Source organism: Pseudomonas sp. Pdm06, from assembly GCF_014851795.1.
GTDB lineage: Bacteria > Pseudomonadota > Gammaproteobacteria > Pseudomonadales > Pseudomonadaceae > Aquipseudomonas > Aquipseudomonas fluorescens_AA.
In genome coordinates this window covers 1-56095 of sequence record NZ_JACVAH010000022.1, presented here as the reverse complement: position 1 = coordinate 56095, position 56095 = coordinate 1, and the positions used below count along the sequence as shown (strand labels likewise).

The 56095-nt window shown below is 61.4% G+C and carries 51 protein-coding genes, 4 tRNA genes and 1 pseudogene (1 of these 56 cut by a window edge); 28 read left to right on the top strand and 28 right to left on the bottom strand.

The window, feature by feature from the left end:
• The 9 genes and pseudogenes from rluD to IB266_RS31305 form a co-directional block, all read left to right on the top strand.
• A protein-coding gene (gene rluD / locus IB266_RS28060) for a 23S rRNA pseudouridine(1911/1915/1917) synthase RluD (protein ID WP_192263756.1) crosses the window boundary here: on the top strand, positions 1–837 show its 3' portion. It extends 126 nt beyond the left edge of the window; 837 of the gene's 963 nt are visible here — the last part of the coding sequence; its start codon lies off the left edge, out of view; its stop codon occupies positions 835–837.
• Entirely contained in the window at positions 834–1559 is a 726-nt protein-coding gene (gene pgeF, locus IB266_RS28055) for a peptidoglycan editing factor PgeF (protein WP_192263752.1), read from the top strand. Before rluD ends, pgeF begins: the two co-directional genes overlap by 4 nt.
• Before the next feature lie 129 nt (positions 1560–1688).
• On the top strand, positions 1689–4253 hold the full coding sequence (gene clpB / locus IB266_RS28050; protein ID WP_053125348.1) for an ATP-dependent chaperone ClpB: 2565 nt from the start codon (positions 1689–1691) through the stop codon (positions 4251–4253).
• A gap of 299 nt (positions 4254–4552) precedes the next feature.
• Positions 4553–4628, top strand: a tRNA-Asn gene (locus IB266_RS28045).
• Between the two features lie 7 nt (positions 4629–4635).
• A tRNA-Pro gene (locus IB266_RS28040) sits at positions 4636–4712 on the top strand.
• Between the two features lie 5 nt (positions 4713–4717).
• Positions 4718–4793: transfer RNA gene (locus tag IB266_RS28035), tRNA-Lys, on the top strand.
• Positions 4794–4886: 93 nt separating this feature from the next.
• Positions 4887–4963, top strand: a tRNA-Pro gene (locus IB266_RS28030).
• Between the two features lie 146 nt (positions 4964–5109).
• Positions 5110–5880, top strand: a pseudogene (locus tag IB266_RS31310) (MCP four helix bundle domain-containing protein); the annotation flags it as partial.
• On the top strand, positions 5872–6735 hold the full coding sequence (locus IB266_RS31305) for a methyl-accepting chemotaxis protein (RefSeq protein ID WP_371915892.1): 864 nt from the start codon (positions 5872–5874) through the stop codon (positions 6733–6735). The pseudogene IB266_RS31310 and the gene IB266_RS31305, both read left to right, overlap by 9 nt.
• Before the next feature lie 152 nt (positions 6736–6887).
• Here the strand turns inward: IB266_RS31305 and IB266_RS28020 are convergent, their stop codons facing one another.
• The 4 genes from IB266_RS28020 to IB266_RS28005 are packed head-to-tail and all read right to left on the bottom strand — an operon-like array spanning position 6888 to position 9623.
• The gene (locus IB266_RS28020; protein ID WP_192263746.1) at positions 6888–8186 is read right to left on the bottom strand and encodes an NAD(P)/FAD-dependent oxidoreductase; all 1299 of its coding nucleotides are present in this window, start codon (positions 8184–8186) and stop codon (positions 6888–6890) included.
• 60 nt (positions 8187–8246) lie between these two features.
• Positions 8247–8420: a DUF3094 family protein gene (locus IB266_RS28015; protein WP_039593877.1), complete on the bottom strand. Its 174-nt coding sequence runs from the start codon at positions 8418–8420 to the stop codon at positions 8247–8249.
• A gap of 52 nt (positions 8421–8472) precedes the next feature.
• Positions 8473–9000, bottom strand: coding sequence for an MOSC domain-containing protein (locus IB266_RS28010; protein WP_060740575.1), 528 nt, complete (start codon positions 8998–9000; stop codon positions 8473–8475).
• Complete coding sequence (locus IB266_RS28005; RefSeq protein WP_025215531.1) at positions 8997–9623, bottom strand: DUF1780 domain-containing protein; 627 nt, start codon at positions 9621–9623, stop codon at positions 8997–8999. The genes IB266_RS28010 and IB266_RS28005 overlap by 4 nt, the downstream gene beginning before the upstream one ends.
• Before the next feature lie 133 nt (positions 9624–9756).
• Between IB266_RS28005 and IB266_RS28000 the strand changes: the two genes are divergently transcribed.
• Positions 9757–10443 (top strand): energy-coupling factor ABC transporter permease, encoded by a 687-nt coding sequence (locus tag IB266_RS28000; RefSeq protein WP_192263743.1) that lies wholly within the window; start codon positions 9757–9759, stop codon positions 10441–10443.
• Positions 10444–10506: 63 nt separating this feature from the next.
• Positions 10507–10722 (top strand): hypothetical protein, encoded by a 216-nt coding sequence (locus IB266_RS27995; RefSeq protein WP_053125334.1) that lies wholly within the window; start codon positions 10507–10509, stop codon positions 10720–10722.
• Here IB266_RS27995 and yacG read toward each other — a convergent pair.
• From yacG to pilB, 5 genes are read right to left on the bottom strand one after another with little or no spacing between them, the layout of a single operon-like run.
• The gene (yacG, locus tag IB266_RS27990) at positions 10719–10925 is read right to left on the bottom strand and encodes a DNA gyrase inhibitor YacG (protein WP_057450865.1); all 207 of its coding nucleotides are present in this window, start codon (positions 10923–10925) and stop codon (positions 10719–10721) included. The genes IB266_RS27995 and yacG overlap by 4 nt on opposite strands.
• On the bottom strand, positions 10922–11545 hold the full coding sequence (coaE, locus tag IB266_RS27985) for a dephospho-CoA kinase (protein ID WP_072411773.1): 624 nt from the start codon (positions 11543–11545) through the stop codon (positions 10922–10924). Before coaE ends, yacG begins: the two co-directional genes overlap by 4 nt.
• Positions 11545–12414 carry a prepilin peptidase gene (locus IB266_RS27980; protein ID WP_192263740.1) on the bottom strand — a complete coding sequence of 290 codons (870 nt, stop codon included), beginning with the start codon at positions 12412–12414 and terminating at the stop codon, positions 11545–11547. The genes coaE and IB266_RS27980 overlap by 1 nt, the downstream gene beginning before the upstream one ends.
• 1 nt (position 12415) lies before the next feature.
• On the bottom strand, positions 12416–13633 hold the full coding sequence (locus IB266_RS27975; protein WP_060740579.1) for a type II secretion system F family protein: 1218 nt from the start codon (positions 13631–13633) through the stop codon (positions 12416–12418).
• A 2-nt stretch (positions 13634–13635) separates the two neighbouring features.
• The gene (pilB, locus tag IB266_RS27970; protein ID WP_192263737.1) at positions 13636–15336 is read right to left on the bottom strand and encodes a type IV-A pilus assembly ATPase PilB; all 1701 of its coding nucleotides are present in this window, start codon (positions 15334–15336) and stop codon (positions 13636–13638) included.
• A gap of 224 nt (positions 15337–15560) precedes the next feature.
• Between pilB and IB266_RS27965 the strand changes: the two genes are divergently transcribed.
• Both IB266_RS27965 and IB266_RS27960 read left to right on the top strand, forming a co-directional pair.
• On the top strand, positions 15561–15980 hold the full coding sequence (locus tag IB266_RS27965; protein WP_092172386.1) for a pilin: 420 nt from the start codon (positions 15561–15563) through the stop codon (positions 15978–15980).
• A gap of 287 nt (positions 15981–16267) precedes the next feature.
• Positions 16268–16621: a BON domain-containing protein gene (locus tag IB266_RS27960; RefSeq protein WP_103310593.1), complete on the top strand. Its 354-nt coding sequence runs from the start codon at positions 16268–16270 to the stop codon at positions 16619–16621.
• Between the two features lie 336 nt (positions 16622–16957).
• Here the strand turns inward: IB266_RS27960 and IB266_RS27955 are convergent, their stop codons facing one another.
• The 14 genes from IB266_RS27955 to dksA form a co-directional block, all read right to left on the bottom strand.
• Positions 16958–17254, bottom strand: a complete 297-nt coding sequence (locus IB266_RS27955) for a DUF2845 domain-containing protein (protein ID WP_060740581.1) — start codon at positions 17252–17254, stop codon at positions 16958–16960.
• 1 nt (position 17255) lies between these two features.
• Entirely contained in the window at positions 17256–20189 is a 2934-nt protein-coding gene (locus IB266_RS27950; RefSeq protein WP_192263734.1) for a DUF748 domain-containing protein, read from the bottom strand.
• Between the two features lie 121 nt (positions 20190–20310).
• Positions 20311–21327: a class I SAM-dependent rRNA methyltransferase gene (locus IB266_RS27945; RefSeq protein WP_060740583.1), complete on the bottom strand. Its 1017-nt coding sequence runs from the start codon at positions 21325–21327 to the stop codon at positions 20311–20313.
• Positions 21328–21485: 158 nt separating this feature from the next.
• Positions 21486–23423, bottom strand: coding sequence for an acetate--CoA ligase (gene acs, locus IB266_RS27940; protein WP_060740584.1), 1938 nt, complete (start codon positions 23421–23423; stop codon positions 21486–21488).
• 200 nt (positions 23424–23623) lie between these two features.
• The gene (gene pgi / locus IB266_RS27935) at positions 23624–25288 is read right to left on the bottom strand and encodes a glucose-6-phosphate isomerase (RefSeq protein ID WP_060740585.1); all 1665 of its coding nucleotides are present in this window, start codon (positions 25286–25288) and stop codon (positions 23624–23626) included.
• Positions 25289–25617: 329 nt separating this feature from the next.
• Complete coding sequence (gene panC, locus IB266_RS27930; protein WP_192263731.1) at positions 25618–26478, bottom strand: pantoate--beta-alanine ligase; 861 nt, start codon at positions 26476–26478, stop codon at positions 25618–25620.
• A complete protein-coding gene (gene panB, locus IB266_RS27925) occupies positions 26475–27275 on the bottom strand; it encodes a 3-methyl-2-oxobutanoate hydroxymethyltransferase (protein WP_072411753.1) in 801 nt (266 codons plus the stop codon). The genes panC and panB overlap by 4 nt, the downstream gene beginning before the upstream one ends.
• A gap of 365 nt (positions 27276–27640) precedes the next feature.
• Positions 27641–28126: a 2-amino-4-hydroxy-6-hydroxymethyldihydropteridine diphosphokinase gene (gene folK / locus IB266_RS27920; protein WP_192263729.1), complete on the bottom strand. Its 486-nt coding sequence runs from the start codon at positions 28124–28126 to the stop codon at positions 27641–27643.
• Positions 28127–28129: 3 nt separating this feature from the next.
• Positions 28130–29527, bottom strand: a complete 1398-nt coding sequence (locus IB266_RS27915) for a polynucleotide adenylyltransferase PcnB (RefSeq protein WP_170842351.1) — start codon at positions 29525–29527, stop codon at positions 28130–28132.
• A gap of 814 nt (positions 29528–30341) precedes the next feature.
• Complete coding sequence (locus tag IB266_RS27910; RefSeq protein WP_192263727.1) at positions 30342–31775, bottom strand: sigma-54-dependent transcriptional regulator; 1434 nt, start codon at positions 31773–31775, stop codon at positions 30342–30344.
• Between the two features lie 22 nt (positions 31776–31797).
• The gene (locus IB266_RS27905; protein WP_162491245.1) at positions 31798–34752 is read right to left on the bottom strand and encodes a sensor histidine kinase; all 2955 of its coding nucleotides are present in this window, start codon (positions 34750–34752) and stop codon (positions 31798–31800) included.
• On the bottom strand, positions 34736–34912 hold the full coding sequence (locus tag IB266_RS27900; RefSeq protein WP_003176118.1) for a hypothetical protein: 177 nt from the start codon (positions 34910–34912) through the stop codon (positions 34736–34738). The genes IB266_RS27905 and IB266_RS27900 overlap by 17 nt, the downstream gene beginning before the upstream one ends.
• A 77-nt stretch (positions 34913–34989) precedes the next feature.
• On the bottom strand, positions 34990–35871 hold the full coding sequence (gene gluQRS / locus IB266_RS27895) for a tRNA glutamyl-Q(34) synthetase GluQRS (protein WP_192263726.1): 882 nt from the start codon (positions 35869–35871) through the stop codon (positions 34990–34992).
• A gap of 234 nt (positions 35872–36105) precedes the next feature.
• Positions 36106–36549, bottom strand: coding sequence for an RNA polymerase-binding protein DksA (gene dksA / locus IB266_RS27890; protein ID WP_003205639.1), 444 nt, complete (start codon positions 36547–36549; stop codon positions 36106–36108).
• 338 nt (positions 36550–36887) lie between these two features.
• On the opposite strand from dksA, the gene IB266_RS27885 reads away from it, so the two are divergent.
• Both IB266_RS27885 and sfsA read left to right on the top strand, forming a co-directional pair.
• Positions 36888–38060: a pyridoxal phosphate-dependent aminotransferase gene (locus tag IB266_RS27885; RefSeq protein WP_192263725.1), complete on the top strand. Its 1173-nt coding sequence runs from the start codon at positions 36888–36890 to the stop codon at positions 38058–38060.
• Positions 38060–38815: a DNA/RNA nuclease SfsA gene (gene sfsA / locus IB266_RS27880; RefSeq protein ID WP_192263724.1), complete on the top strand. Its 756-nt coding sequence runs from the start codon at positions 38060–38062 to the stop codon at positions 38813–38815. Before IB266_RS27885 ends, sfsA begins: the two co-directional genes overlap by 1 nt.
• Here sfsA and IB266_RS27875 read toward each other — a convergent pair.
• Positions 38771–39088 (bottom strand): Rieske (2Fe-2S) protein, encoded by a 318-nt coding sequence (locus IB266_RS27875; protein ID WP_192263723.1) that lies wholly within the window; start codon positions 39086–39088, stop codon positions 38771–38773. The genes sfsA and IB266_RS27875 overlap by 45 nt on opposite strands.
• 176 nt (positions 39089–39264) lie before the next feature.
• Between IB266_RS27875 and IB266_RS27870 the strand changes: the two genes are divergently transcribed.
• The 4 genes from IB266_RS27870 to IB266_RS27855 are packed head-to-tail and all read left to right on the top strand — an operon-like array spanning position 39265 to position 42815.
• Positions 39265–40143, top strand: coding sequence for a heme/hemin ABC transporter substrate-binding protein (locus IB266_RS27870; protein WP_192263722.1), 879 nt, complete (start codon positions 39265–39267; stop codon positions 40141–40143).
• Positions 40144–40193: 50 nt separating this feature from the next.
• Entirely contained in the window at positions 40194–41177 is a 984-nt protein-coding gene (locus IB266_RS27865; protein WP_192263837.1) for a FecCD family ABC transporter permease, read from the top strand.
• A complete protein-coding gene (locus tag IB266_RS27860) occupies positions 41177–41944 on the top strand; it encodes a heme ABC transporter ATP-binding protein (RefSeq protein ID WP_192263721.1) in 768 nt (255 codons plus the stop codon). The genes IB266_RS27865 and IB266_RS27860 overlap by 1 nt, the downstream gene beginning before the upstream one ends.
• A gap of 22 nt (positions 41945–41966) precedes the next feature.
• Positions 41967–42815: a ChaN family lipoprotein gene (locus IB266_RS27855; protein ID WP_192263719.1), complete on the top strand. Its 849-nt coding sequence runs from the start codon at positions 41967–41969 to the stop codon at positions 42813–42815.
• Between the two features lie 222 nt (positions 42816–43037).
• Here the strand turns inward: IB266_RS27855 and IB266_RS27850 are convergent, their stop codons facing one another.
• The 3 genes from IB266_RS27850 to IB266_RS27840 form a co-directional block, all read right to left on the bottom strand.
• Positions 43038–43310: a TfoX/Sxy family protein gene (locus IB266_RS27850; RefSeq protein WP_003205623.1), complete on the bottom strand. Its 273-nt coding sequence runs from the start codon at positions 43308–43310 to the stop codon at positions 43038–43040.
• 223 nt (positions 43311–43533) lie between these two features.
• Positions 43534–43875, bottom strand: coding sequence for a pentapeptide repeat-containing protein (locus IB266_RS27845; RefSeq protein ID WP_060740600.1), 342 nt, complete (start codon positions 43873–43875; stop codon positions 43534–43536).
• A gap of 91 nt (positions 43876–43966) precedes the next feature.
• Entirely contained in the window at positions 43967–45523 is a 1557-nt protein-coding gene (locus IB266_RS27840) for an AAA family ATPase (RefSeq protein WP_192263717.1), read from the bottom strand.
• A gap of 119 nt (positions 45524–45642) precedes the next feature.
• On the opposite strand from IB266_RS27840, the gene mrcB reads away from it, so the two are divergent.
• Genes mrcB through IB266_RS27825 form a run of 3 tightly spaced genes read left to right on the top strand, consistent with a single transcriptional unit; the run spans position 45643 to position 49026 of the window.
• Positions 45643–47961: a penicillin-binding protein 1B gene (gene mrcB, locus IB266_RS27835; RefSeq protein ID WP_060740602.1), complete on the top strand. Its 2319-nt coding sequence runs from the start codon at positions 45643–45645 to the stop codon at positions 47959–47961.
• Positions 47962–47977: 16 nt separating this feature from the next.
• The gene (locus tag IB266_RS27830) at positions 47978–48697 is read left to right on the top strand and encodes a tetratricopeptide repeat protein (RefSeq protein WP_192263715.1); all 720 of its coding nucleotides are present in this window, start codon (positions 47978–47980) and stop codon (positions 48695–48697) included.
• Complete coding sequence (locus IB266_RS27825; protein WP_060740604.1) at positions 48697–49026, top strand: YqcC family protein; 330 nt, start codon at positions 48697–48699, stop codon at positions 49024–49026. The genes IB266_RS27830 and IB266_RS27825 overlap by 1 nt, the downstream gene beginning before the upstream one ends.
• Before the next feature lie 6 nt (positions 49027–49032).
• On the opposite strand, the gene IB266_RS27820 is transcribed toward IB266_RS27825, so the two are convergent.
• Positions 49033–49455 (bottom strand): DUF4124 domain-containing protein, encoded by a 423-nt coding sequence (locus tag IB266_RS27820; RefSeq protein WP_192263714.1) that lies wholly within the window; start codon positions 49453–49455, stop codon positions 49033–49035.
• Between the two features lie 401 nt (positions 49456–49856).
• Here IB266_RS27820 and IB266_RS27815 point away from each other — a divergent pair, with 401 nt between their 5' ends.
• The 6 genes from IB266_RS27815 to msrQ all read left to right on the top strand — a co-directional run bounded on the left by IB266_RS27815 (position 49857) and on the right by msrQ (position 55837).
• Positions 49857–51581, top strand: coding sequence for an acetolactate synthase 3 large subunit (locus IB266_RS27815; RefSeq protein ID WP_192263712.1), 1725 nt, complete (start codon positions 49857–49859; stop codon positions 51579–51581).
• 2 nt (positions 51582–51583) lie between these two features.
• Positions 51584–52075 (top strand): acetolactate synthase small subunit, encoded by a 492-nt coding sequence (gene ilvN / locus IB266_RS27810; RefSeq protein WP_003176102.1) that lies wholly within the window; start codon positions 51584–51586, stop codon positions 52073–52075.
• Between the two features lie 45 nt (positions 52076–52120).
• A complete protein-coding gene (gene ilvC / locus IB266_RS27805) occupies positions 52121–53137 on the top strand; it encodes a ketol-acid reductoisomerase (protein WP_003185459.1) in 1017 nt (338 codons plus the stop codon).
• 145 nt (positions 53138–53282) lie between these two features.
• Positions 53283–54128: a CDP-diacylglycerol--serine O-phosphatidyltransferase gene (pssA, locus tag IB266_RS27800; protein WP_060740606.1), complete on the top strand. Its 846-nt coding sequence runs from the start codon at positions 53283–53285 to the stop codon at positions 54126–54128.
• A 75-nt stretch (positions 54129–54203) separates the two neighbouring features.
• A complete protein-coding gene (gene msrP / locus IB266_RS27795) occupies positions 54204–55217 on the top strand; it encodes a protein-methionine-sulfoxide reductase catalytic subunit MsrP (protein WP_192263710.1) in 1014 nt (337 codons plus the stop codon).
• Positions 55217–55837, top strand: a complete 621-nt coding sequence (gene msrQ / locus IB266_RS27790; RefSeq protein WP_192263709.1) for a protein-methionine-sulfoxide reductase heme-binding subunit MsrQ — start codon at positions 55217–55219, stop codon at positions 55835–55837. The genes msrP and msrQ overlap by 1 nt, the downstream gene beginning before the upstream one ends.
• The last annotated feature ends 258 nt before the right edge of the window (positions 55838–56095 follow it).

The following is a 56095-nucleotide window of genomic DNA, read 5'->3' as shown; positions in this document are numbered from 1 at the left end:
GGCCGCCTGACTGTGGATGGGGCGGTGATTCGTCCGCGCGACATCGTCCATGGCGGTGCCATCCTCGAACTGACTGCCGAGCAGGAGGCCCAGGGAGAATGGGTCGCCCAGGACATTGCCCTGGACATCGTCTATGAAGACGATGACATCCTGGTGATCAACAAACCTGCGGGCCTGGTGGTGCACCCGGCGGCCGGTCATGCCGACGGCACGCTGCTCAACGCCTTGCTGCACCACGTACCGGACATCGTCAATGTGCCCCGTGCCGGCATCGTCCATCGCCTGGACAAGGACACCACCGGCCTGATGGTGGTGGCCAAGACCATCCAGGCGCAGACACAGCTGGTCACACAGCTGCAAAGCCGCAGTGTCAGCCGCATCTATGAATGCATCGTGATCGGGGTCGTCACCGCCGGTGGCAAGATCAACGCCCCGATCGGTCGTCACGGCCAGCAGCGCCAGCGCATGGCGGTGATGGAAGGTGGCAAGCAGGCGGTCAGCCACTATCGTGTGCTGGAGCGTTTCCGTTCCCACACCCACGTGCGGGTCAAGCTGGAAACCGGTCGTACCCACCAGATCCGGGTGCACATGGCCCACATCAACTTCCCGTTGGTGGGCGACCCGGCTTATGGCGGTCGTTTCCGCATTCCGCCAGCCGCCAGCCAGACCATGGTCGAATCGCTGAAGAATTTCCCGCGCCAGGCACTGCACGCGCGTTTCCTGGAGCTTGATCATCCGACGACCGGCAAACGCATGAGTTGGGAATCGCCGCTGCCGGATGATTTCGTCTGGCTGCTGACGTTGCTCAAGCAGGACCGCGAGGCGTTCATCGGATGAGTGCCTGGCTGACACCCGACTGGCCCGCGCCGGCCCGGGTCAAGGCCTGCGTCACCACCCGCGAGGGCGGCGTCAGCCTGGCGCCGTTCGACAGCCTCAACCTGGGCGACCATGTGGGCGACGACCCCACGGCCGTCGCCGAAAACCGCCGTCGTCTCATCGATCAATTCCTCATCACTCCGGCCTGGCTGCAGCAGGTCCACGGCATTGCCGTGGTCGAGGCTGACCCGACCCAGGTGGCGACCGCCGATGCCAGTTGGACCGCCACGCCGGGTATCGCTTGCACGGCGATGACCGCCGATTGCCTGCCGGTGTTGTTCTGCAACCGTGCCGGCACCCGCGTCGCGGCGGCCCATGCCGGTTGGCGTGGGCTGGCGAACGGTGTGCTGGAAGCCACCCTCGACAGCCTTGCCGTGCCCGCGAATGAAATCCTGGCCTGGCTCGGCCCGGCCATCGGGCCGCAAGCGTTCGAAGTCGGGCCGGAAGTGCGTGAAGCCTTCATCGCGCAACTGCCTGAAGCGGTAAAAGCCTTTGCCGCGAGCCCCAATGCCGGCAAGTTCCTCGCCGACATCTATCAGTTGGCCCGCTTGCGGCTGGCGGCGCGCGGTATCACCGCGGTGTACGGCGGTGGCCTCTGCACCGTGAACGACCCGCGTTTCTTCTCCTACCGGCGCAACCCGCGCACCGGTCGCTTTGCCTCGCTGATCTGGATCGAACGCTAGACTTCCCTGATCTGCATCAAGGCTGCGCTGCTTGAAACTTCCAGAATCGACCACATCTATAAGGGTATCTGGCAGGTTTCTTCATTCAGGATGTGTTTAGGTCCGGCCTGCTCAAAAGGAAGGTGACCCATGCGTATTGATCGTTTAACCAGCAAATTACAATTGGCCCTGTCCGATGCCCAGTCCCTGGCCGTCGGCCTGGACCATCCCGGTATCGAACCGGCGCATTTGATGCAGGCCATGCTCGAACAGCAGGGCGGCTCCATCAAGCCCCTGTTGATGCAGGTCGGCTTTGACGTCAACAGCCTGCGCAAAGAACTGGCCAAGGAGCTCGACCAGTTACCCAAGATCCAGAATCCGACCGGTGACGTGAACATGTCCCAGGATCTGGCGCGGCTGCTCAACCAGGCCGACCGCCTGGCCCAGCAAAAGGGCGATCAGTTCATTTCCAGCGAATTGGTGCTGCTCGCCGCCATGGACGAGAACAGCAAGCTCGGCAAGCTGCTGCTCGGCCAAGGGGTGAGCAAGAAAGCATTGGAAAATGCCATCAACAACCTGCGTGGCGGCGAAGCGGTCAACGACGCCAATCACGAGGAGTCACGCCAGGCGCTGGACAAATACACCGTCGACCTGACCAAGCGCGCCGAGGAAGGCAAGCTAGACCCGGTGATCGGTCGCGACGATGAAATCCGCCGCACGATCCAGGTGCTGCAACGCCGCACCAAGAACAACCCGGTGCTGATCGGTGAGCCAGGCGTGGGTAAAACCGCCATCGCCGAGGGCCTGGCCCAGCGCATCATCAACGGCGAAGTGCCGGACGGCCTCAAGGGCAAGCGCCTGTTGTCCCTGGACATGGGGGCCTTGATCGCCGGTGCCAAGTACCGTGGCGAGTTCGAAGAGCGGCTCAAGGCTTTGCTCAATGAACTGTCCAAGCAGGAAGGGCAGATCATCCTGTTCATCGACGAACTGCACACCATGGTCGGTGCGGGCAAAGGCGAGGGTTCGATGGATGCCGGCAACATGCTCAAGCCTGCGTTGGCCCGGGGCGAGTTGCACTGCGTCGGCGCGACCACGCTCAACGAGTACCGCCAATATATAGAGAAGGATGCGGCGCTGGAGCGGCGCTTCCAGAAAGTGCTGGTGGAGGAACCGAGCGAAGAAGACACCATCGCCATCCTGCGCGGCCTTAAAGAACGCTATGAAGTTCACCACAAGGTGGCGATCACCGACGGCGCGATCATCGCCGCGGCCAAGCTCAGCCACCGCTACATCACCGACCGTCAATTGCCGGACAAGGCCATCGACCTGATCGACGAGGCGGCCAGCCGCATCCGCATGGAGATCGACTCCAAGCCGGAAGTGCTGGATCGCCTGGAGCGGCGCCTGATCCAGCTCAAGGTCGAGTCCCAGGCCCTGAAGAAAGAAAGCGACGAAGCGGCGAAGAAACGTCTGGAAAGGTTGCAGGAAGAAATCGTTCGTCACGAGCGTGAGTATTCCGACCTCGAGGAAATCTGGAACTCGGAGAAAGCCGAGGTCCAGGGTTCGGCGCAGATCCAGCAAAAGATCGAACAGTCCCGCCAGGAACTGGAAGCGGCTCGCCGCAAAGGCGACCTCAACCGCATGGCCGAGCTGCAGTACGGGGTGATCCCGGACCTGGAGCGCAGCCTGCAGATGGTCGACCAGCACGGCAAGAGCGAAAACCAGTTGCTGCGCAGCAAGGTCACCGAGGAAGAAATCGCCGAGGTGGTGTCCAAGTGGACCGGCATTCCGGTCTCGAAAATGCTCGAGGGCGAGCGCGACAAGCTGCTGAAGATGGAAAGCCTGCTGCACCAGCGCGTGATTGGCCAGGAAGAAGCGGTAGTTGCGGTCTCCAACGCTGTGCGCCGGTCCCGCGCCGGGTTGTCGGACCCTAATCGTCCAAGTGGCTCGTTCATGTTCCTCGGCCCGACCGGCGTCGGTAAAACCGAGCTGTGCAAGGCGCTGGCCGAGTTCCTCTTCGACACGGAAGAGGCCATGGTGCGCATCGACATGTCCGAGTTCATGGAGAAGCATTCCGTGGCACGGCTGATCGGTGCGCCACCGGGTTATGTCGGCTATGAAGAGGGCGGTTACCTGACCGAGGCTGTGCGTCGCAAGCCGTACTCGGTGATCCTGCTCGATGAGGTCGAGAAGGCGCACCCGGATGTGTTCAATATCCTGCTGCAAGTGCTGGAGGATGGTCGCCTGACCGACAGCCACGGACGTACGGTGGACTTCCGCAACACGGTGATCGTGATGACCTCCAACCTGGGCTCGACACAGATCCAGGAGTTGGTGGGCGACCGTGAGGCGCAGCGCGCAGCGGTGATGGATGCGATCTCTACCCACTTCCGCCCGGAATTCATCAACCGGGTCGACGAGGTGGTGATCTTCGAGCCGTTGGCCCGGGATCAGATTGCCGGCATTACCGAGATCCAATTGGGTCGTCTGCGCAGCCGTCTCACCGAGCGCGAGCTCAAGCTGCAATTGAGCGACGAGGCCTTGGACAAGCTGATTGCGGTGGGTTACGACCCGGTCTATGGCGCGCGGCCGCTCAAACGAGCGATCCAGCGCTGGATCGAAAACCCGCTGGCGCAGTTGATTCTATCTGGTCGCTTCATGCCGGGCGAAACCGTGACCGGTACGGTGGAGAACGACGAAATCGTCTTCAACTGAAGGCCGGCTCTGCCGACGAAGGAAATGGCCTTGCCTTGCAAGGCCATTTTTTTCATCAGGCCGTTGAACTCAAAGGAAAAGGCTTGTAAAGTGCGCCCCGCAGTACGTCACCCCAAGGGCGACTTCTCACTGAGAAGGAATCCAAAATAAGTTGCAAATCATTGTCTTGAAAGCAATTTAAGGGGTTGACAGAGGTTTTGAAGATTGTAGAATAGCGCGCCTCAGACACACGAACGCAGCGATGCGTAAGGGTAGAAGAGGTTGAAGCTAGCTTCAACGTTGTAGCTTGAAATATCAGTTCCGTGATAGCTCAGTCGGTAGAGCAAATGACTGTTAATCATTGGGTCCCAGGTTCGAGTCCTGGTCACGGAGCCATTTCAATCGGGGTATAGCGCAGTCCGGTAGCGCGCCTGCTTTGGGAGCAGGATGTCAGGAGTTCGAATCCCCTTACCCCGACCATATTTGGGTCGTTAGCTCAGTTGGTAGAGCAGTTGGCTTTTAACCAATTGGTCGTAGGTTCGAATCCCACACGACCCACCATTTTTGAAACCAGTTCGCTGGAATCGAATCTTAAGATCAGAGGCCAAAAGCGCTGATCGAGAAGGCGACTTGCGAAGGTCGCCTTTTTTTTACCGGGGTATAGCGCAGTCCGGTAGCGCGCCTGCTTTGGGAGCAGGATGTCAGGAGTTCGAATCCCCTTACCCCGACCATATTGAAAATCCTCGTATCGAAAGATACGGGGATTTTTTTTGCCCGTAATAAAGTGGACTGACTTAAGTCGTCGTACGACCTGCCGATAACCCAGCGACAGGGGCGTGGCCCCACCTCAGGCCAACAATAAGAAAAGGCACCCTTTATGGTTCTTCGTCAGTTGAATATTGCCCCGCGTGCCGCGTTGGGTTTTGCCTTGATTGCTTTGCTGGTGGCGTTGCTCGGGGTATTCGCGCTGGGGCAGATGTCGAGCATCCGTGACAGTGAAGTCGCCGTGGAAACCCAATGGCTGCCCAGCATCCGTGGAGGTGATGAGATTCGCGAGTGGATGCTGCGTATCCGCACGATTTCCCTGCGCATGGCCCTGGACCAGGACCCGAAGAATATCCCGGTGTACCGCGGACAAATGGACACCCGTGACAAAGAACTGGGCGAAAAAATCGCTGCCTACGAAAAACTTGTCGTCACGCCTGAAGGCAAGGCCCTCTATGACCAGTTCAAGCAGACCTTTGCCGCTTACCGTACCGGTATCGCGCAATCCTTCACCCTGGCGGAGCAGGGGCGTCGGGACGAGCTGATCAAGCTGTTGCTGGTGGACATGAAGACCGTGGTGGACGGATCCGGCAAGCAGCTCAATGACTTGGCGGAGTTGTTCTCCAAACAGGTGTCCATCGAGAGCCAGAAGTCCCAGGAGCACTACGCCAACTCCCGGATGATCGTCAGCTTGTTCGTGGTGCTCGCGGCCCTGGCCACGGTCGTGCTGGCCATGCTGCTCACCCGCAGTATCGTCAAACCCTTGGGCGAGGCGCTGAATGCCGCTGAGAGCGTGGCCCGAGGCGACCTGACCCGACCGATCGAGACCCATGGCAACGACGAAGTGAGCCGCTTGCTCAAGGCGCTGGCGACCATGCAGCAGAACCTGCGGGAAACCCTGCAGGGCATCAGCGGCTCGGCTGCACAGCTGGCCACCGCCGCTGATGAGCTGAACGCCGTCACGCTCGACAGCACCCACAGCCTGCAACAACAGAATAACGAAATTGAACAAGCTGCCACGGCGGTCACTGAAATGACCACGGCCGTGGAAGAGGTCGCGCGCAATGCGGTTTCCACCTCCGATGCCACGCGTCAGTCCAGTGAATCGGCGTCCCTGGGGCAGCAGCGGGTCAGCGACACGGTCGATGCCATCGGCGCCCTTGCCAGCGATGTGCAGGTGACGGGTGGGCTGGTGCAATCGTTGGCCAACCAATCGCAGGATATCGGCAAGGTGCTGGACGTGATCCGCGCCATCGCCGAGCAGACCAACCTGCTGGCCCTCAACGCCGCCATTGAAGCGGCCCGGGCGGGTGAGAGCGGACGTGGGTTTGCGGTGGTGGCGGACGAAGTCCGGGCGCTGGCTTATCGCACGCAGCAATCGACCCAGGAAATCGAGCAAATGGTCCAGGGCATGCGCAGCGGTGCCACCCAGGCACTCGATTCCATGCAGGCCAGTTCCAGTCGCGCCGCCAGCACCCTGGCCATGGCGGAGCGGGCAGGGGATGCGCTGCAGACCATCACGGCCTCGGTCAATGAAATCCACGAACGCAACCTGGTCATCGCCAGCGCCGCCGAAGAACAGGCGCAAGTGGCCCGCGAGGTGGATCGCAACCTGGTGAACATTCGTGATTTGTCGGTGCGCTCGGCCTCCGGTGCGGACCAGACCAGTGCCTCCAGCCATGAGTTGTCGCAACTGGCGAATTCGCTGCGCACGATGGTGCAGCGGTTTCAGGTTTGATTGAGGGTTAAGCACTGGCTGTGCCGCCCTCATCGCGAGCAAGCTCGCTCCCACAGGATGACCGCGATCAACTGTGGGAGCGAGCTTGCTCGCGATGGCGATGGATCATTCAGCCTCGATATTGCTGATCCAGCGCAATCGTCAGTCAGGCCTCAGTGCAACTTCAGCCTAGGCTCGGTCCCGCGCCCGATCTTGCTGCCCAGCATCAGCATGGCCGTGCGGAACATCCCGTACAGCGCCATCTGGTGCATGCGGTACAGCGAGACGTAGAACATCCGCGCCAACCAGCCTTCGAGCATTACGCTGCCGGTCAGGTTGCCCATCAGGTTGCCCACCGCCGAGAACCGCGACAGCGAAATCAGCGAGCCGTAGTCGGTGTATTTGTAGTCGGGCAGGGCCTTGCCTTCGATTCGCAGCTTCAGGGATTTGGCCAGCAGCGAGGCCTGTTGGTGCGCGGCCTGGGCGCGGGGCGGAACATTGCGATCGCTGCCGGGTTGCGGGCAGGCGGCGCAATCGCCGAAGGCGAAGATGTTCTCGTCGCGAGTGGTCTGCAGCGTCGGCAGCACTTGCAACTGGTTGATCCGGTTGGTCTCCAGTCCGTCGATGTCCTTGAGGAAGTCCGGTGCGCGAATCCCGGCGGCCCAGACTTTCAGGCTCGCGTCGATTACCTGGCCGTCCGCGGTAATCAGGCTGTCGGCGGTCACTTGGCTGACGGAAGCGTTGGTCATGACGTTGACCCCGAGTTTCTCCAGGGTCTTGTGCACCGGTCCGCCGATACGCTCCGGCAGCGCTGGCAAGACCCGTGGACCCGCCTCGATCAGGGTGATGTGCATGTTCTCCGGCTTGATCCGGTCCAGGCCATAGGCGTGCAGTTCGTGAGCGGCATTATGCAGCTCGGCCGCCAGTTCGACACCGGTCGCACCGGCGCCGACGATGGCGACGCTGATGCGTTCGACAATATCGGTCTGTCCGGCGTGGGCACGCAGATAGTGGTGGAGCAATTGCTGATGGAAGCGCTCGGCCTGCTTGCGCGTGTCGAGGAACAGGCAGTGCTGCGCCGCGCCTTCGGTGCCGAAGTCATTGGTGGTGCTGCCGACGGCAATCACCAGGCTGTCGTAGCCCAATTCCCGAGCCGGCAACAGCTCGACGCCCGCCTCGTCATAGGTGGCGGCCAGCTGGATTCTCTTGCGCTCCCGGTCCAGGCCGCTCATGCGCCCAAGCTGGAACTCGAAATGGTTCCATTTTGCCTGGGCAACGTAATTGAGTTCGTCTTCGGAAGAGTTCAGGGAGCCGGCAGCCACTTCATGCAGCAGGGGTTTCCAGATGTGGGTCAGGTTCGCGTCGACCAGCATCACACTGGCCGTACCACGCTTGCCCAGAGTCTTACCCAGACGGGTAGCCAACTCCAGACCGCCGGCGCCGCCGCCAACGATGATAATACGATGAGTCATGGGGATATCTCGCAAGGCTAAAGGAATTCGGTGCCGTTACCCGAGCGAGCGCCAAGCGGCTCATAGCGTCAGGTAACTGATCAGTCGGCTCAACAGGCCCAGGCCAATCGTGATGGCCAGTACCACCACCAGGAGCATCCACGGCCGGAAAGGCCGGCGCTCGACTCGGTGCTGGGACAGTTGCAGGTACTCTTCGACATGCTTCTGGTCATCTGGGTTCAGGCGGCTGGTCATAAAGGCCTCGTCAGGTAGACGTTGCGAAAGGTGAAGGCGTTACAGCGTCCGGCTAGCCGGCATTGAAAGCAGCGTAGCCGCTCGCCGGCACAGGTTCGACGCTCAGGCTGTCGTCCAGGCGAATGATTCCACTTTTTAACACCCGGGCGGTGATTCCGCCATGGCCGCGTACGGCCTGGAATGTACCTTCGCCGAGGTTGCGCTCCAATCGGGCGCAAGGCTGGCACCAGCCGGTGGTTTCGAAGATGGCTTGGCCGATGCGAAAGCGCCGGCCCTTGAGGCTGAACAGATTGATGCCGCTGACCACTATATTGCGTCGCAGCTCCTGTGGCAGCACCGGCTGGTCCTCGGGGCGGCCCATCAGCGAGCCGATCACGGCCAGGTGCTCCCATTGGATCAACGTCACTTGTCGCGCATTGCGCACACCGGGGCGGGCATGATCGCCGGTCAGTCCGGCTTCCAGGCGGGCCTCCACGGCGTCCAGTTCGATCATCGGCGCGTGACCCTGGGGGCGCACGCCAATCCAGCGTACGCGGCCCTGCTGCGGCACGGCGGCGATCAGTTCCTGCAATGGGCTCACAGGCTGATCCCGACGTCGAACACGATGCTGCGCCCCAGGTTGCCTCGCAAAAAGTCCGGCGCGTCGGGGTGGGCGAACAGCACCCGGGCAAACGTCGGCCCCACCAGCGACAGCGATCGCCAGCCCTGGCGCAGGTATTCGGTCGGCGGTGGAAAGTGACTGTTGAGGTCCAACACTTCGCGCTTGAGGCTGGCGAAGGCGATGATGTCCAGGTCGCCCAGGTCCATGCCGCGCTCGGTGTAGTTGTGGGCTTTCTTGCGCAGGGTCGGGGCCAGGCGCATCAGGAATTCATTGGCCGGGATTCGCCGGGGCTTGGCCTCGCGGCGCACCAGTTGGCTCAGGGAAAAGGCGCTGCGGCGACGTTGCAGTTCATCGCGCCATTCGTCATTGAGACGGCGGCCCTCGTCGAGCACGAAAAACACCTCGAAATTGGCATCCCGAAACAGCACGTCCGGTGGCTCGCCAGCCGGGGCGAACTCGTCGGCGCGATAAGGCACGTTCAGCCCTTGCAGCAGACGCTGGCAGACCCAACGCTCACGCTCCCATTTGCGGGCATTGGAGAGAAAGGCGTTGGCTTGCTCGGCCGCGATGGTCAGCAGGCGTAAATAATCGGAATCATCCATGAGCCCAAGCTTAGCGTTCAATTGCGACAAGCTGAAAGCGTTGCGTGGATTAATGGACGTTATGGGTGGGGGTGTAGACTGCTGGTTTGAAGTAACCCCTGTTTGAGACAAGGGCAAGCGAAAGGAGTAGTCCATGATCGGTGCTGAACTGCTATCACCGCAAACCCTGGCGGTCGGTTGGCTGGTTTATGTGCCGGTGTTGGCCTGGGCTGTGGCGCGGGCACCGTGGGTCGAGCTGTTCACGGACTGCCGTCGCCAGCATCTGCTGTTCGGCACGGTGCTGGCGTTGTTCATGCTGTGGCTGGTGCGACGGGATTTCGATACGGGTGTCTCGTACCATTTCATCGGCATGACCGCCGTGACGCTGCTGCTGGACTGGCCATTGGCGATCCTGGGTGGCCTGTGTGCGCAGATGGCGCTGGTGCTGCTGGGGCGTCAGGACATGGCGGCGGTCGGAGTCAACGGTGCGCTGCTGATCCTGCTGCCGGTGCTGATCACCGAATGTTGCGCAATCCTGGTGGAGCGCGCCCAGCCGCGTAACCTGTTTGTGTATATCTTCTGTTCGGGGTTCCTGGCTGCCGCGCTTTCGGCATTGGCCTGCCTGCTGCTGGGGCTCGGTTTGCTCTGGTACGACGGCCTGTTTGCCATGCCTTACTGGCTGGAGGACTTCATCGGCTACCTCTGGCTGATCATTTTTCCCGAAGCGTTCATCAACGGCATGGTGATCAGTGCGTTGGTGGTGTTCAGCCCCGAATGGCTGGAAACCTTCAACCGCACGCGCTACCTGTCGGCACCGTGGAACGATGATGACAAGCCTTGATTCACGTCAAGGCTGCCCCACCGCACGCCCTGCATGCTCTGGAAAACTTCCAGGAGTACAACCATGAGTGTTTATGAGTGGGCCAGGCAAGAGATCAGGCGTAGCCACGATGCCGCGATGGAGATCGGTTTCGACCCGGGCTTGAGCCTGCGTGCCTTGCTCAGCGCGATCGTGCAGCAGAGCAAGACAGTGCGCAGCGCTGAAGACCTGGCCGACGAGTTGAGTTTCCTGGCGGAAAACCTCGACGACGAACAGGACTACGGTTTCATGCGGCCTTAGTGATGTGAGCGAGGCTCGAAATCTTCGCTGAACAGCTCATCCTCGGCGTCGGGACTGACCGGGATCTTGTGTTCTTCCGACGCCCAGGCGCCGAGGTCGATCAGTTTGCAGCGATCAGAACAGAACGGCCGGAATGTGCTCTGCGGGCTCCATTCCACAGGGGCGCCACAGGTTGGGCAATCAACGGTTGGGGTTTGGCTCATGAGTGGCCTCCACGCAAAGTAAGGTAAAAGTGATGCAGGCGCTCGACCTCGCTGTGCAGCCAGGCGAGGTCGCGATCATTGACCACCACGTCGTCGGCATGGCTCAGGCGATCCTGGCGGCTGGATTGGGCCTTGAGGATCGCCTGGACCTGCTGTTCGCTGGTCTGGTCGCGCTGCAACGTACGTTCGATCTGCAGTTGTTCCGGCGCATCGATCACCAGGATCCGCTGGGTCATGGCGTACTGCCCTGACTCGATCAGCAGCGGCGACACCAGGATCGCGTAGGACGATTGTGCCTGAGCCAGGTGGTGGGCGATTTCCTCGGCGATCAGCGGATGCAGCAGTGCTTCGAGCCAGCGGCGTTCATCGGCATGCTCGAAAATCAGCTTGCGCAGCGCCGCCCGGTCCAGGGCGCCGTCGGCCTGCAATACGCCAGGTCCGAAGTGCTCGGCGATTTTCGCCAGCGCCGGGCGCCCGGGTTCGACCACCCAGCGTGCCGCATGATCGGCGTCGATGACGTGCACACCCAGATCGATGAAATGCTGGGCCGCCGCGCTCTTGCCGCTGCCGATGCCACCGGTCAGGCCGAGAATCCAGGGTTTTTCCAGAGGGGTATTCATTAGAAACCGACAGACTGCCAATAGAAGTCGGTTATTTGACCACCCCAGAGCAAGGCAATCCAGCCGGCAATGGCCAGATAAGGTCCGAAGGGGATCTGCGTCGACTCGGGCGCATCACGCAAGCGCAGCACAATGACCCCGATAACGGCGCCCACCAGCGACGACAACAGCAGCGTCAGCGGCAGGACCTGCCAGCCGCCCCAGGCGCCCAGCATTGCCAGCAGCTTGAAATCCCCGTAGCCCATGCCTTCCTTGCCGGTGATCAGCTTGAACACCCAGAATACCGACCACAGCGCCAGGTAGCCGGCCACCGCGCCCCACATCGCCTGGTCCAGGGAAACGAACAGCCCGAAGCTGTTGACGATCAAGCCCAGCCACAACAACGGCAACACCAAGCTATCGGGCAGCAGTTGATGCTCGGCGTCGATCAGGCTCATGGCCAGCAGGCCCCAGGTCAACACCATCACCATCGCGGCGTGCCAGCCAAAGCCGAAATGCCAGGCGACGAACGCCGACAATGCGCCGCAGGCCACTTCGGTCAGGGGGTAACGCTTGCCGATGGGCGCGGCGCAGCTCGAACAGCGGCCACGCAGCATCAGGTAGCTCAACAGCGGAATGTTCTCCCAGGCGCGGATGCGATGGCCGCAGTGCGGGCATTGGGAATGGGGCAGCATGAGGTTGTAGACCGGGCCCGGGGTTTCGGCCGGCAGGCCCAACAGGTCGTGGGCTTGCAGGCGCCATTCGCGGTTGAGCATCTTCGGCAGGCGCCACACCACCACGTTGAGGAAGCTGCCGACGATCAGGCCGAGCAATGCCGCAACAAGCACGAAAGCCACGGGATACAGCACGAGAAATTCGCTCAGGGGCATGTCAGATCGCAGAGCCGAGTTGAAAGATGGGCAGGTACATGGCGACCACCAGGCCACCCACGACGACCCCCAGGATCACCATGATGAAGGGTTCCATCAGGCTGGTGAGGTTGTCCACCAGATTGTCCACTTCGGCCTCATAAAAACTCGCCACTTTGTCGAGCATGTCGTCCAGCGCGCCGGATTCCTCGCCGATGGCGGTCATCTGGATGGCCAGGTTCGGAAAGATCCCTGACGCGCGCATGGAAAAATTCAACTGCATGCCAGTGGAGACGTCCTGGCGGATGCGCTGCACAGCGCGCTTGAACACCACGTTGCCGGTGGCGCCCGATACCGAGTCGAGGGCTTCGACCAGCGGCACGCCGGCGGCGAATGTCGTCGAGAGCGTGCGGGCGTAGCGGGCCACGGCGGACTTGTACATCAAGGCGCCTATTAGCGGTAGTTTGAGTAGCCATTTATCGCGCCAGTCACGAAAGCGCTCGGAACGCCTGAGGGCGTATTTCACGCCAAAAAATGTCCCCACAAGCCCGCCAAGCACCACCCACCACCAATCCTGCAAGAATTCCGACAGGCCGATGACCATTACCGTGAAGGCCGGTAGCTGTGCGCCGAACCCTGAAAAGACCGATTCGAACTGAGGCACCACCTTGACCAGCAGGATGCCGGTGACCACCGCAGCGACGAGTATCACCGCCGTCGGGTAGGTCATGGCTTTCTTGATCTTGGCCTTGAGCGCTTCGCTCTTTTCCTTGTAGGTCGCGACCCGATCCAGCAGCGTATCCAGGGCACCGGCCTGTTCACCGGCATCCACCAGATTGCAGTACAAATCGTCGAAGTACTGCGGGCATTTGCGCAGCGAGGCGGCGAAGCTGTTGCCGGCGGCGACTTCCTGCTTCACCTGGTCCACCAGCTTGCGCATGTTGGCGTTGTCGAAGCCTTCGCCGATGATGTCGAACGCCTGCAACAGCGGCACCCCAGCCTTGAGCATCGTTGCCATCTGGCGGGTGAAGAGGGCGATGTCCAGCGGCTTGATGCGCTTGCCCTTGCTGAATATCGAGGTGGATTTCTTGCGCACCTTCTCCGGGTTGATGCCTTGTTTGCGCAGTTGTGCCTTGACCAGGGCCGGGCTCTGCCCCGTCAGTTCTCCGGTCATTTTCGCGCCTTTGCGGTCTTTGCCTTCCCACGTATAGACGTCGGTTTTTACTGCCTTGACCGCCATGCTCAATCCTTGGTGACCCGGTTGATTTCCTCGAGGCTGGTGACGCCCTGCATCACTTTGAGCAGCCCCGATGTGCGCAGGTCATTGAAGCCGTCCTTGCGCATTTGCAGATCGATTTCCAGCGAGTTGCCCTCGGCCATGATCAACCGTTGCAGCTCGGGCGTGTTCTTGACCACTTCGTAAACCCCCACGCGCCCTTTGTAACCGAGGTTGCACTGTTGGCAACCGACCGGCTCATAGATCGTGAATGTGCCGATGCGTTCCCGGGGGAAACCTTCCTTGAGCAGAGTTTCCTCGGGAATCTCGATGGCTTTCTTGCAGTGGGCGCAGAGCTTGCGCGCCAACCGTTGGGCGATGATCAGGTGCACGGCGGTGGCGATGTTGAACCCTGGAATGCCCATGTTCTGCAAGCGGATCAGGGTTTCGGCGGCGCTGTTGGTGTGCAGTGTGGAGAGCACCAGGTGCCCGGTCTGGGCGGCCTTGATGGCGATTTCGGCGGTTTCCAGGTCGCGGATCTCGCCGACCATGATCACGTCCGGGTCCTGGCGCAGGAATGAGCGCAGGGCCTGGGCGAAGTCCAGCCCCTGGCGCGGGTTCACGTTGACCTGGTTGATGCCTTCCATGTTGATCTCCACCGGGTCTTCGGCGGTGGAAATATTGATGTCCACGGTATTGAGGATATTCAGCCCGGTGTACAGCGACACGGTCTTGCCCGAGCCGGTCGGGCCGGTGACCAGGATCAGCCCTTGTGGCTGTTTGAGGGCGGCCATGTACAGGTCTTTCTGATCCGGTTCGTAGCCCAGGGCATCGATGCCCATCTGCGCACTGGAGGGGTCGAGGATCCGGATCACCACTTTTTCGCCCCAGAGCGTCGGCAGGGTGTTGACCCGGAAGTCGATGGACTTGGTTTTCGACAGGCGCATTTTCAGCCGGCCGTCCTGGGGTTTGCGCCGTTCGGAAATATCGAGGCTGGCCATGACTTTCAGGCGGGCGGCGATACGGGTCGCCAGTTGGATCGGCGGCCGGGCCACTTCCCGCAGCATGCCGTCGGTGCGCACCCGCACCCGGTAGATTTTTTCGTAAGGCTCGAAGTGCAGGTCGGAAGAGCCGCCCTTGATCGCGTCCAGCAGCATCTTGTTGACGAAACGCACCACGGGCGCGTCGTCGGTGTCCTGGCCGCCGATGGAGTCCTGCTTGGAATCGTCGATCGATTCGATGTCCAGACCGTCCAGGTCGACATCGCCCATGCCTTCCAGGCCCGTGCTATTGGATTCGAAAAATTTTTCGATGGCGTCGCTTAGCTTGTCGTCCTCTACCAGGATGGCTTCGGTGGTCAGGCCGGTACTGAATTGAATGTCATTGATGGCTTGGTGATTGGTGGGGTCGGAGATGCCCACGAACAACTTGTTGCCGCGGCGCCACAGCGGCAGGACGTGATGTTGGCGCACCAGTTTTTCGCTGACCAGGCCCGTGGGCTGGGTTTCCTTGTCCAGGCTGTTGAGGTCCAGCAGGGCGACGCCGAAATGCTCCGAGGCGATCTCCGCGACCTGGCGGCTCTGGACCAGTTTGTTCTGCACCAGGTAGCTGACCAGGGGGATGCGACTGCGTTGGGCCTGTTGATACGCCTGTTGCGCACTTTGCTCGGTGAGCAGTTCAGCCAGTACCAATTGCTTGGTCAGGCCGCTGAGGGCGATGTCATTCATGGGGATTCCGGCGGCGGACAGTTCATGACTTATAGCCTAGTCAAGCATCGACGCCAAACCAGCGAGCCAGGGTGACAAAAAACGTCAGATAGTGCGGTTGTTGAGGTAGGACGTCGCCGTTGTGCGGGTTCAACCCCTTTTATCGATGGCGCTTCAGGGTTGGCATGTGCCCTGCAATGGCCATTTCAGGTCATGAGATTTCGACTCATGCATGGGAGATGTCTATGAGTAAGCAAAAGGGCTTTACGCTGATCGAGCTGCTGATCGTCGTGGCGATCATTGGCATTCTGGCGACCTTTGCGTTGCCGCAATATTCCAGGTACCAAGCGCGAGCCAAGGCCACGGCCGGGTTGGCCGAAATCACTGCCTTCAAGGTGCCGTACGAGGACAATATGAATCGAGGGGTTGACCCTACGATCGCCAACATGGGCATCACCTCACCTACCAGTAACTGCACAATCACCATTACAGGCACGGCGGCGGCCGGAGCCGGCACGATTGCATGTGCTCTCCTGAATTCGCCAGCTCTCGTCCAGGGGAGGACGATTACACTCTCGCGTTCGGCTGCAGGTGTCTGGACCTGTGCTTCTACTGCTGCCCAGGAGTTCTTGCCGACTGGCTGTACCGGTGCTGCGAATCCATAACCCATCCCGGTTGACTCGGCCCCGCTTAAACACCGGGGCTTTTTTTATGCGCGTTGGAAATGTTCGGCAATTCAGGTGCTTAGCAGCTGAGCGAAACCCGCAACTTGCATGTAGAAAGTCACGGGGTCATGCATTTTGCATGATTTCAAAAATTACCGCTTCGCTTAACCTATTGATTTATAAGCAGTTTATAAATGTTTCAAAACTGGCACAGCCTTCGCACTACTCCTGATAACCCTGCCGGGATGCACCTCCGGCAGTTTCTGAGAAAAACAGGAGTTACTCGTATGAAGAAGTTCGCTATCACTGCCGCCGCTGCTACCGCACTGACCCTGACCATGGCTAGCGCATTCGCCGAGACCACTCAAGCAACTCAGGCGCCAATGATGCTGGCTGCGGGTGAAGTGACTGAGGCCAAGGAAGCCACCTCCGATACCTGGATCACCACCAAAGTCAAAGCTGACCTGGTCACCGAAAAAGGCATTCCAGGTACCGACATCAAAGTCGAAACCAACAAAGGCGTTGTGTCGCTGTCGTCCACTGTTGCCGTGACCGACGCCCAGAAAACCACCGCCGTGGCAATCGCCAAGAAAATCAAAGGCGTCAAGGCCGTATCGGCTGACGGCCTGAAAGCCGAGTAAGGCTAAGACTTCTCGCCTGGACTGGGAGAGGGCGCGGCAAGCGGGCTGAGTCATACGCTTGTCGTTGCTTTGGAGTTCATGCGAAAGGCCACAGGGACGTGGCCATTACAGGCCCCCGGCATTCGTGTCGGGGGCCTGTTCTATTGTGGGATACAAAGGCACCAGCGACGGTATAGGAGGCACGCCTTAGAAACCGAGTCGCCTGTTTCGCGAGCAAGCCCGCTCCCACATTTGATCGCATTCTTCTTGAACGAACTCGGTCTACTGTGGGAGCGGGCTTGCTCGCGAAGACGCCGGCACGATCAATACAAAAGCCGTTTTTTGTGCAGTGGCCGCTCAGCGCCCCCGCTTGCTGGTGATCTGCACCAGCCGATTCCCCTCGAAGCGCAGGTACTGATACATGCCGCTGTTGGGCCCGTAGGTCCATTCCTCCACCGGGTATTCTTCCCGGCGATTGACACTGCGTTTATAGCCCAGGTCATCCCGCGCCACAGGCTGCCCGCACTTTTGCAGCACTTCGCTGGAGCGGTCACCGACGCTGATCAACTGGCTGCCGCAGCGCAGCGTGTCAGCAGCCGAGGCCTGGCCGGCGGCGAGCAATAGACCCAGGCTGAGCCCGTACACACACTTCATGTCATTCAGCATCCAGGTGCAGAGGAGTGATTACGCGACCGTCGCTTTCGGCCTGGCCGAGGCTGGCGTCGATGAAATACACGCGGTCGTCGGCCAATTGGCCTTTGTCCACCAGGAAGTCCTTGATGCTGCTGGCCCGTTCCTGCCCCAGTTGACGCAATAGCACGTCGCTGCCGCTCCAGAACTTGATCACGCTTTCGCGCAGTTTCTCGATGCGCGCCTTTTTATCCAGTTGCGTCCATTCGGCAGGTGGCTGAGTCTTGAGGCGCGTGCGGTAGATGCCTTCGAGCAGGGGGGGCTTTTCATCCTCGGGCACCTGTATCAGCGAGGCCTGGGCCGGTACTTTGTCGCCCCGACGTTGCAGCATCTTGTAGTAGTTGTACTGGTATTCGCGTTCCAGGCGCTGGGCGGCGAGCAATGGACCGTCGCTGCCTTCGGCCGCGGTGCCTTCAATCTCCAGGCGCAGCTCCGGCCGTTTGGCCAGGGCTTCGGAGAGTTTGAGCAGCGTGCTTTCGTTGTCCTTGCTCAGGTCGCTGGAGCCCGGCGCAAACGCCACGCTGCCCAGGTCTTCCGAGCCGCCCCCGGCCACCAGCCCGCCGATGAGCTTGAATGGCGCCTGGGCCGCGCGGACCACCAGGTTGCGCAGGGTCTGCCAGACGATCGGCATGACGCTGAACTGCGGATCGTTGAGGTTGCCACTGACCGGCAGTTCGATGGAAATCTTGCCCTCGGAGTCCTTGAGCAGGGCGATGGCCAGCTTCAACGGCAGGCTCACGGCGTCCGGGCTGTCGACTTTTTCCCCCAACTGCAATTGTTCGACCACCACCTTGTTCTCCGCCTGGAGCTGGCCCTTGGTGATTCGGTAATGCAGGTCGAGATTGAGCCGGCCCTTGCGGATGCGATAGCCGGCGAACTTGCCGGAGTAGGGCGTCAGGGTCGTCAGCTCGACCCGTTTGAAACTGGTGGCGATGTCGAGGCTGGCCATCGGATCGAAGGGGTTTACCGCCCCCTTGATGGTGACCGGCGCGTAACGGTCGACCTTGCCCTTGACGTCCACGCTGGCCGGTTGGGCCTGGCGGCTGTCGATGGTGCCGATCTGGCCATTGAGCTGTTGAATGGCCGTGGCGAAATTGGGCGTCAGGCTGAAGTCGGCGAAGTTGGCCGAACCGTCGTTGATGGCGATGCCGCCGATGTGAATGCCCAGCGGTTTTTCCTGGGACTTCGGTTTTGCCGCGGTGCTCTTCGTGCCGCTGTCGGCCGGTTGCGGGATCAGCAGGTCATCGACGTTGGTGGTGCGGTCGTCGTTGATCATGAAGCGCACGTAAGGCTGGAACAGGTTGACCTTGTCGATGGACAGGCTGTCACCGTGCTGATAATTGAGGCCTTCGAGCACCAGACGCTGCCACTTGAGGAAGTCGCGGGTCTTGAGGGTGTCGAGGGTGTGCAACTGCTCGACCTGGGCGCGGCCGGTGACGGCGAATGCCAGTGGCTCGGTGCTCTTGAGGTCGACCGCCAGGTCACTGCCGAGCATCCCGGAGCGCAGTTCCAGGCGAATGAACGGGTTGATATACGACTGGGCGACGCGCAGGTCGATGTCCTGGGTCTTGACCTTGAGCCTGGCGCTGATCGGGTTCAGGTTGACCTCGCCATCGGCCAGGATCTTGCCCTGTTTGCCCAACCCGGTGTCCAGCTTGAGGGTAAAGGGCGAGCCGTTGAGGGTGTCGTAGTTCTGCAGGTCGAGGTTCAGCGGGCCGACCTCCAGGGCCACGGCGGGCTGCGCCTGGCGGTCGGCCAGGTGCACCTGGTAGTCGCGCAGTTGCACGTCCTTCAAGATCACTTGCCACGGTTTGCTGGGCGGTGTCGGTTCAGGTTTTGGCGAGTCGGCCGCCGCCGGGGCGGATGCCGGTTCCGCCTTGACCTGCGGTTTGGCTGGTTGGCTGGCGAAGAGCTTCTGCCAGTCCAGTTGCCCGTCCGCCTCGCGAGCGGCCCAGGTTTCCAGCTTCTGGCTGCGGATCTTGCCGACCACCACTTGCTGCTTGGCCAGGTCCACCGTGGTTTCGCTCACATCCAGGCGTTCGAGTTTCACCAGTGGGCGGCCATCGGGGGCCTTGATGGCCAAGGGCGCGACACTGAGCGCGACGTTGTTGAGCAGCAGTTCGGTGCCCTTGGCCAGGTTGAGCTTGTAGTCGGTACTGAGGTTCAGGACACCGTTTTCCAGCACAAGCGGTACGGCGTCGCGCACATAGGGCCACCAGGCTTTCATCTGGCCGCCAGTGACTTTGAGCGTACCTTGGGAGGCAATCGGTGTGAGGCTGAAATTACCGGTCCAGTCGACCTGTCCACCTTCGGGGCCGGCGGCCACCAGGGTCATGTCCGCATTGTCGTCGGGCAGGGTGCTGAGGTTCTTCAGCTCGAAATCGAGGGTGTCGTAGAGAAACTCGATGGGCTCACTGGGCCGCAGGTCCTGGAAATGCACGTAGCCGCCGGCCAACTTGATTCGATCGACCCGCAGGGGAAACGGCTTGGCCTCGGGATCGGCGGGCGTCGGTTCGCTGGCCGGCAGCTTGAACAGGCCTAGCAGGTTTAACTGGCCGTCCTTGGCGAACACCACTTCGGTCTTGGGCTTGTCCATCTCGATGTCGACCAGGTGCAGGGCGCCGGACCACAAGCTGTCGAGTTGCAAATTGGCGTACAGCCGTTCGAAGCCGACCTGCTCCTTGCCTGGTTCGCCGATATTCAGGCCCCAAAGGGTCACTTCAAGGCTGAAGGGATTGAGTTCCACACGCTGGATCTGCGCCGGCACTGTCGCATGGGCGGCCAATTGCTGGTTAGCGATGCGCAAGGCGATGCCTGGCAAAATCAGAAAACCCAACAGGCTGTAGAGGGCCAGTGCGGTCAACAGGGCGCCGAAAGCGCGGATCAATCCTTTGGGCATGTGCGGTTTCATCTTGATGTGAATTCGGAGTGCCTTGGAGTATGGCATGCGTTTACGGTTCCGAAGCCACTGTGATTTATGAGAATTGTCTGGTTTTCTCGGTGAAAATTCCGACGCGGGCCTAGAACTGGAGGATCAACGTCTTGAGCGGTGGCTGCCGGTCCAGGGAAGGGAAATCGCTGCCGGGCGTCAGCACGCTCCACTCGCGCACCGGGCGACCGGCTTTTTCCGCGCAACGCAAGACCTGATCGCGCCAGTCGTCCATGGACACTTTTGCCAGGTTGTTGCAGCAGATCAGCACGCCATTGTCGGCGGTGGTGAGCAATGCCGGCTTCAGCAGGCTTTGGTAGTCGCGCAACAGGTCGACGGTGCCGAACGCACTTTTGGCCCAGGCCGGTGGATCGAGCAGCACCAGGTCGTACTGGCGTTGTTCCAGGCGCACGTAGCTGGGCAGTTTTTGCCCACGGCGTTGGCTGATGGGCAGGCCGGCCAGTTGGCGAATCGCCGGGAAGTAATCCGACTGCACGAACGCCATCGGCGGCAAATCGGGGTTGAGCAGACCGTTTTCGCGGCCCACCGCCAGGTTGCCTTCGGCGAAGTCCAGGTTGCACACCTCCCGCGCGCCACCGGCCGCTGCGCTCAGGCCGACGCCGCAGGTGTAGGCGAACAGGTTCAACACGCTTTTGCCGCGGCTGTGTGCCTTGACCCAGCCCCGGGCGTTGCGCAGGTCGAGAAACAGCAGTGGATCCTGCCCGGCATGGCGGCCGCGAACGCGATAATTCAAGCCCCATTCATGCCCGACCAGGTCTTGCAGGGCGGCTTCGTCAGCCTGATAGACCGTGTCCTGGCGGTCGACGCGCGAATTGCCCCGGGCGCGGTCGTTGTAGACCAACAGGGTTTCCAGGCCCAGCCGTTCGTTGACGATGCCGTGCAGTTGCAGCAGGTCGTCCCGCTCCAGTGATTGATGGAAGCTCTGCACCAGCAGTTGCGGGCCGTAGCGGTCGAGGGTCAGGCCGGGCGCGCCTTCCTGGCTGCCGTGGAACAGGCGATAGCAGTCGGTGCCTTGCTGATGCAGTTGGCCGAGCAGCTCCTGACGCTGGTCGAGGGCGGCGCGCAGCGCCTGATTCAAGGAAGACATGCCGGGCGCGCCTTAGAGAAATGAGGCGCGGGAGTTTAGCAGTTATGGCTGGCGTGGTCCCTGTGGGAGCGAGCTTGCTCGCGATGGTGGTCTTGCATTCAACATCGATGCAGACTGACAGGGCCCCATCGCGAGCAAGCTCGCTCCCACAGGAAACATCAGCGATTCAGGCGCTTGTCGATCAGCCCCTCCACCACGCTCGGATCGGCCAGGGTCGAGGTGTCGCCGAGGCTGTCGAGTTCGTTGCAGGCGATCTTGCGCAGGATGCGCCGCATGATCTTGCCCGAACGGGTCTTGGGCAGCGCGGGTGCCCACTGGATCAGTTCCGGTTTGGCGAAGCTGCCGATTTCCTTGCTGACGTGGGCCAGCAATTCCTTCTTCAGCTCGTCATTGGCTTCCACACCATTCATCGGCGTGACAAAGGCATAGATACCCTGGCCCTTGAGGTCGTGGGGATAGCCGACGACGGCCGCTTCGGCGATGTTGTCGTGCAGCACCAGGGCGCTTTCCACCTCGGCGGTGCCAATGCGATGCCCGGAGACGTTGATCACATCGTCGATGCGCCCGGTGATCCAGTAATCGCCGTCTTCGTCGCGGCGCGCGCCGTCGCCGGTGAAGTAATAGCCGGGATAGGGCTTGAAGTACGTGTCCACCATGCGTTGGTGGTCGCCATAGACACTGCGAATCTGCCCAGGCCAACTGGATTTGATCGCCAGTACACCACTGCCGGCGCCGCTGATTTCCTTGCCCACCTCATCCAGCAAGACCGGTTGCACACCGAACATCGGCCGGGTGGCGCAGCCCGGTTTGAGCCGTGGGGCGCTGACCAACGGGCTGAGCATGATGCCGCCGGTTTCGGTCTGCCACCAGGTATCGACAATCGGGCAGCGCTGTTCGCCTACCACGTTGAAATACCATTCCCACGCCTCCGGGTTGATCGGCTCACCGACGCTGCCGAGCAATCGCAGGCTTTTGCGGGACGTTTCCTGCAACGGTCCTGCCCCTTCACGCATCAACGCGCGCAGGGCGGTCGGTGCGGTGTAGAAGATGTTGACCTGATGCTTGTCGATCACCTGCCAGAAGCGCGAACTGCTGGGGTGGCTCGGCACGCCCTCGAAGATCAGCGTGGTGGCGCCGTTGGCCAGCGGGCCGTAGACGATGTAGCTATGGCCGGTGACCCAACCGACGTCGGCGGTGCACCAGAACACTTCGTTGTCGCGGTAGTCCAGCACGTACTTGAACGTCATCGCCGCTTGCAGCAGGTAACCGCCCGTGGTGTGCAGCACGCCCTTGGGTTTGCCGGTACTGCCGGAGGTGTAGAGGATGAACAGCGGGTCTTCGGCGTCCATCGGTTCGGGTGGACAGTCGTCGCTCATGTCGTGCATGGCCTGGTGATACCAGAGATCACGGCCTTCAACCCAGCCCACCTCGCCCTGGGTGCGCTCGACCACCAGCACGGTGCTGACGTTCGGGCAGCTTTCCAGGGCCTTGTCGACGTTGCGCTTGAGCGGTATGAAGCGCCCGCCACGCACGCCTTCGTCAGCCGTGATCACGGTGCGGCAATCGGCATCGAGAATCCGGTCGCGCAGGGAGTCCGGCGAAAAACCACCGAACACCACCGAATGCACCGCGCCGATGCGGGTGCAGGCGAGCATGGCGTAGGCGGCCTCGGGAATCATCGGCATGTAGATGCAGACCCGGTCGCCTTTCTTCACGCCGCGGCTTTTCAGCACGTTGGCCAGGCGGCACACATGGTTGTGCAGTTTCTTGTAGGTGATTTGCGCCGATTCGGCGGGGTTGTCGCCTTCCCAGATGATCGCGACCTGTTCGCCACGAGTGTCCAGGTGACGGTCGATGCAATTGGCGCTGACGTTCAGCTTGCCGCCGGCGAACCAGGTCGCGTCGCCGTTCTTGAGGTCATAGCGCTGGACGGTTTGCCAGGGCGTCATCCAGTCGAGAAAGCGTGTGGCCTGCTCGGCCCAGAAGGCGCTGGGGTGTTCGATGGATTCTTTGTAGAGCCGCTTGTACTCGTCCTGACTCAGTTGCGCAGCCCGGCGGACGGCATCGGCGTGGGGGTACTGGCTGATATCGAACATGACGGTTCCTTATTCTTGTTTTTGCGACAAGTCATAAAGATGCGCCGAGTAGCGGGAGGGTTCAAGTCATGCACAAACAACTGTGGGAGCGAGCTTGCTCGCGATGGCGGTGTGTCAGTCAACATGAGTGTCAACTGATCCACCGCCATCGCGAGCAAGCTCGCTCCCACAAAGGTCAGTACTTGGAGTGCGACCTACGATCAGCCGCGGTGACGCCCGCGGAAGTAGTTGATCAAACCCTGGGTCGAGGCATCTTCGGCCGGGTTTTCTTCGCTGCCCACCAGGCGGTTGTAGACGCCCTTGCCCAGTTCCTTGCCCAGTTCCACGCCCCATTGGTCGAAGGCGTTGATGCCCCAGACCACGCTTTGCACGAACACTTTGTGCTCATACAACGCCACCAGTGCGCCGAGGCGCCGTGGGCTGATGCGTTCGACCACCAGGGTGTTGCTCGGACGGTTGCCCGGGATCACCTTGTGGGAAGCCAGTTTCTGCACCTCTTCTTCGCTGGCGCCCTTGTCCCGCAGCTCGGCTTCGGCCTCGGCGCGGGTCTTGCCCAGCATCAGCGCCTGGCTCTGGGACAGGCAGTTGGCGTACAGCCACTGGTGATGGTCGGAAACCGGGTTGAAGCTGACGATCGGCACGATGAAGTCGGCCGGGATCAACTGGGTGCCCTGGTGCAGCAACTGGTGGTAGGCGTGCTGGCCGTTGCAACCGACGCCGCCCCAGATCACCGGGCCCGTGTCGGTCGACACCGGGGTCCCGTCCTGGCGCACGCTCTTGCCGTTGGATTCCATGTCCAATTGCTGCAAATGCTTGGTGATGTTACGCAGGTAGTGGTCGTACGGCAGGATCGCATGGCTCTGCGCACCCCAGAAGTTGCCGTACCACACGCCCAGCAGCGCCAGCAGCACCGGCATGTTCTGCTCGAACGGGGCGCTCTGGAAGTGCTGGTCCATGGAATAGGCGCCGGAGAGCAATTCCTTGAAGTTCGACATGCCGATGGCCAGGGCGATCGGCAGGCCGATGGCCGACCACAGCGAGTAACGCCCGCCGACCCAGTCCCACATCGGGAAGATGTTCTCTTCACGGATGCCGAAGGCCACGGCGGCGGCGTTGTTGCTCGACACGGCGATGAAGTGGCGATACAGCTCCGCTTCGGAACCACCCTGGGCCAGGTACCAGGCGCGGGCGGCCTGGGCGTTCTTCAGGGTTTCGAGGGTGTTGAAGGATTTCGACGAGACGATGAACAGCGTGGTCTCGGCGCGCAGCTTCATGGTCAGTTCATGGAACTCGCTGCCGTCGATGTTCGCCAGATAGTGGCAGCGAACGCCTTTTTGCGCGTAGGACAACAGCGCTTCAGACACCAGTTCCGGGCCGAGGAAAGAACCACCGATGCCGATGTTCACCACGTCGGTGATCGGCTTCTCGGTGTAGCCGCGCCACAGTCCGTCGTGAATGCGGCCGACCAGGTCAGTGATCTGGTTCAGCACTTTATGCACGTCCGGCATCACGTTGACGCCGTTGACCAACAATTTGTCGCCCACCGGCCGACGCAGGGCGGTGTGCAGGGCCGGGCGGTTTTCCGAGGCGTTGACGATTTCGCCCTCGAACAGCGACTTGATCGCACCCTTGAGGTCGACTTCGTTGGCCAGGCCCACCAGCAGGTCGCGGGTCTGGGCGTTGATCAGGTTTTTCGAGTAGTCGAGAAACAGGCCGCAGCTCGACAGGGTGAATTGAGTGAAACGCTGCGGATCGGCATTGAACGCTTCGCGCATGCTGAAATCCTGCATGGCTTTGCGGTGGTCATTCAGCGCTTGCCAGGCTGGCAGAGCGGTCACGTCATGAGGGGTTCGGTAATACGCCATCGCTGCGGGTTTCCTTTTTACTTGAACGACCTTTTGTACACTAAAAATTCCGGCGCGGCTCGAGGTGGGCATCCGGACACTGCACCGACATGATCGTCAGACGCAGGGCGACTACAGTAAACCTCGCGTCGCAATCTGTCTTGACTTTGTCTGACCGGTTCCCGGTACTTTTTTATACAACGGGGGTGGGAAGGGGCCGACAGACGGAGCGCAGATGACTCACTGTGGGAGCGAGCTTGCTCGCGATGGCGTCAGGTCAGCCGATATCGATGTCGACTGATGCATCGCTATCGCGAGCAAGCTCGCTCCCACAGGGTTTTTGTGATGTTTCAGGCGGGGGTGTCGAGGTCCAGATGCAGGTTGTCGATCAGGCGCGTGGTACCGAGGAAGGCGGCCACCAGAATCACCAGGTCGCGGTCCTCGCTCAACGCCGGGCGCAGGGTCTTGGCGTGACGGATTTCCAGGTAATCGGGACGCAGGCCGGCAGCTTCCAGTTGTTTGAGCTGTTCGCCGATCAACGCCGGGAAATCCCGCTGACCCTGTTTGATTGACTCGGCGATCTGGCTCAGGACGCGATAGACCACGGGCGCGACGGCACGTTGATCCGGGCTGAGGAAGCCATTGCGTGACGACAGCGCCAGGCCATCCTCGGCGCGGACGGTCGGCTCGCCGATGATCTGGATCGGCATGTTCAAGTCATGGACCAGGGCGCGGATCACCGCCAGTTGCTGGAAGTCTTTCTGGCCAAACACCGCCAGGTCAGGCTGGACCATGTTGAACAGCTTGCTGACCACCGTCGCCACACCCTCGAAATGCCCTGGACGGCTGGCGCCGCACAAGCCTTCGGACAATTGCGGGACGCTGACCCGGGTCTGTCCGGTCATTCCGTCGGGGTACATTTCTTCGACGCTGGGGGCGAACAGCAGATGGCAGCCGGCCTGGAGCAGTTTTTCCTGGTCGGCCGCCAGGGTGCGGGGGTATTTGTCCAGGTCTTCGCCGGCGCCGAATTGCAGCGGATTGACGAAAATGCTCGCCACCACGAAGTCGGCCCGTTGTGCGGCCTTGGTGACCAGCGCCACATGACCGCTGTGCAGGTTGCCCATGGTCGGCACGAAGGCGATGCGTTTGCCTTCGCCACGGGCACGGGCCACGGCGGCGCGCAGTTCGCGTACGGTTTTGACGGTGTTCATGCAGAAAATCCGTGTTCGGCACCCGGGAACGTCGCGGCCTTGACTTCAGCGACGTAGGTACTCAAGGCGCCCTGGATGGAGGTTTGCCCGGCCATGAAGTTCTTCACGAACTTGGGCACGCGACCGGTGATCGACAGCCCGAGCATGTCGTGGAGCACCAGCACCTGGCCATCGGTGGCGTTGCCGGCGCCGATCCCGATCACCGGGATCTTCACCGCCTGGGTGATTTCTTCAGCCAGCTCGCTGGGTACGCATTCGAGCAGCAGCATCGCCGCGCCCGCCTGCTCCAGCGCAATCGCATCGGCGCGCATCTGCCGCGCCTGGTTTTCATTGCGGCCCTGGACCTTGTAGCCGCCGAGGATATTCACCGCTTGGGGGGTCAGGCCCAGGTGCGCGCACACCGGAATGCCCCGCTCGGCCAGCAGCCGAATCGAATCGGCCAGCCACAACGCGCCTTCGACCTTGACCATGTGGGCACCGGCCTGCATCAGCATGGCGCTGTTGGTCATGGTTTGTTCGAGGGTGGCGTAGGCCATGAACGGCAGGTCGGCGAGGATCAGCGCATCGGTGTTACCGCGTTTGACGGCGGCCACATGGTAGGCCATCTCGGCGGTGGTCACCGGCAGCGTGCTGTCGTGACCTTGCAGCACCATGCCGAGGGAATCGCCCACCAGCAGCACTTCGACACCGGCCTCATTGCAGGCATGGGCGAAGGTTGCGTCATAGCAGGTCAGCATGGTGATTTTTTCACCTTTTTGCTTGAGACCTTGCAGCGTGGTCAGGGTAATAGCTGGCATGAAAAAGTCCTCATTAGGCGCTCGTGAATGACTGCGAGTAACGCGCATGATTCGTTATCTATACAGGCGCACCTTCTATGCGTGGTGCTTGTAAGGCCTGGATTGCGCCCTTTAGTGCCGCGTTGGCGGCAGCGGGACGCCTATAGTCGTGAGGAGCAATCGGGAAGTCAATTGGATGTGTTACCGGCGGGTGTTACCGGGGTTACTGATGCGTTTCAGCGTGGAGGCGTGTTTCGGATCTGACTGCCGGGTCCCGAAACCTGTGGGAGCGAGCTTGCTCGCGATGGCGGTGTGTCAGTCACCCCGGATGCTGGATGTGCCGACGCTATCGCGAGCAAGCTCGTTCCCACAGGGGATGGTCTTCGTCAGTGGGAGGGCAGGCGTTCCAGGCCGGCAAACGGGCACGCGGCAAGCAGGTCCTTGAGCAAGCGCCCATCGGCCAGGCGCAGGTCGGCGGGGGCCAGTTCGGCCAGTGGGTACAGGACAAAGGCCCGGGCCTGCATGTGGTAGTGGGGGACCTTGAGGCGGGGCTCGTCGATCAGGCGCTCGCCGAACAGCAGGATGTCCAGGTCCAGGGTGCGCGGCCCCCAGCGTTCGAGGCGTTCGCGACCCTGTCCGGTTTCGATGGCTTGCAGCGCATCGAGCAGGTCCAGCGGTGCCAGGTGGCTGTCCAGCGCCGCCACCGCATTGGTGTAGCGCGGCTGGCCGGGTAGCAGGGAATCGCTTTGATAAAACGCCGAGACACTCACCAGTTGGGTATCGGGCAATTGCGCCAGCGCCTGGACGGCACTGCGCAATTGTTCGGCGGGTTCGGCCAGGTTGCTGCCCATGCCGATGTAGATGCGTTCCATCGATTACTCGCCCGATGCGCTCGGTACACCGGCACGCTTGCGCTTGGCACCGCTGCTGCGGCGGCGCTTGCGTGGGCCGCTGGCGCCGTCATCCTTGCCGCTGAGCTCACGAATCATATCGCGGCGCTCGCTGTCGTTGGCGTCCTGGTAATCGGTCCACCATTCGCCCAGGCCATCGGTCTGCTCGCCCGCGCTTTCACGCAGCAGCAGGAAATCGTAGCCAGCGCGGAAACGCGGGTTGTCCAGCAGCAGGTCGGCACGTTTGCCGCTGCGCCGTGGCAGGCGCTCCTGCATGTCCCAGATCTCGCGGATCGGCATCGTGAAACGTTTTGGAATGGCGATGCGCTGGCACTGTTCGGCGATCAGCTCGTGGGCGGCTTCCTGCATCGCCGGGATCGGCGGCATGCCACGGTCTTGCAGGCGCAGCACCCGGGCCGGCAGGGCAGGCCAGAGCAAGGCGGCGAACAGGAACGCCGGTGTCACCGGCTTGTTCTGCTTGATGCGCAGGTCGGTGTTGATCAGTGCTTCGCTGATCAAGGTGTGGGTGTAGGTCGGGTTGTGCTCCAGGGCCTCGGCGCTGGCGGGGAACAGCGGATCGAACAGCTGCAGGTCCACCAGCATCTCGAAGGTGTCTGCCGCATTGCCTGACAGGAACAGTTTGAGCACTTCCTCGAACAGGCGCGCCGAGGGGATTTCCCGCAGCATGGGCGCCAGTTCGCGAATCGGCACGGCGCTGTGTTTTTCGATGCCGAAATCCAGCTTGGCGGCGAAACGCACGGCTCGCAGCATCCGCACCGGGTCTTCCTGGTAGCGCTGCTTCGGATCGCCGATCAGGCGGATCAGACGATTGCGAATGTCGTGTACGCCGTTGGCGTAATCGAGGATGCGTTCGCTGACCGGATCGTAATACAGGGCGTTGATGGTGAAGTCGCGGCGTTGCGCGTCTTCTTCCAACGTGCCGTAGACGTTATCGCGCAGGATACGTCCGCTCTCGTTGCGGGAAGACTGGTTGCTGTCTTCCTCTTCATCGTTTTGCGGATGATTGGCGCGGAAGGTTGCCACTTCGATGATCTCGCGGCCGAAGTGGATATGGACCAGCTTGAAGCGCCGGCCAATGATCCGCGCATTGCGAAACTCGGCCCGTATCTGTTCCGGCGTGGCGCTGGTGGCGACGTCGAAATCCTTGGGGGTGATGTTGAGCAGCATGTCGCGCACGCAGCCACCGACCAGGTAAGCCTGGTAGCCGGCGTTCTGCAAACGTTCGACGATGTTCACCGCATAACGGCTGAACTGGGCCTTTTGCAGCGAATGCTGGCCGCTGTTGAGCACTTCAGGCGTGCTGCGAATGTGTTGCGTACGACGCAAGGGAGAACGGAATGACTGGAACAGCTTCTTCAGCATGGGATGCACTGTTTGAAGGAATATTCGGCCAAAAACGAAGAATGACCGCATGATGGGCGGGGATTCTAGCATTTAGTCGAGGGATGGTGTAGGACGCAGGCGTTTGAGCTGCAAGCTTCAGGCGACAGGCTTGTAGGCTGCGGGGGAGGCGGAACGACAGAAACCACAAGGGGAGCCGAAGCTCCCCCAGAATTAGTTGCGTGCTCTGTTTTTATTATTGGTTTCGGGCTTCTTGTTTTTGTTGAGTGCCCGCGCCACGAGGTTTTCCCTTCGTGACCCTCCCAATCGGGAGTCAAGAGCAAACGGATTGCTTTGGTCGCTGTGTTGCAGTGATCAATCGATCCAACCAGTTCAGGCACCTGTCTTGAGACAGTTTTTATTGTTCTCGGCCTGGTTGTGGGGCAAGCCCCAAATACAACGCCTCTCCAAAAGAATCAGTTAGCTGCGCCTCTCGCCGTCTTGTTTTTATTGTGCGTGAGTCGATTCGTCTTATTTTTATTGTCTTGTGCATTGCTTGTTATTGTTCTTGTACCAAAGCTATAGCAGGGTGCGTGCCAACTTTTGCGAAACCCAGATAAACCGGGGGTTCTATGGTTATAGCCATTTTCCCGAGGCGAAAAAAAGCCGGGGTTTCGTTACCGTAAACCCCGGCTTCTGTTACGTGAAAAAGACTGGGGTAACAGTTTTTTCACATCCCCTGTGTACGCAGCGGGTTTCCCTTGTGGGAGCGGGCTTGCTCGCGAATGCGGTGTGTCAGTCGAATTTACGCTACCTGACACGCCGCATTCGCGAGCAAGCCCGCTCCCACACTTCCTCAGCTTTCGCTGGTCGCCCCGGTCTTGCGCCGTGGAATGCCCAGGCGCTGGCGCCGTTCCCACAGGCACTTGCGGCTGACGCCCAGCTTGCGTGCCAGTTCGGTCTCGGTCATGTGGTCCTGGTGCTCGAGGACGAAATGCTGGAAGTAGTCCTCCAGGGACAGGTCTTCGGTGGGTTCGTGGCTGGTGTTGTTGGCAGCGCCGCCCTGTTGCGGGGCCAGGCCGATGAATTCTTCGTCGTCCAGGTCACTCAGTTCGATGTCGATGCCCAACAGGTCGGCAGAGATTTCCGGGCTCTCGCACAGGATCACCGCCCGCTCGACCGCGTTTTCCAGCTCCCGAACGTTACCCGGCCAGGCGTAATGACGAATGGCCTGTTCGGCGTCCGGGGCGAACTTGAGGTCGGTGCGGTTGACCCGCGCACTCTGGCGGGCCAAAAACGCCTGGGCGATTTCATTGACGTCCGCGCCACGCTCGCGCAAGGCAGGGAGCTTCAAGGCGATCACGTGCAAGCGGTAATACAAGTCTTCGCGAAACTGGCCGATTTTCGCCAGGCTCTTGAGATCACGGTGGGTGGCCGCGATCAGGCGGACATCGACCTTTTGCGACTGCACCGAGCCAACCCGGCGGATCTCGCCTTCCTGAAGTACCCGCAGCAACCGCGCCTGGGCCTCCAGTGGCAGCTCGCCGATTTCATCGAGGAACAACGTACCGCCGTCCGCCGCTTCCACCAGCCCGGCACGCCCGGCGCTGGCGCCAGTGAACGCACCTTTCTCGTGACCGAACAGTTCGGACTCGATCAGGCTCTCTGGAATTGCCGCGCAGTTCACCGAGATCATCGGTGCCTTGGCTCGGCGCGACAGGTTGTGCAGGGCGCGGGCCACCAGCTCCTTGCCGGTGCCGGACTCGCCCTGGACCAGGACATTGGAGTCGGTCGGCGCCACTTTGCGGATCTTGCTGTACAGGTCCTGCATGGGCGGGCAGGAACCGATGATGCCAATCTCGCCATTATGGTTGCTGGCCCCGACTTTCGCGGAGGCGCTGGCCTTGCCGACGGGTTCCGCCGGGTTGCTGGTCGCCGCCTGTCGGTCACGCAGGATGCGGGCCACGGCCTGGAGCATCTCGTCGTGGTCGAACGGTTTGGCGATGTAGTCCACCGCGCCCATTTTCATGGAGTCGACCGCCGAGCGCAGGCTGGCGTAGCTGGTCATGATCAGCACCGGCGTGCCCTGGCCGAGCTTGATCAGCTCGGTCCCCGGGGCGCCAGGCAGGCGCAGGTCGCTGACAATCAGGTCAAACGTGGGGATGCTGAAACGTTCTTGTGCTTCCTGCACTGAACCGGCTTCGCTGACCTGGTACTGGTTGCGTTCCAGCAGGCGGCGCAAGGCGGAGCGGATAATTGTTTCGTCTTCGACGATCAAAATGTGCGGCATTGATTCGATTCTCTCGACGGTCTCAGTTCACAGCGGACGTCGCTTCGACATGACGCGGCAAGGTCACCCGGATACGGGTGCCGCGTTGGCTCTGAACATCGGCCGGGCTGTCGATGGTGATTTGTCCATAATGCTCTTCAACGATGGAATAGACCAGTGCGAGGCCCAGACCGGTGCCTTCGCCAGGATCCTTGGTGGTGAAGAAGGGTTCGAACAATCGGTCCATGATGTTCTGTGGGATACCGCTGCCTTCGTCTTCGACGATCAGGTCGACCGTGTGTTCGAAGGCTTCGCTCTTGACCCGCACCGCGCTGCCGGCCGGTGAGGCGTCCCGCGCGTTGGAGAGCAGGTTGATCAACACCTGGGCGAGCCGCTGGGGATCACCATCGACCCAATGGTCCGGGTCGCACAGGTTGAAGAATTGCACCTCGAAATTGCGCCGGTTGAGGGCCAGTAGACCAATGGCGTCCTGGGCCACTTCGGCCAGGCAGACGGGCTCGTCATTGTGCTGGTGACCGCCGGCATGGGCGAAGCTCATCAGCGACTGGACGATGCGCGACACGCGCTTGGTCTGTTCGAGGATCTGGCCGCTGATTTCCGTCAACTCGCCATCGTCCTCGCGCTCTTCGCGCAGGTTCTGCGCCAGGCAGGCGATGCCGGTGATCGGGTTGCCGATTTCGTGGGCCACCCCGGCGGCCAGCCGGCCAATGCTTGCCAGTCGTTCGGAGTGGACCAGCTTGTCTTCGAGCATCTGGGTGTCGGTCAGGTCTTCCACCAGCAGCACCAGGCCGCTGTTGCCCGGTGCCAACGGCTCGTCGATCGCCGCTTTGTGCAGGTTCAGCCAACGGGTCTGGCCGTCGAGGGCCAGGTGCTGTTTGTGCAGATGCTCGTCAGGCAGGTCGATGAAGCCTTGCAGCAAGCCTTTCCATGGCTCGCCCAGGGTGCTCAGGCGGGAACCGACCACGCGCTGGGCGGCGATCCCGGTCAGTTCTTCCATGGCCTTGTTCCACATCAGGATTTCCTGGTCCTTGGCCAGGGAACATACGCCCATCGGCAGTTCTTGCAGAGTCTGGCGGTGGTAACGGCGCAAGGCGTCCAGTTCGGCGGCCAGGCCGGTGAGGCGCGAGTGGTAATCCTCGAGGCGGCTTTCGATGAAGTGGATGTCTTCGGTGACATAGTTCTCGCCGCCGGCCTTGTAGGGCAGGAACGTCTCGACCATGTCCTGGGCCACGCTGGGACCCATCAGGCCGGACAGGTTGGCCTCGATTCGGTCCCGCAGGCGACGCAAGGCATACGGGCGGCGTTCATCGAAGGGCAGGTAAAGGTCACGCAGGGCCTGTTCGACTTCCTTTTGCGCGGCTTTGGCGCCCAGGGGCTTGGCCAGTTGCGTGGCGAACTCCTGGGGCGAGGCGGCGTGGAGTTCACGGCGCTGCGGACGACGAACATTGTCGACCGCACAGGCTTCGGCGGCGCTGGCCTCTTCGCTGCTGGCGTTGGTGAACAGCGAGATCAGGGTGAACATCAGCACGTTCGCTGCCAGGGAGGCGATGGCCGCCATATGCCAACTGGTGTCGTCGAGCACGTAGATCATGTTCAGCAGCGGAATATAGAAACCCTGCAAGTTGCCCATCAGCGGCAGCAGCATCGCCACCAGCCACACCAGGATCCCCGCCAGCAGGCCGGCGATGAAGCCGCGGCGGTTGGCGGTCGGCCAATACAGCACCGACAGCACGCCGGGCAGGAACTGCAAGGTGGCGACGAAGGCGACGATGCCCAGGTTGGCCAGGTCCTGCCCGTCGCCCAGCATCAGGTAGAAACCGTAGCCGGCCATGATAATTGCGACGATCAGCGCCCGTCGGGTCCATTTCAGCCAGCGGTAGATGTTGCCTTCGGCCGGTGGCTGGTAGAGCGGCAGCACCAGGTGGTTGAGGGCCATCCCCGACAAGGCCAGCGTGGTGACGATGATCAGGCCGCTGGCCGCCGACAGGCCGCCGACGTAGGCCAGCAAAGCCAGGGCCTTGCTGTTGGCGGCGATGCCGATGCCCAGGGTGAAATATTCCGGGTTGGTGCTGGCGCCCAGCTTCAAGCCGGCCCAGAGGATCAGCGGCACCGCCAGGCTCATCAGCAGCAGGAACAGCGGCAGGCCCCAACTGGCGCTCACCAACGAGCGCGGGTTGAGGTTCTCGGTAAAGGTCATGTGGTACATGTGCGGCATCACGATGGCCGAGGCGAAGAACACCAGCAACAGCGTGCGCCACGGGCCTTCCTGCAAAGGCGTGTGCAAGGCGGCGAGGGCGGTCTGGTTCTGCAGCAGCCACACTTCCAGCTGTTGCGGACCGTCGAACACGCCGTACAGGGCATAGAGACCGACGCCGCCGATGGCAATCAACTTGATCACCGACTCGAAGGCGATCGCGAACACCAGGCCTTCGTGTTTCTCCCGCGTGGCGATGTGCCGGGAACCGAAGAAAATCGTGAACAGGATGATCAGCACGCAGAAACTCAACGCCACCCGGTGCTGCACCGGCTCGCGGGTCAGGATGCTGATGGAGTCGGCCACGGCCTGTATTTGCAGGGCCAACAACGGTAATACCCCGACCAGCATGAAGATCGTGGTCAGGGCGCCGGCCCAGGTGCTGCGAAAGCGAAAGGCGAACAGGTCGGCCAGGGAGGACAGTTGGTAGGTGCGGGTGATTTTCAGGATCGGGTAGAGCAACACCGGCGCCAGCAGGAACGCGCCCGATACACCGAGGTAACTGGAGAGGAAACCATAGCCGTACTGATAGGCCAGCCCGACCGTGCCGTAGAACGCCCACGCACTGGCATAGACACCCAGCGACAGGGTGTAGGTCAGCGGGTGGCGGATGATCGCCCGGGGAATCATGCCTCGTTCGCTGATCCAGGCCACGCCGAACAGCACCGCCAGGTAGGCAGCGCTGATCAGGATCATCTGGGTCAGGCTAAAGCTCATCGGCATCTTTTTGGCTCTGCAGGATGAAGGTCACGACAATCAGGATCAGCCAGAGCAGATACGGCCGATACCAGGCACCCGTGGCATCGATCCACCAATCCATGATGGCCGGGGAGAACAAATAAATCCCCACTACCAGGAGCAGGACCAAGCGATAGATATACATCCCGGCCTCTCTAATTTATGTGCGTGCCCGAAAACGTGCGGCGATGGTAACGGATGGGCGCCAAGCTGCAAGGGCCGTCAACGTATTTGCGCTTCGGGCAGGCTCAGTGTGCGCGGGATCTTGCCCGCGTCCCAGTGGCGAATGCCCCAGGCCAGCAGTTCCCGTGGGCTGGCGTCGACCAGCTCGAGGCCCGGTTGCTGGCCCAGCGCGCGCAACGCCCGTAGCAGCAGCGGTGTGGCCTGGTCGGCCGCCAGTGGCGGTGAACGGTAGGATTTGCCGAGCTTGTGCCCGTCGGGCTGGGTGATCAACGGCACGTGCAGGTAACGCGGTTGTGGCAACCCGAGCAGTTCTTGCAGGTAGAGCTGGCGCGGCGTGGAGTCCAGAAGATCGGCGCCGCGCACGATATCGCTCACCCCTTGCCAGGCGTCGTCCAGGACCACGGCCAATTGATAGGCATGGAGTCCGTCGCGGCGGCGGATCACGAAGTCACCGACTTCACGGCCCAGGTGCTGGCGGAATTCGCCCTGGACCCGGTCGGTGAAGTGGTACTCAAGCTCGGGGACGCGCAGGCGGATGGCGGCGTCTTCGGTGCCGTGCCCGGCATTGCGGCACAGGCCCGGATAAATGCCCTGGTACGCCTCCAGTTGCTTGCGCGAACAGGTGCAGGCATAGGCCAGGCCTTGGCTGAACAGCCGGTCGATGACTTGGTCGTAGGCGTCATGGCGCTCGCTCTGGCGAACCATTTCGCCGTCCCATTCAAACCCGTAGCTTTCCAGCGCCTTGAGAATCGCCGCTTGCGCCCCCGGTTCTTCCCGGGGTGGGTCGAGGTCTTCCATGCGCAGCAACCAGCGCCCGTCCACGGCCCGGGCATCCAGGTACGATGCCAGTGCGGCGACCAGAGAACCGAAATGCAGGTGGCCGCTGGGGGTGGGGGCGAAGCGTCCGATGTAGGCAGTCATAGGGTGAATGTTACTGGGTCTGGGCGGTGGGCATGCAATCTCGACAACAAAACATATCCCCTTGTAGGAGCGAGCTTGCTCGCGATAGCGGCCTGTCAGCCACATCACTGTTGGCTGATCCACTGCTATCGCGAGCAAGCTCGCTCCCACAGGGGGGGCATCGAAGCTTGGAGACAATATCGGAAACAAAAAACGGAGCGTATGAACGCTCCGTTTCGGTAACAGCCCCGGCGATTACTTGCCGACCTGTTTTTCCTTGATTTCCGCCAGGGTCTTGCAGTCGATGCACAGGTCGGCGGTCGGTCGGGCTTCAAGGCGACGAATGCCGATCTCGATGCCGCAGGACTCGCACCAACCGTATTCTTCGTCTTCGATCAGTTGCAGGGTCTTGTCGATTTTCTTGATGAGCTTGCGCTCACGGTCACGGGCGCGCAGTTCGAGGCTGAACTCTTCTTCCTGACTGGCACGGTCGGCCGGGTCGGGGAAGTTGGCCGCTTCGTCTTTCATGTGATCCACGGTGCGGTCGACTTCCTGCATCAAGTCCTGTTTCCACTTGTTCAGGATCTTGGTGAAGTGCGCGCGCATGGGGGCGCCCATATACTCTTCGCCAGCTTGCGGGACGTAAGGCTCAAACCCGCTGAGCGACTGATTTTGATTTTGCTTTGCTTGGGTGGGCATGAATGGACCGCCTCTACTCTTGTAATCCACTACGCAGGATTGCTCCATCACCGACACCTGCCGGCCCTGCGGCTGCAAGCGGGCGAACTTACCAGATCAAATCGGGCCGCGCTACTCCCGGTTGTCGAGCCTGCGGCGGCCGGGGTCTGTAAAGTGTGGCCGGGTTCGCTTCGGTGGGTATGTAAACCTGCTCAATGCTTGATTCTAGTCAAGCCTGGGCCAATCGCGGGAGTCATTTCCTGCAATTCGAGGGCTCAGACCGCTTTGGTCTCGCGCGTGTTCCCGCAGTTGTTCCCGAGTTGGGTAGAATCGGTTCTTTTTCCCTTGAAGGAAGGCCAATGGCTCAGCCCTACAGTGCGCGCAGCCGCGCCATCGAACCTTTCCATGTGATGGCGCTGTTGGCTCGCGCCAACGAACTGCAAGCCGCCGGGCATGACGTCATCCACCTGGAGATCGGCGAGCCGGACTTCACCACCGCCGAACCGATCATCCAGGCCGGCCAGGCCGCGCTGGCGGCGGGCAAGACCCGTTACACCGCGGCCCGTGGGATTCCTGAGCTGCGCGAAGCCATCTCGGGTTTCTATGGCCAGCGCTACGGGGTGGACATCGATCCTCGACGGATCATGATCACGCCGGGCGGTTCCGGCGCGTTGCTGCTGACCAGCGCCTTGCTGGTGGACCCGGGCAAGCATTGGCTGTTGGCCGACCCCGGCTATCCGTGCAACCGTCATTTCCTGCGCCTGGTGGAAGGCGCGGCACAACTGGTGCCCGTGGGGCCGGATGTGCGCTACCAATTGACGCCGGACCTGGTGAACCGTCATTGGGACCAGGACAGCGTCGGTGCGTTGGTGGCCTCACCAGCCAACCCGACCGGGACGATTCTCACCCGGGACGAGCTGGCAGGGTTGTCCAAGGCCATCAAGGGCCACAACGGCCATCTGGTGGTGGACGAGATCTATCACGGCCTGACCTATGGCACCGACGCCGCCAGTGTGCTGGAAGTCGACGACGACGCCTTTGTCCTTAATAGTTTTTCCAAGTATTTCGGCATGACCGGCTGGCGGCTGGGCTGGTTGGTGGCTCCTTCGGCGGCCATCGGCGAGCTGGAAAAACTTGCGCAGAACCTCTACATCAGTGCGCCGAGCATGGCCCAGTACGCCGCCCTGGCCTGTTTCGAGCCCGCCACCATCGAAATTTTCGAGCAGCGGCGGGCCGAGTTCGCGCTGCGCCGCGACTTTCTGCTGCCGGCCTTGCGGGAGTTGGGCTTCGGTATCGCGGTGGAGCCGCAAGGGGCGTTTTACCTCTATGCCGATATCAGCACCTTCGGCGGCGATGCCTTTGCGTTCTGCCAGCATTTCCTGGAAACCGAACACGTGGCCTTCACCCCGGGTCTGGATTTCGGTCGTCATCAGGCCAGCCACCATGTGCGGTTCGCCTATACACAGAGCTTGCCGCGGCTACAGGAAGCGGTGGCGCGAATTGAACGTGGACTGCGGAGCTGGCAAGGCTGATGCGTTTTTCCCCTGCGTTGGAAGAAGGTCGTCTGATTCGACGTTACAAGCGTTTTCTCGCTGATATCGAGACCATTCACGGCGAACTCCTCACTATTCACTGCCCCAACACCGGTTCGATGCTCAACTGCATGGCTGAAGGCGCGCGCGTCTGGTTCAGTCGCTCCAGCGACCCCAAGCGCAAGTTGCCCGGCACCTGGGAGATCGGCGAAACCCCTCAAGGGCGGCTGGCCTGCATCAATACCGCAAGGGCCAACGCCTTGGTCGAAGAAGCCTTGCGCGCCGGGGTCATCAGTGAGCTGAACGGGTTCACCGGGCTCAAGCGTGAAGTGGCTTATGGCGTGGAAAACAGCCGCATCGATTTTCGCCTGGACTACGCCCAAGGCTCGGCCTGGGTCGAAGTCAAAAGTGTCACGTTGGGTTTCGATGGTACCCAGGTGGCGGCGTTTCCCGATGCGGTCACGCTGCGCGGAGCCAAGCACCTGAGGGAGCTCGCCGGCCTGGCCCGGGAAGGTGTGCGGGCGGTGCAGCTGTATTGCGTGAACCTGAGTGGCATCGAGGCCGTGCGCCCGGCACACGAGATCGACCCGGTATACGCCGCAGCCCTGCGTGATGCGGTGGCGGCGGGGGTGGAAGTGTTGGCCTACGGAGTGACGTTGACGCCCGAGCAGATGTGGGTGGACCGTGCGTTGCCAGTGTTGCTCGAACCGCTACCGTTCGACCCAGATGCCTTGCTCGTCCTCCCGGCTGTCTAGCGCGGCCAGGAACTGACCGGCGCAGGGGCCGGCCACGCATTCACCGCTCTCGATCAGGAACAGCGCGCCGTGAGTGGCGCACTGGATCAGGCTGGCGCTGGGGTCGAGGAACTGGTCGGGTTGCCATTCCAGCGGCACGCCCCGGTGCGGGCAGCGGTTGAGATAGGCATATACCTGGCCGGCGCGTCGCACGGCCAGCACCTTGCGCCCATCGAGGTCGAAACCGCGACTGCCGTTGTCGGGCAGTTCGGCGGCGGTACAAAGAAACTTCATGTGTGTCTCTATATGTCTGTCGGAGTGAGCGTCTGTGGGAGCGAGCTTCATGTAGCAAAAGATCCACGCTTGACGGTCAAATGAAAACAATTATCAAATGGCGCCTCCTTCGCAGGTGGTTGAGGATACTTGGCCCGGCCCGGTCCTGCGAAAAACTTCTTTGAGGAAGCTGCCCGATGCGCCTGAACATCCGCGTTGTTGCGCTCTGTGTCGCTCTGTTGGTCAACCAGGGGGCCAGCGCGGCTGAATCGCCGCAGCGTTGGGTCAGCGCCGGCGGCGCCTTGTCCGAGTGGGTCAGTGCGCTGGGGGGTGAGTCGAAACTGGTGGGCGTGGACACCACCAGCCAGCATCCTGAATCCTTGCGGGCCCTGCCCAGCATTGGCTATCAGCGACAACTGTCCGCAGAGGGCGTATTGAGCCTGCGTCCGCAGATCCTGGTGGGTACCGAGGAAATGGGGCCGCCACCTGTGCTGGCGCAAATCCGCAGCGCCGGCGTAAAGGTCGGATTGTTCTCGGCCACGCCAGACCTGCCGACCCTGCAGGGCAACTTGCAGCACCTGGGGCAATTGTTGGGGGCGCAGGCCGAGGCGACACGGTTGTTCGACCATTATCAGGAACAGCTCACCCAGCAGCATGCCCGGGTGACCGAGGCCCAGCGCAAGCAAAAGGCTCCCGGCGTATTGCTGTTGGTCGGCAGTTCCGGTGGCAAGCCGCTGGTCGCTGGCAAGGGCACGGCTGCCGATTGGCTGTTGCAGCAGGCCGGCGGTCACAACCTGGCGACCCACAGCGATTACAAGTCTTTTTCTGTGGAAACCTTGGCCGGCCTGAATCCTGAAGTGCTGGTCTTCGCCGACCGTGCCTTGAGTGGCGAAGAAGCCCGTGCGGCGCTGTTCAGGGAAAATCCGATTCTTTCCTCGACCCGGGCCGCCAGGGACGGGCGCATCATGGAGCTTGACCCGACGCTGTTGGTGGGCGGATTGGGCCCGCGGTTGCCGCAAAGCCTGGTGAAACTGACGGCAGGCTTTTATCCGGCTGAGCCGGCCGCGGCGCCATGACTTCGTTGGTCAAGCCACGCCCTTTATTTATCGGCTTGGGCCTGCTGTGTTTGCTGGCGACCTGGCTGTCCCTGGCCCTGGGGCCGGTGAGCCTGCCGCTGCTGGACACCTTGCGCGCCGCTTTGCGCTTGTTGGGCTTGCCGGTGGCCGCCGATGGCCTGGAGCAGGCCGAACTGATCCTCGGCCAGATCCGTTTGCCGCGCACCCTGCTGGGCTTGGCGGTGGGCGGGGTGTTGGCGTTGTCCGGCGTGGCGATGCAGGGGTTGTTCCGTAACCCGCTGGCAGACCCGGGGTTGGTGGGCGTGTCCAGCGGTGCGGCGTTGGGTGCAGCCGTCGCCATTGTCGGTGGCTCGGCGTTGGGTGGGTTGCCCGAAGCCTTCGGCCCTTACGTGTTGTCGTTGTGTGCGTTCCTTGGCGGGCTCGGCGTTACGGCGCTGGTCTATCGCCTCGGCCGCCGCAATGGCCAGACCCATGTCGCGACCATGCTCCTGGCCGGCATTGCCCTGACCGCGCTGTCCGGTTCCGCCGTCGGCCTGTTCACCTACCTGGCGGACGATGCGACCCTGCGCACCCTGACGTTCTGGAACCTGGGCAGTCTCAATGGCGCCAGTTACACGAGGTTGTGGCCGCTGTTGCTGGTCAGCGCCGGCGTGGCGCTCTGGCTGCCACGCCGGGCCCGGGAGCTCAATGCGCTGTTGCTGGGCGAGTCGGAGGCAGCCCATTTGGGCGTCAACGTCGAAGCCCTCAAGCGTGAGCTGGTGTTTTGTACGGCCCTGGGGGTTGGCGCGGCGGTGGCGGCGGCGGGCATGATCGGTTTCGTCGGGCTGGTGGTGCCGCATCTGGTGCGCCTGGTGGCCGGCCCCGACCACCGTGTGTTGCTGCCCGCTTCAGTGCTGGCGGGGGCAAGCCTGTTGTTGTTCGCCGACCTGGTGGCACGCTTGGCGCTGGCCCCTGCTGAATTGCCGATCGGCATCGTCACGGCCTTCATCGGCGCGCCGTTCTTCCTCTATCTATTGGTACGAGGGCGCGCCTGATGTTGCGAGCACAGGACCTGCACATTCAGCGTGGCCGCAACACCGTGCTGGCGGACATCGATCTGCTGCTCAACCCCGGCGAAGTGCTCGGCGTGCTCGGGCCCAACGGTGCGGGCAAAAGTACCTTGCTGGCGGGCCTGTGTGGCCAATTGCGGCCGAGCCGGGGGCAGGTCTGGCTCGAAGACCGTCCACTGGCCCAATGGCAGGGTGCCGAGCGCGCCCGTCGCCTGGCGGTCTTGCCGCAGTCCTCGACCCTGGATTTTGCCTTTCGCGTCGAGGAAGTCGTCGGCATGGGGCGCCTGCCGCATCAGAGTGGTCGGCTGCGCGACGAGCAAATCGTCGCCGCGGCGCTGCAAGCGGCAGACGCCGCGCATCTGCACGGTCGCAGTTACCTGGCGTTGTCCGGCGGCGAACGCCAGCGGGTGCATCTGGCGCGGGTGTTGGCGCAGTTGTGGCCGGGTGAAGCGGGGCAGACCCTGTTACTGGATGAGCCAACCTCGATGCTCGATCCGCTGCATCAGCACACCATTCTCCAGGCGGTGCGTGAATTCGCCGGTCGCGGCGCTGCCGTGCTGGTTATCCTGCATGACCTGAACCTGGCGGCGCGTTACTGTGACCGCCTGTTGCTGCTCGCGTCCGGTCGGCCGGTGGCCCTGGACACGCCCCGGCACGTACTGCGCCCGGAACCGCTCAAGGCGGTGTTTGGCCTGGATGTGCTGGTGCAAGACCATCCGGAGCGCGGGCATCCATTGATCATTGCCCGCTGAGGGCGCCCTGGAGGATACGGACGTGCGCCTGCTCCTGATTCTGGCATTGAGTGTACTGACGGCGTGCCAGAGCATCGCTCCGCCCCCGCTCGACGGACGGATCCGTGATTTGCACAACGGCCAGGCCGTGACGCCCCAGGCGCTGGTCGAACGCCTGGCAAAGGCGCCTCGGGTGGTGGTGGGGGAGCGGCACGACAATCCTGACCACCACGCGCTGCAGCTATGGCTGCTCCAGGCCTTGGCCGGCCAGCGGGCCCAGGGCAGCCTGTTGCTGGAAATGCTCACCCCCTCCCAACAGCCACGCGTTGATTCGGTCCGCCAACTGCCCGCCTTGCCCAAGGACCTGCCCGACGCGTTGGCCTGGTCCCCCGGTTGGGATTGGAGCCTGTATGGGCCCGTCGTCGAGTTTGCCCTGGCGCAACGCTATCCGTTGCTGGCCGCCAATCTGGACGCCGCCGAGATCCAGCGTTTCTATCGGCAAGCGCCCAGCTTGATGGGCGCTCGCACCAATGCCGCCACGGTGAAGGACGCGTTGTTGGGGCAGATCCGTGAATCCCACTGTGGTTTGCTGCCGGAATCGCAAATGCCGCCGATGCTGGCCGTGCAGCAACAGCGTGACCGGCGCATGGCCGAACGCCTGCTGCAAGCGCCGGCACCGGCATTGTTGTTCGCAGGCGCCTGGCATGGGCGAAAAGACGTCGGAGTGCCGCTGCATGCGTTGGACCTTGGCGCCGGCGAGGCACCGATCGTCCTGATGTTGGCCGAGGAGGGCAGTGACGTGACGTCGGCCATGGCGGACTATGTGTGGTACACCCCGGTCATGCCGCCCCAGGATTATTGTGCGCAGATGCGTGAACATGTTGGTAAGTGATATCGCAGGCAAAAAAAGACCCGGCAAGAGCCGGGTCAAATAACCGTGATTAGCCTGATGAGGAGATATCTGAGAGTCCGAACCAAGGGCTGTTCAAATATCGGCCAGTCTCGCGACTGGATGTGGTAATCATAGCGATTCTCATTACCATGTCAAACATTGTTTTTGCGATTCGTCGAAATAACCTCGCGGCCAGGGTTCGCACTGGAAACGAAAGGGGTATCAGGCTTTGTGACGCGTCGAAATGGCGTCCAGTTGTTTATTCAGGGCTTCCTTGCGTTCAGCGGGAATGTCGTTCCAATGCACATCCATCAACGCCCCCTCGATGGCGTACAGCAACACTTTGGACGCCCGGAAGCCGCGCGTGCGCACGGCGCGATAGGCGTCCACCGCCCCGAGCCGGCGTAGATCAGAGGCGCTGTGGATACCCACGGCGTGCAGCCACTGGGCCGATGTCTTGCCCAGATTCTTCAGGTGTTGCAGTTCATCATTCATCGAGCCTCCTTGCGACGGCCGACTGGTGCAGTGGGCAAGCTTCTGAGCAGTGTAGCGGTCAGTAGGAAAAGCGTGATTCTTTGGTGGGATTAGATGCAAAAGCTTCTAATGCATTACGCACGATGAGGAGGGAAAAGGCTGGATTCTCCAGCGCAAGCGGGGGCGCTGGAGGTCTGTTCGGTCGTGGCAGGTCCGTGCGTTGGCCGGCGCGGTTCAGGCACTGTCAGCGGGTGCGGTAGCGCAGCCGGGTGCCGAAGTTCATCGACATCAAGATTTCATCCGCAGACAGTTCGGGCGGAAAGTACGCGCCGGATATCTGCGCATGGGCCAGGCTCGCGCCTTCCAGTGACGACTTGCGAAAATCGATGCCGCGCAAATCGGCGGAGCGGAAGTAGGCGTCGCTGAAGTCAACGTCGTCCGCGTTCAGTTCCCGCAGATCAAGGCCTCGAAAATCGCCGCCGCGCATGTCGACCGGACCTTGTGGGCGTTCGCTGTTGAACCCGGCGATATCATCTTTGCGCAGCAAGGCATAAAGCGGGGTACCGAGAAGTTTGGGAAGGCTCATTTCATATCACCTGATGGTTTTATGGCGCCAGTATAGTGCCACTATTTGGCGGCCGTGAAGCCGGACATCGCTTCACGGCCGAAATAGTGATCTACAGGCCTGGCAGGCGCTGGCGGATCTGCGCGACCACGACGTCGAGCGTACCGCTTTCGTTGGTTTGGACCCGTTTGCTGCAGAGAATTTCCGCCGGGGTCAGGGCTTCACGGCTGGACTGTTGTGCGGCGATGACTGCCAGGTTCGCATCGGAGGGGTCTTGTTGGTCGGCCTGGCGCTGTGCCAGCCGGCTTTCGATGACCGCTTGCGGCGCGTCGCAGTCGAGGATCAGGAACGGAGCGCCAGTGGCCTCGGCGACTTTTGCCGCGGCGTCGCGCTGATCGTGTTTGAGGTAGGTGGCGTCGATCACTACTGGGAATCCGGCGCGCAGGATCGCCGCGGCGACTTCATGCAGGCGGGCGTAGGTGGCGCTGCTGGCGTCGCTGCTATAGATGCCGGCTTGTGGATCGTTGGGGACCTGTTGCTGGCCGAACAGGCGTTTGCGCTCCACGTCCGAACGCAGGCGAATGGCGCCCAGTGCCTCTACCAGGCGCATCGCGACATGGCTTTTGCCTACGGCCGAAACACCGTGGGTGATGGCCAGGAAAGGCGAAGGGATAGTGCTGTAGCTTTCGGCCAGGTTGGCGTAGTTGCGGTATTGGCGCAGGGTGGTGGCGCGCTGCACCGGATCGGCTTCGGCCGGCATGCTGAACAGCGCGACTTTTGCCCGGACGAGGGCGCGGTAGGCTTTATAGAAGTTCAGCAGCTCCAGGCCTTGGTAGTCGCCGGTCAGTTCCAGGTACTGGCTGACGAAACGCCGCGCCAGGGACTTGAGACCACGGTCCTCCAGGTCCATCGCCAGGAAGCCGGTGTCGGCGTAGACGTCGGTGAAACGGAACGGTTCGTTGAATTCGATGCAGTCGAAAATCACCACCTTGCCGTCGATCACGGTGGCGTTGCCCAGGTGGATATCACCGTGGCATTCACGGATGAAGCCTTCGGCCTTGCGCTGGGTGAGCAGCGGCTTGAGGCGTTCGAAACTGCTTTCGGCCCAGGCTTGCAACGCTTCGAGTTGCAGCAGGTCGGCCTTGTCGTTGAGGAATGGACGGATCTGTTCGAAGTTCTGCAGCACCGGTGCCATCACGCTTTGCGGAGTACCGGCGTCGTTTTCGGCGGGCACCTTGGGCGTGGAGAGGTGGAACTGGGCGATCTGGGCGGCCATCTCGTCGATGTGCGCGGTGGTCAGTTCGCCGTTGGCTTGCAACGTGCTGAGCAATTGGCTCTGTGGGAACTGACGCATCTTCAGGGCGTATTCGATGGCCGGGCCGTCGCCACCCAGTTGTGGCGCTTCGACGCTACCGGTAATCGGCAGGACGTCCAGGTACAGGTCTTGGGTCAGGCGCTGGTTCAGGCGCAACTCTTCGCCGCAGAAATGCTGGCGCGCCTCGAGGCTGGTGAAATCGAGGAAACCGAAGTTGACCGGCTTTTTGAATTTGTAGGCGTATGGCCCGGTGAGCAATACCCAGGAAATGTGGGTTTCGATGACCTGGAACGCTTCGACGGGATGCGGGTAGAGGGCCGGGTTTTGCAAGGCGGCGATCAGGGATTGGCTCACGGGCGGTCCTTCAGAGTCTGGGAAAATTCAAGGCCGTCATTATGGCGGCAAGCCGCGCTAACGCAAACCGCGTGGCGGGCTCATGTTGAACCGCGGCAAAGTGCGTATAATCCGCCGCCATGACTCGTACCCGATCCCCCCGTACCCCCAAGAAACCACCCGCCAGTCGCCTGCGGCCCTGGCTGGGCTGGGCCCTTAAACTCAGCCTGGTGGGCCTCGTCGTGCTCGCCGGTTTTGCGGTCTATCTCGATGCCGTGGTCCAGGAGAAATTCTCCGGCAAGCGCTGGACCATTCCGGCCAAGGTCTATGCCCGGCCGTTGGAGCTGTTCGTCGGACAAAAGCTGAGCAAGGACGACTTCCTGACCGAGCTCGATGCCTTGGGTTATCGCCGTGAAAGCGTGGCCAATGGTCCGGGTGCGGCCTCGGTCAATGGCAATACCATCGACCTCAACACCCGTGGTTTCCAGTTCTATGAAGGCATGGAACAGGCGCAACCGGTGCGGGTGCGTTTTTCCGGTGACTATGTGGCAGCGCTGACCGGCGCCAACAACGCGAGCCTGTCGGTGGTGCGCCTTGAGCCGCTGCTCATTGGTGGCCTGTACCCCAAGAACCTCGAAGACCGGATCCTGATCAAGATCGACCAGGTACCGCCGTTCCTGCTCGACACGCTGATCGCCGTCGAAGACCGCGACTTCTACCATCACTTCGGCGTCTCGCCCAAGTCGATCGCCCGGGCCATCTGGGTCAACACGTCCTCGGGGCATATGCGCCAGGGCGGCAGTACTCTGACCCAGCAGTTGGTCAAGAACTTCTACCTGACCAACGAGCGCAGCCTGACTCGCAAGCTCACCGAAGCGATGATGGCGCTGTTGCTGGAGCTGCACTACGACAAGCAGGAGATTCTGGAGGCGTACCTCAACGAGGTCTTCGTCGGCCAGGACGGCCAGCGGGCGGTGCACGGTTTTGGCCTTGCCAGCCAGTTCTTCTTCAGCCAGCCGCTGTCCGAGCTCAAGCTGCATCAGGTGGCGTTGCTGGTGGGCATGGTCAAGGGACCGTCTTCCTACAACCCGCGTCGTAATCCGGAACGTGCCCTCGAGCGGCGCAACCTGGTGCTCGACCTGCTGCAACAACAAGGTGTGGCGACGGCCGAGCAAGTTGAAGCCGCGAAAAAGATGCCGTTGGGCGTGACCAAGCGTGGCAGCCTGGCGGACAGTTCGTTCCCCGGCTTCATGGACCTGGTCAAGCGTCAGCTACGGGAAGACTACCGCGACGAAGACTTGACCGAAGAAGGCCTGCGCATCTTCACCAGTTTCGATCCGATTCTGCAGATGAAGGCCGAAGCCTCGGTCGAGGACACCTTCAAACGGCTGGGCGGACGCAAGGGCGCCGACGAAGTCGAAGCGGCCATGGTGGTGACCAACCCGGAAACCGGCGAAGTCCAAGCCATGATCGGCAGTCGCCAGGCCAGTTTCGCCGGCTTCAACCGGGCCCTGGATGCGGTGCGTCCGATTGGCTCGCTGATCAAGCCGGCGGTGTACCTCACTGCCTTGGAAAAACCGAGCCAGTACACGCTGACCAGTTGGCTGTCGGACGAGACGTTCTCGGTCAAGGGCGCGGACGGCCAGGTCTGGAAACCGCAGAACTATGATCGTCGTTCCCACGGCACGGTGTTCCTCTATCAGGGGTTGGCGCATTCCTACAACCTGTCGACGGCTCGCCTCGGGCTGGAAGTCGGCGTGCCGAACGTACTCAAGACCCTGGCGCGGCTGGGGGTGAGTCGCGAGTTCCCGGCCTTCCCATCGATGTTGCTGGGGGCTGGTGGCCTGACGCCGATAGAAGTGGCGGCGATGTACCAGACGCTGGCCAACGGCGGTTTCAATACGCCGATGCGCGGGATCCGCAGCGTGCTGACCGCCGATGGCGAGCCGCTCAAGCGTTATCCGTTCCAGATCCAGCAGCGCTTCGACCCGGCCTCCATTTATCTGATCCAGAGCGCGATGCAGCGGGTCATGCGTGAAGGCACCGGCAGTTCGGTTTATAACGTGCTGCCCCGGACCCTGACCCTGGCGGGCAAGACCGGGACCAGTAACGACTCGCGCGACAGCTGGTTCGCCGGTTTCAGCCAGGACTTGTTGGCGGTGGTCTGGCTCGGACGTGATGACAACGGCAAGACTCCGTTCACCGGCGCCACTGGCGCGTTGCAGGTCTGGACCAGTTTCATGCGCAAGGCCGACCCCTTGCCGCTGGACATGCCGCAACCGGACAATATCGTCCAGGCCTGGGTCGATTCGCGTACTGGCCAAGGCTCCGACGCCAATTGCCCGGGTGCCGTACAGATGCCGTATATTCGCGGCAGCGAACCGCCACCCGGTGCAGCCTGTGGCGGCACGAATCCCGCCGAATCGGTGATGGATTGGGTCAAGGACTGGATGAATTAAGCAAAGAGGGTTTCAAGTGAACAAGTGGTTGATTCCAGCGGTAACGGCCGTGGCTTTGCTCAGTGGTTGCTCTACCGTACAACGCGGTTCGATTCCGGTCGTTGACTCCGGCACGGCTGTGTCCAACAGCGAGCGGGTTTCGGCCAACGGCGGTTTCCGTCAAACGACGGTGAAGCGGCCGGCGCAGGGCCAGGTCCAGGCCATCCCGCAGGGCGACACCGGTGTCGTCGTGATGGTGCCCGGCGGTGGTGCGACAACCTCGGCGCCGATCAGCAGCACGCCGATCACGCCGGGCCCGATCACGCCAGGGCCTATCGAAACTTCGCCGATCGATCAGGGCAGCTACAGCATGCCTTCGACGCCGAGCAGCGTCCCGTCGGCAAGTTCCGGTGGTTTGTCCGCCGATGAACAACTGGACGGCCCAGTGCTGGCCCTGCTGACCACGGCACAACAGCAACAGGCTGGCGGTGACCTCAACGGTGCGTCCTCCAGCCTGGAGCGTGCCCAGCGTGTAGCGCCGCGCGAACCGCAGGTGCTTTATCGCCTGGCCCAGGTGCGCATGGCCCAGGGCGATGCGCCGCAAGCCGAACAACTGGCTCGCCGTGGCCTGACATTCTCCAATGGTCGCCCGGCACTTCAGGCCAGCCTGTGGGAATTGATCGCCCAGGCCCGTGAGAGACAAGGCGACTCCGCTGGCGCGGCGTTGGCCCGTCAGAAGGCCAAGGTTTCGCTCTGATGGATACGCGTTTTCCCCAAATCGCCGATCAGTTGCTGCTGATCGAGCGGGAGCTGCGGGTCCAGGGCTGGTGGAGCGAGGTATCGCCTTCGGCCGAGGCGCTGGCCAGTGTAGAGCCGTTCGCGGTCGATACCCTGGATTTCGAGCAGTGGCTGCAATGGATTTTCCTGCCCAGGATGAAAGCCATCCTGGAAAACGACCTGCCTCTGCCCAACGCCTCGGGCATCCTGGCCATGGCCGAGATGGTCTATGCCCAGCGACCCGGGCAGGGCGTGGGATTGCAGCGGCTGTTGGCGCAGTTCGACCAGATGATCAGCAACGTCGGCTAACCGACGTTACTGGCAGTGCTCATCGATCTGCTTGCGGGTTTCCTCGATGCGCTGGCGCCGCTCTTCGTCATTGAGGCGGCGCATTTCCCCTTCTACGTCCTCACGTACCCGCGGGTTGTTCTGCAACTGCGCCAGGTTGGTCCTGGCCTGCTCGCAAAATGCCTTGAGCTGGGCTTCCTGCTCGGCCACCTGTTTCTTGACCTCTTTATCGATCGCCTTCTGGTCGCCAATGACGCCGCCGGAAGGCGGCGCGGGCGGTTTGGCGACGGATGGCGAGGACTTGATCACGGTGCTGGCCTCTGCGTCCTGGGGCGGCTGGGAGCCGAAGTGGGTGACACCTTGGGCATCCACCCATTTGTAGACCTGGGCGGCCATGCATATCGGGCTCAGGCCAACCAGCAGGCTGGCCGTCAAGAAGATCATTCGCATGCTGTTTCCTTGTCTTGGGTTGCGCAATTGAAGCTAACACAGTTGCCGTTTAAGGGTTTTTTCTTGCGTTCTCATGCGCTTACTTCGAATAAAGCACATAGACGACTTGACTTGAAGGAGGCGAAACAGAAGAATCCAAAGTCCGCTGTAGAGGGACTGCCAGAAGCAGACCCACTCGGCAGATCATGAGGCGCACATCCGCGCCGACCTGTTACACCCGCAACGCGTTACCTCGCGCTGGGTGGGAAAGGCCCGCAACACTTGGGACGATCCCAATACTTGCTCAGTCAGTGCTGACGTAGTCGGCGACCACCGTCGCTCATGCTCTGCCGAGAAGTAAACCTATTAAGACCCGTCCCCTTTTCGTGGGTCGGTATTCTGGCGTTTTAGAGGTGAACAACGTGGAGCTTTTATCTGGCGGTGAGATGCTCGTCCGCTTTTTGCGTGACGAAGGCGTCAAATATATCTACGGGTACCCCGGTGGTGCTCTTCTTCATGTCTACGATGCCCTGTTCAAAGAACCGGAAGTGACCCACATCCTGGTTCGTCACGAGCAGGCGGCCACCCATATGGCTGATGGTTATGCCCGTGCTACCGGCAAGGCCGGCGTGGTCCTGGTGACTTCCGGTCCTGGCGCCACGAACGCCATCACCGGTATCGCCACCGCGTACATGGACTCCATCCCGATGGTGATCATCTCCGGCCAGGTGCCCAGCACCATGGTGGGCACCGATGCGTTCCAGGAAACCGACATGATCGGTATCTCCCGGCCGATCGTGAAGCACAGCTTCATGATCAAGCACGCGTCGGAAATCCCGGAAGTCATGAAGAAGGCTTTCTACCTGGCTGAATCCGGTCGTCCGGGCCCGGTCGTGGTCGATGTCCCGAAAGACATGACCAACCCGGCCGAGAAGTTCGAATACATCTTCCCGAAAAAAGCCAAGCTGCGTTCCTACAGCCCGGCGGTCCGTGGTCACTCCGGGCAGATCCGCAAGGCAGCCGAAATGCTGCTGGCGGCCAAGCGCCCTGTGTTGTACTCCGGGGGTGGCGTGATCCTCGGCGGTGGCTCCGCGCCGCTGACCGAACTGGCAAAAATGCTCAACCTGCCGGTCACCAATACGCTGATGGGCCTGGGTGCGTTCCCAGGCACCGACCGTCAGTTCATCGGCATGCTCGGCATGCACGGCAGCTACACCGCCAACCTGGCGATGCACCACGCCGATGTGATCCTGGCGGTCGGCGCGCGTTTCGATGACCGTGTGATCAACGGCCCGGCGAAGTTCTGCCCGAACGCCAAGATCATCCATATCGACATCGACCCGGCGTCCATCTCCAAGACCATCAAGGCAGACGTGCCGATCGTCGGTCCTGTCGAGAGCGTGCTGACCGAAATGGTCGCCATTCTCAAGGAAATCGGCGAGGTTCCGAACAAGGAGTCCGTGGCCAGTTGGTGGAAGCAGGTCGATGAATGGCGCGGCGATCGCGGCCTGTTCCCTTATGACAAGGGCGACGGCAGTGTGATCAAGCCGCAGACCGTGATCGAAACCCTGTGCGAAGTGACCAAGGGCGATGCCTTTGTGACCTCCGACGTGGGTCAGCACCAGATGTTCGCTGCGCAGTACTACAAGTTCGACAAACCCAACCGCTGGATCAACTCCGGTGGCCTGGGCACCATGGGCTTCGGTTTCCCGGCGGCCATGGGTATCAAGTTGAGCTTTCCGCAAGCCGATGTCGCCTGCGTTACCGGCGAAGGCAGCATCCAGATGAACATCCAGGAACTGTCCACCTGCCTGCAATACGGTTTGCCGGTGAAGATCGTGATCCTGAACAACGGTGTGTTGGGGATGGTTCGCCAGTGGCAGGACATGAGCTACGGCAGCCGTCACTCGCACTCCTACATGGAATCGCTGCCTGATTTCGTCAAGCTGGCGGAGGCCTACGGTCACGTTGGCGTGCGCATCACCGAATCGAAGGATTTGAAGTCGAAGATGGAGGAAGCGTTCGCCATGAAGGATCGCCTGGTGGTGATCGATATTGCGGTCGACACCAGCGAGCACGTCTACCCGATGCAGATCAAAGACGGCTCCATGCGCGATATGTGGCTGAGCAAGACGGAGCGTACCTAATCATGCGACACATTATTTCCTTGCTTCTGGAAAACGAACCGGGTGCGCTGTCTCGTGTTGTAGGCCTGTTCTCGCAGCGCAACTACAACATTGAAAGCCTGACCGTGGCGCCAACCGAAGACCCGACCCTGTCGCGTCTGACGCTGACTACCGTGGGGCACGATGAAGTCATCGAGCAGATCACCAAGAACCTGAACAAGCTGATCGAGGTGGTCAAGCTGGTGGACCTGTCGGAAAGCGCTCACATCGAGCGTGAACTGATGCTGGTCAAGGTCAAGGCCACCGGCGCCCAGCGCGCCGAGATCAAACGTACTACCGATATTTATCGTGGGCAGATCGTCGATGTCAGCGCCAGCGTCTATACCGTTCAGTTGACCGGTACCAGCGACAAGCTCGACAGCTTCATTCAATCGATCGGTACTGCCTCGATTCTGGAAACCGTACGCAGTGGCGTCACCGGGATTGCCCGTGGCGACAAAGTACTGAGCATCTAAACCAAATTAGCGAATGGCCTGAATGGCCGGATATAGGGGAAATTCATGAAAGTTTTCTACGATAAAGACTGCGACCTGTCGATCATCCAGGGCAAGAAAGTCGCCATCATCGGTTACGGTTCCCAAGGTCACGCCCAGGCGTGCAACCTGAAAGATTCCGGCGTTGACGTGACTGTCGGCCTGCGTAAAGGCTCGGCCACCGTTGCCAAGGCCGAGGCCCACGGCCTGAAAGTGACCGACGTGGCTTCTGCCGTTGCCGCAGCCGACCTGGTCATGATCCTGACTCCGGACGAGTTCCAATCGGCGCTGTACAAGAACGAAATCGAGCCGAATATCAAGAAAGGCGCCACCCTGGCCTTCTCCCACGGCTTCGCGATCCACTACAACCAGGTTGTGCCACGTGCCGACCTCGACGTGATCATGATCGCGCCGAAAGCCCCGGGCCACACCGTGCGTTCCGAGTTTGTGAAGGGCGGCGGTATCCCTGACCTGATCGCGATCTACCAGGATGCGTCCGGCAACGCCAAGAACGTGGCCCTGTCCTACGCTGCTGGCGTGGGTGGCGGTCGTACCGGCATCATCGAAACCACTTTCAAGGACGAGACCGAAACCGACCTGTTCGGCGAGCAAGCCGTTCTGTGTGGCGGTACCGTCGAGCTGGTCAAGGCCGGCTTCGAAACCCTGGTTGAAGCCGGCTACGCGCCAGAAATGGCCTACTTCGAGTGCCTGCACGAACTGAAGCTGATCGTTGACCTCATGTACGAAGGCGGTATCGCCAACATGAACTACTCGATCTCCAACAACGCCGAATACGGCGAGTACGTGACCGGTCCGGAAGTCATCAACGCCGAGTCCCGCCAGGCCATGCGCAACGCCCTGAAACGTATTCAGGACGGCGAATACGCCAAGATGTTCATCAGCGAAGGCGCCACCGGCTATCCTTCGATGACCGCCAAGCGTCGCAACAACGCCGCCCACGGTATCGAAATCATCGGCGAGCAGCTGCGCTCGATGATGCCGTGGATCGGTGCCAACAAGATCGTCGACAAAGCCAAGAACTAAGTCGCGAACTTGAGTCGAAAAACGCGGCCTTGGCCGCGTTTTTTCGTTTGGGCGATGGCTTCTGGTATAAAGCTGCATCGTTTGCGGCCGAACCGTCGTCCCAGACATCTGTCGAATTTTTTCACACCGTTGCAAGGTATTGCCCATGAGCGAACGTCCCGACGAGCCAAACCAGGCTCCTGACGCCGAAAGCCTGTTGCCCATCGATGAGCACGTCGAAGAAGGCCATGACGCTGAAGGCCGTAAGGTCCGGCATCGTGGCATCTATCTGCTGCCGAATCTGTTCACCACCGCGAACCTGTTCGCCGGTTTCTATTCCATCATCAGCTCCATGAGTGCCCAGGCTGCCTTGAGCGCCGGTGATAGCGCTGGGGCGAGCCGTTACTTCGCCTCCGCCGCCATTGCCATCTTCGTCGCCATGGTGCTCGATGGCCTGGACGGGCGCGTCGCCCGCATGACCAATACCCAGAGCGCGTTCGGCGCCGAGTACGATTCACTGTCCGACATGGTCGCCTTTGGCGTGGCTCCCGCCTTGCTGGCGTTCGGTTGGGCGCTGGGGGACATGGGCAAGGTCGGCTGGATGGTTGCCTTCATCTATGTGGCGGGTGCGGCGTTGCGCCTGGCTCGTTTCAACACCCAGGTCGGCAAGGCTGACAAACGTTACTTCATCGGCCTGGCCAGTCCGGCCGCGGCGGGTGTGGTGGCCGGTGTGGTCTGGGCATTCAGCGACTACGGCATCCAGGGTTCGAAAATGTCGTTCCTGGTAGCGCTGCTGGTTGCCGCGGCCGGGATGCTGATGGTCAGCAACATCAAGTACAACAGCTTCAAGGAGCTGGATCTGAAGGGGCGTGTGCCATTCGTTGCGATTTTGGCAGTGGTACTGGTATTCGCGGTGGTGTTCAGTGATCCGCCGCGTATCCTGCTGCTGGTATTCCTCGCCTATGCCGCTTCGGGCCCGGTGCAATACTTGTTGCGTCTTCGCCGACGCTAAACGTTGCCTTAATGTAATTTCCCCCATACTCCGCAGTCTATTGGTGCATCTGCCCTCCAATACTGCGGAGTTGTCATGCTGATCAAGATCCCCAAGTCGTCCGACTGCCGTGAATCGGACGTCACGCCCGAATCCCTCTATCTATCCCGTCGTCAAATGCTCGGTGCAACCATGGCGGGTCTCGCCGTGAGCAGCTTGCCGCGATGGGCCAGCGCTGCCGACGCGGCGCGTTATGCCGAGGTCGAGCCGGGCAAGGCGCCGTCCTGGTTTGCCGAGAAGTTGCCCTCCGTCCAATGGGAGGCGGTTACGGTCAAGAACGAGTCCATCACACCGTTCAAGGACGCGACCCATTACAACAACTTCTATGAGTTCGGGACCGACAAAGGGGACCCGGCAGCCAATGCCGGCTCCTTGAAGACCGAACCCTGGAGCGTGGTAGTGGACGGGGAGGTGGGTAAGCCGGGGCGCTATGGGTTGGAAGACTTCATGAAGCCTTATCAGCTGGAAGAGCGGATTTATCGACTGCGCTGTGTCGAGGCCTGGTCGATGGTCATTCCGTGGATCGGTTTTCCCATCTCGGCATTGCTCAAGCAGGTCGAGCCGACCTCCAAGGCCAAGTACATCCGCTTCGAAACCTTGCAGGACCCCAAAGTCATGCCGGGGCAGCGTTCCGGTTTCGCATTGATCGACTGGCCGTATGTGGAAGGCTTGCGATTGGACGAGGCGATGAACCCGTTGGCCATCCTTGCGGTTGGGATGTACGGGCGGGAGTTGCCGAATCAGAACGGCGCGCCGCTGCGTTTGGTAGTTCCGTGGAAGTACGGTTTCAAAAGTGTGAAGTCCATCGTGCGCATCAGCCTGGTGAGCGAGCAGCCAAAGACCACTTGGCAAAGCATTGCGTCTGACGAGTACGGCTTTTATGCCAACGTCAATCCAACGGTCGATCACCCGCGCTGGACCCAGGCACGTGAACGTCGTTTGCCGAGCGGGCTGTTCAGTCCCAATGTGCGCGATACGCTGATGTTCAACGGCTATCAGGATGAGGTCGCTTCTTTATATGCAGGGATGGATCTGAGGAAGGACTACTGATGCGTTTTCCAGTCTGGCGAATGAGCGTCTTCATCGCCGCGGCAGTCTGGCCGTTGCTGTGGCTTTACGAGGCCTTGATGAGTGCGTTGGGTCCCGACCCGGGCAAGGTGCTGGTGGATCGGCTCGGGTTGGGGACGCTGATTTTGCTGTTGATCACCTTGAGCATGACGCCGTTGCAAAAAATGACGGGGTGGGCGGGGTGGATTGCGGTCAGGCGCCAGTTGGGGTTGTGGTGCTTTGCTTATGTGGTGCTGCATTTAAGCGGGTATGCGGCGTTCATACTGGGGTTCGACTGGTCGCAGTTGGGCGTCGAGTTGAGCAAGCGGCCTTACATTATTGTTGGGGCGCTTGGGTTTCTCGGCTTGCTGGCGCTGGCTGTCACATCCAATCGCTACAGCCAGCGGCGACTTGGCGTGCGCTGGAAGAAATTGCATCGCCTGGTGTATCTGATTCTGGGGCTTGGGCTGCTGCATATGCTGTGGATCGTGCGGGCAGATTTGAAGGAGTGGTCGATATACGCCTTTATCGGGGCTGTACTGTTGATGCTGAGAGTCCCGCCGGTTATGCGTCGAATCCCGCGTTTGCTGGGTAGGAAAGTCCCTTCTGCAACAAAAGCGTAATTAAGGGTTGACGGCAAATTCTGGACGTCTATAATTCGCCCCACTTCCGGTGCGGTCGAAACGGAAAACTCCTTGAGATTCAACGAGTTAAGTAGGTTTCGAAGGTGCAGGGCTTCAGTTCATCGAAGTCTGGAAGGAGCAGATAGAGTGGTGTTGTTTGACTCTATATGCGGTTCGATCTTCTCGGTCGAAAGCGGTGAAAAAGAGGTGTTGACAGCAGCGAGTAACGCTGTAGAATTCGCCTCCCGCTAACGAGAG

Bases quoted from the DNA above. Each gene is read 5' to 3' on its own strand.
- dksA (WP_003205639.1), bottom strand. From the start codon at position 36,549: ATGCCCACCCAAGCAAAGCAAAATCAAAATCAGTCGCTCAGCGGGTTT.
- IB266_RS31305 (WP_371915892.1), top strand. From the start codon at position 5,872: ATGCAGCAGAACCTGCGGGAAACCCTGCAGGGCATCAGCGGCTCGGCT.
- IB266_RS28005 (WP_025215531.1), bottom strand. From the start codon at position 9,623: ATGGATGATTCCGATTATTTACGCCTGCTGACCATCGCGGCCGAGCAA.
- pilB (WP_192263737.1), bottom strand. From the start codon at position 15,336: ATGAATGACATCGCCCTCAGCGGCCTGACCAAGCAATTGGTACTGGCT.
- IB266_RS27860 (WP_192263721.1), top strand. From the start codon at position 41,177: ATGTTGCGAGCACAGGACCTGCACATTCAGCGTGGCCGCAACACCGTG.
- IB266_RS27915 (WP_170842351.1), bottom strand. From the start codon at position 29,527: ATGCTGAAGAAGCTGTTCCAGTCATTCCGTTCTCCCTTGCGTCGTACG.
- IB266_RS28015 (WP_039593877.1), bottom strand. From the start codon at position 8,420: ATGACCAGCCGCCTGAACCCAGATGACCAGAAGCATGTCGAAGAGTAC.
- IB266_RS28020 (WP_192263746.1), bottom strand. From the start codon at position 8,186: ATGACTCATCGTATTATCATCGTTGGCGGCGGCGCCGGCGGTCTGGAG.
- panB (WP_072411753.1), bottom strand. From the start codon at position 27,275: ATGCCAGCTATTACCCTGACCACGCTGCAAGGTCTCAAGCAAAAAGGT.
- coaE (WP_072411773.1), bottom strand. From the start codon at position 11,545: ATGAATACCCCTCTGGAAAAACCCTGGATTCTCGGCCTGACCGGTGGC.
- IB266_RS27850 (WP_003205623.1), bottom strand. From the start codon at position 43,310: ATGAATGATGAACTGCAACACCTGAAGAATCTGGGCAAGACATCGGCC.
- msrQ (WP_192263709.1), top strand. From the start codon at position 55,217: ATGCGTTTTCCAGTCTGGCGAATGAGCGTCTTCATCGCCGCGGCAGTC.
- IB266_RS27885 (WP_192263725.1), top strand. From the start codon at position 36,888: ATGGCTCAGCCCTACAGTGCGCGCAGCCGCGCCATCGAACCTTTCCAT.
- IB266_RS27965 (WP_092172386.1), top strand. From the start codon at position 15,561: ATGAGTAAGCAAAAGGGCTTTACGCTGATCGAGCTGCTGATCGTCGTG.
- pgeF (WP_192263752.1), top strand. From the start codon at position 834: ATGAGTGCCTGGCTGACACCCGACTGGCCCGCGCCGGCCCGGGTCAAG.
- mrcB (WP_060740602.1), top strand. From the start codon at position 45,643: ATGACTCGTACCCGATCCCCCCGTACCCCCAAGAAACCACCCGCCAGT.
- IB266_RS27875 (WP_192263723.1), bottom strand. From the start codon at position 39,088: ATGAAGTTTCTTTGTACCGCCGCCGAACTGCCCGACAACGGCAGTCGC.
- IB266_RS27945 (WP_060740583.1), bottom strand. From the start codon at position 21,327: ATGTCTTCCTTGAATCAGGCGCTGCGCGCCGCCCTCGACCAGCGTCAG.
- IB266_RS27975 (WP_060740579.1), bottom strand. From the start codon at position 13,633: ATGGCGGTCAAGGCAGTAAAAACCGACGTCTATACGTGGGAAGGCAAA.
- IB266_RS27910 (WP_192263727.1), bottom strand. From the start codon at position 31,775: ATGCCGCACATTTTGATCGTCGAAGACGAAACAATTATCCGCTCCGCC.
- IB266_RS27950 (WP_192263734.1), bottom strand. From the start codon at position 20,189: ATGCCCAAAGGATTGATCCGCGCTTTCGGCGCCCTGTTGACCGCACTG.
- gluQRS (WP_192263726.1), bottom strand. From the start codon at position 35,871: ATGACTGCCTACATCGGACGCTTCGCCCCCACCCCCAGCGGCCACCTG.
- IB266_RS27960 (WP_103310593.1), top strand. From the start codon at position 16,268: ATGAAGAAGTTCGCTATCACTGCCGCCGCTGCTACCGCACTGACCCTG.
- pgi (WP_060740585.1), bottom strand. From the start codon at position 25,288: ATGGCGTATTACCGAACCCCTCATGACGTGACCGCTCTGCCAGCCTGG.
- clpB (WP_053125348.1), top strand. From the start codon at position 1,689: ATGCGTATTGATCGTTTAACCAGCAAATTACAATTGGCCCTGTCCGAT.
- IB266_RS27980 (WP_192263740.1), bottom strand. From the start codon at position 12,414: ATGCCCCTGAGCGAATTTCTCGTGCTGTATCCCGTGGCTTTCGTGCTT.
- panC (WP_192263731.1), bottom strand. From the start codon at position 26,478: ATGAACACCGTCAAAACCGTACGCGAACTGCGCGCCGCCGTGGCCCGT.
- IB266_RS27955 (WP_060740581.1), bottom strand. From the start codon at position 17,254: ATGAAGTGTGTGTACGGGCTCAGCCTGGGTCTATTGCTCGCCGCCGGC.
- yacG (WP_057450865.1), bottom strand. From the start codon at position 10,925: ATGAGCCAAACCCCAACCGTTGATTGCCCAACCTGTGGCGCCCCTGTG.
- ilvC (WP_003185459.1), top strand. From the start codon at position 52,121: ATGAAAGTTTTCTACGATAAAGACTGCGACCTGTCGATCATCCAGGGC.
- ilvN (WP_003176102.1), top strand. From the start codon at position 51,584: ATGCGACACATTATTTCCTTGCTTCTGGAAAACGAACCGGGTGCGCTG.
- sfsA (WP_192263724.1), top strand. From the start codon at position 38,060: ATGCGTTTTTCCCCTGCGTTGGAAGAAGGTCGTCTGATTCGACGTTAC.
- IB266_RS27845 (WP_060740600.1), bottom strand. From the start codon at position 43,875: ATGAGCCTTCCCAAACTTCTCGGTACCCCGCTTTATGCCTTGCTGCGC.
- msrP (WP_192263710.1), top strand. From the start codon at position 54,204: ATGCTGATCAAGATCCCCAAGTCGTCCGACTGCCGTGAATCGGACGTC.
- folK (WP_192263729.1), bottom strand. From the start codon at position 28,126: ATGGAACGCATCTACATCGGCATGGGCAGCAACCTGGCCGAACCCGCC.
- IB266_RS27905 (WP_162491245.1), bottom strand. From the start codon at position 34,752: ATGCCGATGAGCTTTAGCCTGACCCAGATGATCCTGATCAGCGCTGCC.
- acs (WP_060740584.1), bottom strand. From the start codon at position 23,423: ATGTTCGATATCAGCCAGTACCCCCACGCCGATGCCGTCCGCCGGGCT.
- IB266_RS27900 (WP_003176118.1), bottom strand. From the start codon at position 34,912: ATGTATATCTATCGCTTGGTCCTGCTCCTGGTAGTGGGGATTTATTTG.
- IB266_RS27870 (WP_192263722.1), top strand. From the start codon at position 39,265: ATGCGCCTGAACATCCGCGTTGTTGCGCTCTGTGTCGCTCTGTTGGTC.
- IB266_RS27820 (WP_192263714.1), bottom strand. From the start codon at position 49,455: ATGCGAATGATCTTCTTGACGGCCAGCCTGCTGGTTGGCCTGAGCCCG.
- IB266_RS27995 (WP_053125334.1), top strand. From the start codon at position 10,507: ATGAGTGTTTATGAGTGGGCCAGGCAAGAGATCAGGCGTAGCCACGAT.
- IB266_RS27825 (WP_060740604.1), top strand. From the start codon at position 48,697: ATGGATACGCGTTTTCCCCAAATCGCCGATCAGTTGCTGCTGATCGAG.
- pssA (WP_060740606.1), top strand. From the start codon at position 53,283: ATGAGCGAACGTCCCGACGAGCCAAACCAGGCTCCTGACGCCGAAAGC.
- IB266_RS28000 (WP_192263743.1), top strand. From the start codon at position 9,757: ATGATCGGTGCTGAACTGCTATCACCGCAAACCCTGGCGGTCGGTTGG.